The 46,098-nt window shown below is 63.8% G+C and carries 44 protein-coding genes, 5 tRNA genes and 1 pseudogene; 31 read left to right on the top strand and 19 right to left on the bottom strand.

The window, feature by feature from the left end; all coding sequences use genetic code 11:
* Window positions 1-97 precede the first annotated feature (97 nt).
* Window positions 98-1,480 carry an L-serine ammonia-lyase gene (locus tag BN1136_RS04865; protein WP_043760714.1) on the top strand — a complete coding sequence of 461 codons (1,383 nt, stop codon included), beginning with the start codon at window positions 98-100 and terminating at the stop codon, window positions 1,478-1,480.
* Between the two features lie 283 nt (window positions 1,481-1,763).
* Window positions 1,764-3,134, top strand: coding sequence for an L-serine ammonia-lyase (locus BN1136_RS04860; protein ID WP_043760717.1), 1,371 nt, complete (start codon window positions 1,764-1,766; stop codon window positions 3,132-3,134).
* A 189-nt stretch (window positions 3,135-3,323) separates the two neighbouring features.
* Here BN1136_RS04860 and BN1136_RS04855 read toward each other — a convergent pair whose 3' ends face one another.
* Window positions 3,324-4,283 (bottom strand): lytic murein transglycosylase, encoded by a 960-nt coding sequence (locus BN1136_RS04855; RefSeq protein WP_043760719.1) that lies wholly within the window; start codon window positions 4,281-4,283, stop codon window positions 3,324-3,326.
* Window positions 4,283-4,561, bottom strand: a complete 279-nt coding sequence (locus BN1136_RS04850; RefSeq protein ID WP_029314494.1) for a YcgL domain-containing protein — start codon at window positions 4,559-4,561, stop codon at window positions 4,283-4,285. The genes BN1136_RS04855 and BN1136_RS04850 overlap by 1 nt, the downstream gene beginning before the upstream one ends.
* Window positions 4,562-4,667: 106 nt before the next feature.
* Between BN1136_RS04850 and minC the strand changes: the two genes are divergently transcribed.
* The 6 genes from minC (at window position 4,668) to BN1136_RS04820 (ending at window position 8,359) form a co-directional block, all read left to right on the top strand.
* The gene (gene minC, locus BN1136_RS04845) at window positions 4,668-5,393 is read left to right on the top strand and encodes a septum site-determining protein MinC (protein ID WP_043760723.1); all 726 of its coding nucleotides are present in this window, start codon (window positions 4,668-4,670) and stop codon (window positions 5,391-5,393) included.
* Between the two features lie 18 nt (window positions 5,394-5,411).
* Window positions 5,412-6,224, top strand: coding sequence for a septum site-determining protein MinD (gene minD / locus BN1136_RS04840; protein WP_010674647.1), 813 nt, complete (start codon window positions 5,412-5,414; stop codon window positions 6,222-6,224).
* Between the two features lie 2 nt (window positions 6,225-6,226).
* Window positions 6,227-6,493 (top strand): cell division topological specificity factor MinE, encoded by a 267-nt coding sequence (gene minE / locus BN1136_RS04835; RefSeq protein ID WP_005301252.1) that lies wholly within the window; start codon window positions 6,227-6,229, stop codon window positions 6,491-6,493.
* A gap of 172 nt (window positions 6,494-6,665) precedes the next feature.
* Window positions 6,666-6,992, top strand: coding sequence for an HI1450 family dsDNA-mimic protein (locus BN1136_RS04830; protein ID WP_043760726.1), 327 nt, complete (start codon window positions 6,666-6,668; stop codon window positions 6,990-6,992).
* Window positions 6,977-7,753 (top strand): monofunctional biosynthetic peptidoglycan transglycosylase, encoded by a 777-nt coding sequence (gene mtgA / locus BN1136_RS04825; RefSeq protein ID WP_043760729.1) that lies wholly within the window; start codon window positions 6,977-6,979, stop codon window positions 7,751-7,753. Before BN1136_RS04830 ends, mtgA begins: the two co-directional genes overlap by 16 nt.
* 282 nt (window positions 7,754-8,035) lie before the next feature.
* Window positions 8,036-8,359: an HI1450 family dsDNA-mimic protein gene (locus tag BN1136_RS04820; protein ID WP_043760733.1), complete on the top strand. Its 324-nt coding sequence runs from the start codon at window positions 8,036-8,038 to the stop codon at window positions 8,357-8,359.
* A 44-nt stretch (window positions 8,360-8,403) separates the two neighbouring features.
* On the opposite strand, the gene BN1136_RS04815 is transcribed toward BN1136_RS04820, so the two are convergent.
* Both BN1136_RS04815 and BN1136_RS04810 read right to left on the bottom strand, forming a co-directional pair.
* Complete coding sequence (locus BN1136_RS04815; RefSeq protein ID WP_043760735.1) at window positions 8,404-8,715, bottom strand: DUF1289 domain-containing protein; 312 nt, start codon at window positions 8,713-8,715, stop codon at window positions 8,404-8,406.
* A 1-nt stretch (window position 8,716) separates the two neighbouring features.
* On the bottom strand, window positions 8,717-9,586 hold the full coding sequence (locus BN1136_RS04810; protein WP_043760738.1) for a CvfB family protein: 870 nt from the start codon (window positions 9,584-9,586) through the stop codon (window positions 8,717-8,719).
* A 265-nt stretch (window positions 9,587-9,851) separates the two neighbouring features.
* Here BN1136_RS04810 and BN1136_RS04805 point away from each other — a divergent pair, with 265 nt between their 5' ends.
* From BN1136_RS04805 to BN1136_RS04790, 4 genes are all read left to right on the top strand, one after another.
* Window positions 9,852-11,084 carry a UPF0149 family protein gene (locus BN1136_RS04805; RefSeq protein ID WP_043760739.1) on the top strand — a complete coding sequence of 411 codons (1,233 nt, stop codon included), beginning with the start codon at window positions 9,852-9,854 and terminating at the stop codon, window positions 11,082-11,084.
* A gap of 151 nt (window positions 11,085-11,235) precedes the next feature.
* Window positions 11,236-11,706, top strand: a complete 471-nt coding sequence (locus BN1136_RS04800) for a MarR family winged helix-turn-helix transcriptional regulator (protein ID WP_043760742.1) — start codon at window positions 11,236-11,238, stop codon at window positions 11,704-11,706.
* The gene (locus BN1136_RS04795) at window positions 11,703-11,891 is read left to right on the top strand and encodes a DUF4250 domain-containing protein (RefSeq protein ID WP_043760745.1); all 189 of its coding nucleotides are present in this window, start codon (window positions 11,703-11,705) and stop codon (window positions 11,889-11,891) included. The genes BN1136_RS04800 and BN1136_RS04795 overlap by 4 nt, the downstream gene beginning before the upstream one ends.
* Window positions 11,892-12,052: 161 nt before the next feature.
* Complete coding sequence (locus BN1136_RS04790) at window positions 12,053-12,232, top strand: hypothetical protein (protein WP_043760749.1); 180 nt, start codon at window positions 12,053-12,055, stop codon at window positions 12,230-12,232.
* 108 nt (window positions 12,233-12,340) lie between these two features.
* Here BN1136_RS04790 and BN1136_RS04785 read toward each other — a convergent pair whose 3' ends face one another.
* The gene (locus BN1136_RS04785) at window positions 12,341-12,928 is read right to left on the bottom strand and encodes an FMN-dependent NADH-azoreductase (protein ID WP_043760752.1); all 588 of its coding nucleotides are present in this window, start codon (window positions 12,926-12,928) and stop codon (window positions 12,341-12,343) included.
* Window positions 12,929-13,155: 227 nt separating this feature from the next.
* On the opposite strand from BN1136_RS04785, the gene BN1136_RS04780 reads away from it, so the two are divergent.
* The 4 genes from BN1136_RS04780 to BN1136_RS04765 all read left to right on the top strand — a co-directional run bounded on the left by BN1136_RS04780 (window position 13,156) and on the right by BN1136_RS04765 (window position 16,453).
* On the top strand, window positions 13,156-14,046 hold the full coding sequence (locus BN1136_RS04780) for a DMT family transporter (RefSeq protein ID WP_043760754.1): 891 nt from the start codon (window positions 13,156-13,158) through the stop codon (window positions 14,044-14,046).
* A 74-nt stretch (window positions 14,047-14,120) separates the two neighbouring features.
* Window positions 14,121-15,299 carry a formate-dependent phosphoribosylglycinamide formyltransferase gene (gene purT / locus BN1136_RS04775; protein ID WP_043760757.1) on the top strand — a complete coding sequence of 393 codons (1,179 nt, stop codon included), beginning with the start codon at window positions 14,121-14,123 and terminating at the stop codon, window positions 15,297-15,299.
* Window positions 15,300-15,426: 127 nt separating this feature from the next.
* The gene (gene hxpB, locus BN1136_RS04770; protein ID WP_043760759.1) at window positions 15,427-16,086 is read left to right on the top strand and encodes a hexitol phosphatase HxpB; all 660 of its coding nucleotides are present in this window, start codon (window positions 15,427-15,429) and stop codon (window positions 16,084-16,086) included.
* A gap of 163 nt (window positions 16,087-16,249) precedes the next feature.
* Window positions 16,250-16,453, top strand: a complete 204-nt coding sequence (locus BN1136_RS04765; RefSeq protein ID WP_005301298.1) for a CPXCG motif-containing cysteine-rich protein — start codon at window positions 16,250-16,252, stop codon at window positions 16,451-16,453.
* Between the two features lie 94 nt (window positions 16,454-16,547).
* Here the strand turns inward: BN1136_RS04765 and BN1136_RS04760 are convergent, their stop codons facing one another.
* Window positions 16,548-17,159 carry a riboflavin synthase gene (locus BN1136_RS04760; protein WP_043760761.1) on the bottom strand — a complete coding sequence of 204 codons (612 nt, stop codon included), beginning with the start codon at window positions 17,157-17,159 and terminating at the stop codon, window positions 16,548-16,550.
* 135 nt (window positions 17,160-17,294) lie between these two features.
* Between BN1136_RS04760 and BN1136_RS04755 the strand changes: the two genes are divergently transcribed.
* From BN1136_RS04755 to BN1136_RS04725, 7 genes are all read left to right on the top strand, one after another.
* Window positions 17,295-17,501 (top strand): YaeP family protein, encoded by a 207-nt coding sequence (locus BN1136_RS04755; RefSeq protein WP_043760763.1) that lies wholly within the window; start codon window positions 17,295-17,297, stop codon window positions 17,499-17,501.
* A 152-nt stretch (window positions 17,502-17,653) separates the two neighbouring features.
* Entirely contained in the window at window positions 17,654-19,033 is a 1,380-nt protein-coding gene (locus BN1136_RS04750; protein WP_043760879.1) for an MATE family efflux transporter, read from the top strand.
* 182 nt (window positions 19,034-19,215) lie between these two features.
* A tRNA-Val gene (locus BN1136_RS04745) sits at window positions 19,216-19,292 on the top strand.
* A gap of 11 nt (window positions 19,293-19,303) precedes the next feature.
* Window positions 19,304-19,380 (top strand) — tRNA-Val (locus BN1136_RS04740).
* 17 nt (window positions 19,381-19,397) lie between these two features.
* A tRNA-Val gene (locus BN1136_RS04735) sits at window positions 19,398-19,474 on the top strand.
* A 37-nt stretch (window positions 19,475-19,511) separates the two neighbouring features.
* Window positions 19,512-19,588: transfer RNA gene (locus BN1136_RS04730), tRNA-Val, on the top strand.
* 39 nt (window positions 19,589-19,627) lie between these two features.
* Window positions 19,628-19,704 (top strand) — tRNA-Val (locus BN1136_RS04725).
* 133 nt (window positions 19,705-19,837) lie between these two features.
* Here the strand turns inward: BN1136_RS04725 and BN1136_RS04720 are convergent.
* Complete coding sequence (locus BN1136_RS04720) at window positions 19,838-22,252, bottom strand: DNA polymerase II (RefSeq protein WP_043760766.1); 2,415 nt, start codon at window positions 22,250-22,252, stop codon at window positions 19,838-19,840.
* Window positions 22,253-22,482: 230 nt separating this feature from the next.
* Here BN1136_RS04720 and BN1136_RS04715 point away from each other — a divergent pair, with 230 nt between their 5' ends.
* Both BN1136_RS04715 and BN1136_RS04710 read left to right on the top strand, forming a co-directional pair.
* Complete coding sequence (locus BN1136_RS04715) at window positions 22,483-23,361, top strand: pirin family protein (protein WP_043760769.1); 879 nt, start codon at window positions 22,483-22,485, stop codon at window positions 23,359-23,361.
* Between the two features lie 278 nt (window positions 23,362-23,639).
* Window positions 23,640-23,948 (top strand): hypothetical protein, encoded by a 309-nt coding sequence (locus tag BN1136_RS04710; protein ID WP_043760773.1) that lies wholly within the window; start codon window positions 23,640-23,642, stop codon window positions 23,946-23,948.
* Between the two features lie 151 nt (window positions 23,949-24,099).
* Here BN1136_RS04710 and BN1136_RS04705 read toward each other — a convergent pair whose 3' ends face one another.
* The 4 genes from BN1136_RS04705 to BN1136_RS04690 form a co-directional block, all read right to left on the bottom strand.
* Window positions 24,100-24,960 carry a PA4780 family RIO1-like protein kinase gene (locus BN1136_RS04705; RefSeq protein WP_043760776.1) on the bottom strand — a complete coding sequence of 287 codons (861 nt, stop codon included), beginning with the start codon at window positions 24,958-24,960 and terminating at the stop codon, window positions 24,100-24,102.
* A 135-nt stretch (window positions 24,961-25,095) separates the two neighbouring features.
* Window positions 25,096-26,091, bottom strand: a complete 996-nt coding sequence (locus BN1136_RS04700) for an LpxL/LpxP family acyltransferase (RefSeq protein WP_043760779.1) — start codon at window positions 26,089-26,091, stop codon at window positions 25,096-25,098.
* A 141-nt stretch (window positions 26,092-26,232) separates the two neighbouring features.
* A complete protein-coding gene (locus BN1136_RS04695) occupies window positions 26,233-27,222 on the bottom strand; it encodes a lipid A biosynthesis (KDO)2-(lauroyl)-lipid IVA acyltransferase (protein WP_043760782.1) in 990 nt (329 codons plus the stop codon).
* 220 nt (window positions 27,223-27,442) lie between these two features.
* Window positions 27,443-28,423 carry a TDT family transporter gene (locus tag BN1136_RS04690; RefSeq protein ID WP_043760785.1) on the bottom strand — a complete coding sequence of 327 codons (981 nt, stop codon included), beginning with the start codon at window positions 28,421-28,423 and terminating at the stop codon, window positions 27,443-27,445.
* A gap of 104 nt (window positions 28,424-28,527) precedes the next feature.
* Between BN1136_RS04690 and BN1136_RS04685 the strand changes: the two genes are divergently transcribed.
* Window positions 28,528-29,412, top strand: a complete 885-nt coding sequence (locus BN1136_RS04685; RefSeq protein WP_043808134.1) for a LysR substrate-binding domain-containing protein — start codon at window positions 28,528-28,530, stop codon at window positions 29,410-29,412.
* Window positions 29,413-29,493: 81 nt separating this feature from the next.
* Here the strand turns inward: BN1136_RS04685 and BN1136_RS04680 are convergent, their stop codons facing one another.
* The 4 genes from BN1136_RS04680 to BN1136_RS04665 form a co-directional block, all read right to left on the bottom strand.
* Window positions 29,494-30,477 (bottom strand): Gfo/Idh/MocA family protein, encoded by a 984-nt coding sequence (locus BN1136_RS04680; protein WP_043760789.1) that lies wholly within the window; start codon window positions 30,475-30,477, stop codon window positions 29,494-29,496.
* Between the two features lie 61 nt (window positions 30,478-30,538).
* Entirely contained in the window at window positions 30,539-31,396 is an 858-nt protein-coding gene (nfo, locus tag BN1136_RS04675; RefSeq protein WP_043760792.1) for a deoxyribonuclease IV, read from the bottom strand.
* A gap of 225 nt (window positions 31,397-31,621) precedes the next feature.
* The gene (locus BN1136_RS04670) at window positions 31,622-32,662 is read right to left on the bottom strand and encodes a sensor domain-containing diguanylate cyclase (RefSeq protein WP_081843744.1); all 1,041 of its coding nucleotides are present in this window, start codon (window positions 32,660-32,662) and stop codon (window positions 31,622-31,624) included.
* Window positions 32,663-32,976: 314 nt separating this feature from the next.
* A complete protein-coding gene (locus BN1136_RS04665; RefSeq protein ID WP_043760795.1) occupies window positions 32,977-35,013 on the bottom strand; it encodes a glycoside hydrolase family 3 protein in 2,037 nt (678 codons plus the stop codon).
* A 231-nt stretch (window positions 35,014-35,244) separates the two neighbouring features.
* Here BN1136_RS04665 and BN1136_RS04660 point away from each other — a divergent pair, with 231 nt between their 5' ends.
* Complete coding sequence (locus BN1136_RS04660; protein WP_043760796.1) at window positions 35,245-36,255, top strand: helix-turn-helix transcriptional regulator; 1,011 nt, start codon at window positions 35,245-35,247, stop codon at window positions 36,253-36,255.
* Here the strand turns inward: BN1136_RS04660 and BN1136_RS04655 are convergent.
* Window positions 36,235-37,170: a LysR family transcriptional regulator gene (locus BN1136_RS04655; RefSeq protein ID WP_043760799.1), complete on the bottom strand. Its 936-nt coding sequence runs from the start codon at window positions 37,168-37,170 to the stop codon at window positions 36,235-36,237. The two genes, BN1136_RS04660 and BN1136_RS04655, sit on opposite strands and share 21 nt — an antisense overlap.
* Before the next feature lie 118 nt (window positions 37,171-37,288).
* Between BN1136_RS04655 and BN1136_RS04650 the strand changes: the two genes are divergently transcribed.
* Window positions 37,289-38,047, top strand: coding sequence for an SDR family NAD(P)-dependent oxidoreductase (locus BN1136_RS04650; RefSeq protein ID WP_043760802.1), 759 nt, complete (start codon window positions 37,289-37,291; stop codon window positions 38,045-38,047).
* Between the two features lie 116 nt (window positions 38,048-38,163).
* Here BN1136_RS04650 and BN1136_RS04645 read toward each other — a convergent pair whose 3' ends face one another.
* Complete coding sequence (locus tag BN1136_RS04645; protein WP_043760805.1) at window positions 38,164-39,597, bottom strand: glycoside hydrolase family 1 protein; 1,434 nt, start codon at window positions 39,595-39,597, stop codon at window positions 38,164-38,166.
* A 160-nt stretch (window positions 39,598-39,757) separates the two neighbouring features.
* On the opposite strand from BN1136_RS04645, the gene BN1136_RS04640 reads away from it, so the two are divergent.
* Complete coding sequence (locus BN1136_RS04640) at window positions 39,758-40,666, top strand: LysR family transcriptional regulator (protein WP_043760808.1); 909 nt, start codon at window positions 39,758-39,760, stop codon at window positions 40,664-40,666.
* Window positions 40,667-40,754: 88 nt separating this feature from the next.
* On the top strand, window positions 40,755-42,329 hold the full coding sequence (locus BN1136_RS04635) for a sensor domain-containing diguanylate cyclase (RefSeq protein WP_043760811.1): 1,575 nt from the start codon (window positions 40,755-40,757) through the stop codon (window positions 42,327-42,329).
* A gap of 93 nt (window positions 42,330-42,422) precedes the next feature.
* Here BN1136_RS04635 and BN1136_RS04630 read toward each other — a convergent pair whose 3' ends face one another.
* Complete coding sequence (locus BN1136_RS04630; protein ID WP_043808131.1) at window positions 42,423-44,720, bottom strand: FdhF/YdeP family oxidoreductase; 2,298 nt, start codon at window positions 44,718-44,720, stop codon at window positions 42,423-42,425.
* Window positions 44,704-45,489 (bottom strand): formate dehydrogenase accessory sulfurtransferase FdhD, encoded by a 786-nt coding sequence (fdhD, locus tag BN1136_RS04625; RefSeq protein WP_043760814.1) that lies wholly within the window; start codon window positions 45,487-45,489, stop codon window positions 44,704-44,706. The genes BN1136_RS04630 and fdhD overlap by 17 nt, the downstream gene beginning before the upstream one ends.
* Window positions 45,490-45,646: 157 nt before the next feature.
* Between fdhD and BN1136_RS04620 the strand changes: the two are divergent.
* Window positions 45,647-46,098 (top strand): annotated as a pseudogene (locus BN1136_RS04620) (LysR family transcriptional regulator); the annotation flags it as partial.

Here is a 46,098-nt window from a genome sequence, read left to right as displayed (position 1 = left end):
CATTTCCCCACCGTCATCACACGCCACTACTTATCCTCTTTTCATCGACTACAAAAAATTTACAATGTTTAGACGAAATCCATAACTGGAGTACGTCATGATCAGTGTCTTCGACCTGTTTTCCATCGGGATAGGTCCCTCCTCCTCCCATACCGTGGGACCGATGCGGGCTGCCTGCGCCTTCGTCCACACCCTCAAGCAGCACGCACTCCTGACCCGCACCGACCGCGTCGTGGTCGAGTGCTACGGATCCCTGGGCCAGACCGGCAAGGGACACGGCACCGGCAAGGCCATCATCCTGGGGCTGGCCGGGTTTGAACCCGAATCCGTGGACATCGAGGCCATCCCCGCCTTCCTCGAACAGGTGGAAAAGAGCCAGAACCTGCACCTCGGGGGCGAACAGCCCAGCGCCTTCCCCCGCATCGGCGCCATCATCTTCAACCGGCGCAAGACCCTGCCCGCCCACTCCAACGGCATGACCCTGCGTGCCTTCGAGGGTGACACCCTGATCTTCGAGCAGACCTACTACTCCATCGGGGGCGGTTTCATCATCGAGGAGAGCCACTTCGCCAACGCCCGGGAAGAGGCAGCCCGCTTCGATGCCGCCCACCCCATCCCCTACCCGTTCGAGAGCGGCGCCGAGCTGCTTGAACAGTGTCAGGAGAGCGGCCTCTCCATTTCGGGGCTGATGCTGGCCAACGAGAAGGTGTTTCGCAGCGAGGCGGAGATCAAGGCGGGCCTGCGCAAGATCTGGCAGGCGATGCAGGGCTGTGTCGAGCGCGGCTGCAAGAGCGAGGGGGTGCTGCCCGGCGGCCTCAAGGTGAAGCGGCGCGCCCCCGCCCTCTACCGTCAGCTCTGTGGCGAGACCAGCTTCAACAAGGATCCTCTCATGGTGATGGAGTGGGTCGACCTGTTTGCCCTGGCCGTCAACGAGGAGAACGCCGCCGGTGGCCGGGTCGTGACGGCCCCCACCAATGGCGCCGCCGGCATCATCCCCGCGGTGCTGCACTATTACGATCGCTTCGTGCGCAAGGTGGATGACGAGCTGCTGATGCAGTACTTCCTCACCGCCGCCGCCATCGGCATCCTCTACAAGAAGAATGCCTCCCTCTCGGGGGCCGAGGTGGGCTGTCAGGGCGAGGTGGGCGTTGCCTGCTCCATGGCGGCTGGCGCCCTGGCCGAGCTGCTGGGGGCCAGCCCCGCCATCGTCGAGAATGCCGCCGAGATCGGCATGGAGCACAACCTGGGGCTGACCTGCGATCCCATCGGCGGCCTGGTGCAGGTGCCCTGCATCGAGCGCAACGCCATGGGGGCGGTCAAGGCGATCAATGCCGCCCGCCTCGCCCTGCGGGGCACCGGCGAGCACAAGGTGTCGCTGGACAAGGTGATCAGGACCATGTGGGAGACCGGTAACGACATGAAGACCAAGTACAAGGAGACGGCCCGTGGCGGCCTCGCCGTCAACATCACCGAATGTTAATGTGACGTAAACGAGCCACATATGGCGCTCTCATACCCGGCCTCGCCGGGTATTTTTTGGCAAAACGTTTGCCCAGCGCTTAACAAAATGGATAACCATCAAAATAAATTTTATACTCGCGCCACGAATTCAACAAAAATAGATCTGTTTCAACTTTTTTTAGGTATTGAGCCGTTACACTGTGGTTATTCGGTTCCTTGGCCTTTGTGATGACAGACAGTCCCATGGATCCCCTTTCTGCAAGCGGGCATGGCGCCCCCTTCTACCCTGAGGTAATTGTTACATGATCAGCGTTTTTGATATCTTCAAAATCGGTGTTGGCCCCTCCTCTTCCCACACTGTCGGCCCCATGAAGGCAGCCAAACAGTTCGTGGATGAACTGCGTGCTGGCGGCAAGATCCGTGACATCACCCGGATCCAGGTCGATGTATACGGCTCTCTCTCCTGGACCGGCAAGGGTCACCACACCGACACCGCCATCATCATGGGTCTGGCGGGCAACCTGCCGGAAAATGTCGATATCGACGCCATCCCCGAATTCATCTCCCGTGTCGAGCAGACCGGCCGCCTGCCCATCGGCCTGCACTGCCATACCGTCAGCTTCCCGAAAGGCGCCATGGTCTTCCATGACGAGGCCCTGCCCCTGCACGAGAATGGCATGAAGCTGACCGCCTTCATCGAAGACGACGCCATCTACAGCAAGACCTACTACTCCATCGGCGGTGGCTTCATCGTTGACGAAGAGAACTTCGGCAAGGGCGACAGCGGCGACATGGCTGTCAGCTTCCCGTTCAAGAGCGCGGCCGAGCTGCTCGCCCACTGCGGCCAGAGCGGCCTCTCCATCTCCGCCCTGATGATGGAGAACGAGAAGTGCTTCAACACCCCGGAAGAGATCTACAAGAAGCTCGGCAAGATCTGGACCACCATGCGTGAAGGGATCGAGCGCGGCTGCCGCACCGAGGGCGTACTCTCCGGTCCGCTGCGCGTGCCGCGCCGTGCCGCGCCCCTCTATCGCCAGCTGACCACCAACGAGAACCTCTCCAACGATCCCATGAACATCGTGGACTGGGTCAACATGTTCGCCCTGGCGGTCAGTGAAGAGAACGCCGCCGGTGGCCGCGTCGTCACCGCGCCGACCAACGGTGCCGCCGGTATCATCCCGGCCGTGCTGGCTTACTACGACAAGTTCATCCAGCCGGTGGGCCGCGACGAATATACCCGCTTCTACCTGGCCGCTGCCGCCGTCGGCATGCTCTACAAGATGAACGCCTCCATCTCCGGCGCCGAAGTGGGTTGCCAGGGTGAAGTGGGTGTCTCCTGCTCCATGGCCGCCGCCGGCCTGACCGAACTGATGGGCGGCAGCCCGGAGCACGTCTGCGAAGCCGCCGAGATCGGCATGGAGCACAACCTGGGTCTGACCTGCGACCCGGTCGCCGGCCAGGTACAGGTGCCCTGCATCGAGCGCAACGCCATCGCCGCCATGAAGGCGGTCAACGCCTCCCGCATGGCCCTGCGCCGTACCTCCAAGCCGCGCGTCTCCCTGGACAAGGTGATCGAGACCATGTACATCACCGGCAAGGACATGGACTCCAAGTACCGCGAGACCTCCCGCGGTGGCCTGGCCATCAAGGTGATGCAGGTTGCCTGCGACTAACTCCGGATCGCACTGACATGAAAAAAGCGGGATATGTTCCCGCTTTTTTTTTGATCTTTATTTCACGGGCCTGTCGGGAAAGCTCAGATTCAGCCTGCATGAAATAAAGAGACAAGGAGAAACACACAGGAGCTGCAGCCCGATGCGGGTGGCCGGGAGGCATGAGTCAGATGAGGTTACGAGAGGCGGCTATTCCACGATGCGATCAGCCAGGGTGCCGACGGCCACCACGAAATAGGGGGAACGATTCCAGTGGCGCAGCACCCGGTAATTGTCATAGGCGAGATAGCTGCGCCCGTGAATATCGTCCGGCCGGATAAGGGAGGCCTGCATGTCGGCCTCGGGAAGCCGGGAGCCATCCTGCTGGCGTACCCCGAGGGCCTGCCAGTCGTGCAGCGACTTGCGCACAGCCAGCCCGATCAGCGCCGGGTCAAGGGAGTCCGGTACCCTCACCCGCCGCCCCCAGGTCTGATCCTCGCGCCAGCCATTCTTGTGCAGATAATTGGCTGCCGAACCAAACACATCCGCGAGATTGCCCCAGAGATCCTTCCTGCCGTCCCCGTCCTGATCCACCGCGTATGCGAGAAATGACGAGGGCATGAACTGGACCTGCCCCATGGCCCCTGCCCAGGATCCCTGGAAGGCGGCAGGGCTCACATGCCCCTGCGCCAGGATGCGAAGGGCATTGAACAGTTGATCCTTGAAGAAGGCTTCCCGCCGTCCTTCCCAGGCCAGGGTGGCCAGGGAAGAGATCAGGGGATAATGACCGGTGATTTTGCCGAAATTGGTTTCTATTCCCCACAAGGCGACAATAAAACGGGGCTGCACCCCATATTCCCGCCCTATTTTTGTGAGCAACGGCAAATGCTGGTGATATAAGGCTTTGGCCTGCTTGACTTTCCATTCCGGAACGGCGCGTGGAATATATGTGTCCAGCGTCAATTTGAATTCCGGCTGATTTTTGTCGTGCCTGATTGCCGCTTCCACCAACCGGACATCAGCAAAGGCGGCCGTCACCGTCGCAGACGGGATGCCTGCCGCCAAAGCCTCTTCTCTGAGGCTCGCCACATAGTGGTCGAAATCGACGCCGGCCAGCACGGGGGACCCCAGCAGGACTCCCAACAACAGCAGAGCCGACCGGCCCGGCATCAGCGGGCGCCCTTCAACTGCGCCTTGTGCTGCTCCAGCAGGTTCTCCGGCGGGGGCGGCACCTGCAGATAGAAGCCCTGGCTCTTCAGGGCGGCCATCACCCGCTCGGTCGAGGCCAGCCCCAGGGGCTTGGCCGGATCCAGCTTGGTCATCAGCACCAGCTCGGGGCGCCCAAAGGTACTCATCAGCACCTCGGGGACGCGGGAAAAATCCTCTCTTCTTTCAATAAAGAGATAGGTCTCGGCTTTTTTGCGACTTTTATAGACTGCACACAACATGGAACTTGATATAATCCGACGGGTTTATTGCCTCTGGTGGTGGCAAACTATAACATCGGGAATTGAATAACAATAACGTATTGCCGTCTCGGTTCGGGGAAGATTCATGGTTGAACGCGATAACGAATTGAAAGGGACTACCTTCACTATTTCTGTGTTGCATCTCAGCGATGGCAATCTGGCCCGGATCAGACAACTGCTGGAGGCCAAGGTCGCGCAGGCCCCCCAGTTTTTTAATTGTGCCCCCCTCGTCCTCAATGTGGAACGCCTCACCGAGATCCCCGATTTCCAGCAGCTCAGGGAGCTGGTCGAGTCGGAAGACTTCGTGCTGGTCGGCATCACGGGGACACGGGACGAGGCAATGAAGACGGCGGCCAAGGCGGCCGGGCTCGCCGTCATGGTATCGGGCAGGAGCCGCAAGGCCGATCCCGAACCCGTGACGCCCGCACCGGCCCCCGAACCCGTGGTGGCAGCACCGATCGCCCCCGTTCCAGCCCCCCTGGAAGCCAGCAAGGTCCACGTCGGTCCGGTGCGCTCCGGCCAGCAGATCTATGCCGCCGGCACCTCCCTGGTGGTACTGGGCTCGGTGAGCCCGGGCGCCGAGGTCATCGCCGACGACAGCATCCATGTGTATGGCGCCCTGCGTGGCCGGGCCATCGCTGGGGCCAAGGGCAATCCCAGGGCCCGCATTTATTGCCAGCAATTGCAGGCCGAGCTGCTCTCCATCGCGGGCACCTTCCAGCTCAGCGATGCATTGCCGGCAGGCCTTATCCAAGAGCCAGTCCATATCCGGCTGGACAACGAACAACTTCGTATAGACCGAATCAAATAGAGTTACAAGGAAGCGAGAATGGCGCGAATCATAGTCGTTACATCGGGCAAAGGTGGCGTTGGCAAGACCACAACCAGCGCGGCCCTGAGTACCGGTTTAGCCCAGCGTGGCCACAAGACAGTGGTCATCGATTTTGACATTGGCCTGAGAAATCTGGATCTCATCATGGGCTGCGAGCGCCGCGTGGTGTATGACTTCGTCAACGTCATCAACGGGGAAGCAAACCTCAACCAGGCCCTCATCAAGGACAAGCGCTGCGAGAATCTGTTCATCCTGCCCGCCTCCCAGACCCGGGACAAGGATGCCCTGACTCGCGAAGGGGTAGAGAAGATCCTGGATCAGCTGGCGGAGATGCAGTTTGACTACATCGTCTGCGACTCCCCCGCCGGCATCGAGTCTGGCGCCCTGATGGCGCTCTACTTTGCCGACGAGGCCATCGTCACCACCAACCCGGAAGTCTCTTCCGTACGCGACTCCGACCGCATCCTCGGGATCCTGGCCTCCAAGTCACGCCGTGCCGAGCGCGGAGAAGACCCCATCAAGGAGCACCTGCTGCTGACCCGCTACTGCCCAACCCGCGTCAACCGCGGCGACATGCTGAGCGTGCAGGACGTGCAGGAGATCCTGGCCATCAAGCTGCTCGGTGTGATCCCGGAGTCCCAGGCCGTGCTGCGCGCCTCCAACTCGGGGGAACCGGTCATCCTGGACAAGGAGTCCGATGCCGGTCAGGCCTACGAGGACGCCGTCGCGCGTCTGCTGGGCGACACCAAGGATTTTCGTTTTCTGGAAGAAGAGAAGAAGGGCTTCTTTAGCCGACTGTTCGGGAGTTAAGCATGTCATTATTGGATTATTTCCGTTCCAACAAGAAACAGAGCACCGCACAACTGGCCAAAGAGCGGTTGCAGATCATCGTCGCCCACGAGCGTTCATCCAGAGGGGGGCCGGATTACCTGCCCCAGCTCAAGCAGGATATCCTCGACGTGATCCGCAAGTATGTGGAGATAGACCCTGACAAGATCACGGTCCAGCTCGACAAGAAGAGTGACGAGCTGTCGGTACTGGAGCTCAACATCACCTTCGCCGACGACAAGAAGGGATGAGCTGACGCCCCATGCGTGACCCCTTCCCCCAATGAAGACCGGATCCTGTCCCAGGGTCCGGTTTTTTATTGGTGCCAGGGCATCTCGCCAAGGGCGGCACGGCCAGCTAGAATACCGCGCACCACGGGGTCTGCCGACGGCGCCCCTCCCCTTTATCTGGAACACAGGTCTTATGTCTTTGAACGACGAAATGCACAGTGTCGAGGAACTGCTCGACACCGCCCTCGAACTCTTCATGGAGCTGGCCTCCGACAACCTGCCGGAGCAGGAGATTGCCCGCTTCAATCAGGAGTTCAACGACCGCGGCCTGCTGGCGGAAACCGATCCCGCCGATGACTGGGCGGCAGACGTCGGCTTTGACGTCAGCGATGCCGAGTATATCGAGGTCTGGGTCGGCCTTGGCAACGAGCAGGAAGAGTACGAGCACCTGTTCGCCCGCATGCTGCTCTCCCGCCGTGTCGACGAGAAGTTCTGCCACATCGAATGGCTGCCCCAATAATTCCGGATCCCGATGATCCGCGCCACTATGATTGGGAGCCGGAGTCTGACGAGGTGCCGCCGTCCCGGGTGCGTCGTCTGCTGAGCTGGCTCGGCAAGCTGCTGCTGGCCGCCTTCCTCAGCACCATTTTCTCCGTGGTGGCGCTGCGCTTCATCGATCCGCCCATATGGACCTGGCGCCTGGAGCGGGCGCTGTTTCCCCCCGCCAAGGTGGCGGAGGTGAAGCACGACTGGGTACCGCTCGAGCAGATCTCCCGCGAGCTGCAGCTGGCGGTCATCGCCGCCGAGGATCAGCGCTTTGCCGAGCACCACGGCTTCGACATGGACGCCATCAGCTCGGCGCTCAGGCACAATCAGCGCAGTGAGCGGGTGCGCGGTGCCAGCACCCTCAGCCAGCAGACGGCCAAGAACCTCTTCATGTGGAGCGATCGCAGCTTCCTGCGCAAGGGGATCGAGGCCTGGTTCACCCTGCTGATGGAGCTGGGCTGGGACAAGTCCCGCATCCTCGAGGTGTACCTGAACATCGTGGAGTTCGGGCCCGGCATCTATGGGGCCGAGGCCGCCGCCCGGCACTACTTCGGCAAGCCGGCAGCCCGTCTGACCCGCTATGAGGCCTCCCTGCTGGCGGCCGCCCTGCCCAACCCCTGGCGCTACCGGGTCAAGCCCCCCTCGCCCTATGTGCAGCAGCGCTCTGCCTGGATCCGCCGCCAGATGAGCCAGCTTGGCCAGATCACCCTGACCCGGGTCCACGAGGCAGGCTAGGCACGTCGGCGGACTCGGGCAGCGGGCCCAGATGCCCGCCGACGGTCTGCCGATGCAGCGGCAGATAGTGCCACCACCAGGTCTCCCGCCGCCGCGTGATCCGTCGCCTGTGCTGTCGTCGTTTCATACTGCCCGCACGCCTCGCCATGCCGCCCATGCCGGCGGCTCTGTTAACCTTACCCCCTGAGCCCGTCATTTGACAGTGCGCCGTGCCGACCCAGGCTGGCTGCCACTCCCAATACTTGTTAAAGTGGCGAACCTGGACGTATCTGGAGTGATTTCATGGAACAACGTAGCCCGGATCAGCTGGTCGAGTGGGCCTATGATCAGTTTCTGGAGCAGGCCGCCGACATGCTGGCCCCCGAACAAATCGTCGACATCACCCTCGAGTTCGAGCAACGCGGGGCCGTCGAGGCCACCCTGCCCAATGCCGACTGGTCGACCGAACTCGGAGTGCCGGTCGACATGGCACGTTGGGCCGAGGTCTGGATCGGCCTGCTGGATCATCAGGAGGAGTTCGAGGTGATCTACGCCACCTTCCTGTTGCCCCGGGATCAGAGCGAGCACGAGGTGCACGTGCGCTGGCACCGTCAGCAACAGGCATAAAAAAGCGCCCCAGGCGCCTTTTTCGTGTCCGTCGTTCCAGCCCGTCAGAGACGGGCGGCGATTGCCTTGGCCAGACAACGCCGGCACCAGCAGGCGCTCGCCTCGCTCATGGGCAGGGCAGGCAGCTGGCTGCACCAGCAGCGCTCGATGGGTTCCCCCGCCGACACGGCGCAGAACGCCGGCTCGCCACACCCCGGGCAGACATGGGTGCTCTTCGAGCCATCGAGCTCGGCCATGCGTGCGAGCTGGGCTTCGCTGTCCATGGCAGACCACTGGCCGATCTCGGTCAGGGTGCGGCCGCAGCCGAGGCAGAGCCCGTCCTTGGCCCGACAATCGCCGATGCAGGGACTCGGCACCTTATTCGCCTTCCCCGGTGTGCTCTGCCACGAGACGGATGCTGTGCTCCTCGATGACGATCTTGCCCTGCTTGTAGAGCCCGCCGATCGCCTTCTTGAAGGTGCCCTTGCTCATGTTGAACATCTTGTAGATGAGCTCGGGATCGCTCTTGTCCCCCACCGCCAGGCTCCCACCCTGCTTTTGCAGGCGCACCAGGATACGCTCGCCCGCGTCGTCCATCCGGGCCAGTCCCGGCTTTTGCAGGGCCAGATCCAGCTTGCCGTCTTCGCGTACCTGTTTGACCCAGGCGGTCAGCGGCCGCCCCGTCATCACGCGGCCAAACACCTCGTTCCTGAACAGCATGCCGGCGTACTGGCCGTTGACCACGGCCTTGATGCCAAGAGGGGTGTGCTCGCCCGGCAACGCCGTCACCTCGTCCCCGGCCTTGAAGGGGGGATCGATGCGCAGGAAGCGCTCGAGGCGGCTGGTGCCCACCATGCGCCCTTCGTTGTCCAGCATCAGGTACACCAGGTAGGTGTGCCCCACCTGCATCGGCTTGTTCTGCTCGCGGCTTGGCACGAACAGATCCTTTTTCATGCCCCAGTCGAGGAAGGCCCCGATCTTGTTGGCGTTGACCACCTTGAGGCCGACGATGTCACCCACCATGGCGAAGGGCTTGTCGGTGGTGATCACCGGCTCGCAATCGGCGTCCAGATAGAGGAAGACGGCCACCTCGCCCCCTTCGACGACGCCTTCCGGCAGCTGGCGCTTGGGCAGCAGCAGCTCGCCGTATTCTTCGCCAGCCGCCAGCCAGGCGCCGCGATCCTCGATCTCAACGACGGTGAGGGTGTTCATCTTGCCAATCTGTAACATGGTGATCTCTTCTTTCAATATCCGGGTGGGCCTGCACTCACGGCCCGTCAATAGAGGTGCCTCGCCGCCATCCCATGGGAGAGGACGGGGCTTGTTTCTCATGCTGGCGCGCATGTTACCCCAGAGCGGTGGCGGGACCTAGCCCCGCGCCCCGCCGCGTGGACTATTTTCGCGCGCTCCGGCGACCAGATTGGCGATATTAGCATCATTCAATCGCATCTTTGCTGCAAATACCCCCACTTTTAGGTAGACTTCGCGGCCGTCAAATCCGGAGGAAGCGTCGATGAACCCAGCCACTCGTACCCGTCATCTCAATCAGTGGATCCAGACCCACAGCGGGCAGGACATGAGTTACCCGGCCCTGCACGGCTTTCTCTGCGCCCGTCTGACGGGGCCGACGGCCCCCGACTGGCAGGCCCCATTGGCCGGCCTGCTGCCCCATGACGCCGAGCTGGACGAGAAGAGTGCCGAGGCGCTGCACCACCTGATCGCCGAGCTGGAGGCCCAGGCTGACGACGCCCGGCTCGCGCTGCCGAGCCAGTGTCGCCTCTCCAGCGAGACCCCGGAGCAGGTGTTCGAGCAGAGCCATCCCCTCGGCCAGTGGAGCTACGGTTTCAGCCAGGGGGTCGCCTGCTGGCCCACCCCGACGGATCTCAACGACCCGGCGACCCGCCATCGCTTCAGCCTGGTGGCGGAGCTCTGCCTGTTTCGCGACAGACCCATGGCCCAGATGCTGCACCAGGCCGCAGCCAGCGAGCTGCCCTTCCTCGATTTTTGCAAGCGCCAGCGCCAGCAGATGAAAACGGCCCTGAACCTCTTGCTGAGCCAGGATCACTACGAGGCCCAACCCGAGGAGGCGGCGCTTCCCGAGAACGACCAGACCCGCCAGTGGCAGCAATGGTTCGAGCAGGCAGCCAGTTGCCGCGATCCCCTCGCCCGTCTCCCCTGGTTTGAGCGCATCGTGGCCGATGCCACCCCCCTGTTCGACGAGGCGTTCTGGCAAGCCCACGCCGGCTACGGCTGGCGCGCCCCTGAAGTGCGGCCCCTTATCGCGGCCAGAGCGGGTCGGGCCGACTGCCTGCTGCGCCTGGGACAGCTGACACAGGCCAGGGAGGAGTACCTTGCCCTGCTCGCGCTCTGCCTCGCGGACGAGCCGGGTTGCCGCCATGCCCTCTCCAGCCTCTATGCCTGGCAGGGGGAGTGGGACGCCCTGCAACAGCTCCTGATTCGCTTCGATGAAGCCTCCTGCTGGCTGCTCTACAACCGGGCGCTGATGAGTTTCGTCTGCGAGGGAGAAGAGGCCGCACGCCCCCATCTGGCCGTCGCCCTTGCCGCCAACCCCCATGTGCCCGCCGCCCTGCTGGGCCAGCGCAAATTGCCCAAGCAGGAGCCTCGCCACTGGCAGGGGGGCAGCCGCGACGAAGCCGCACTCTATGCCTTGCAGAGTCGCGAAGCCTGGTTGACCCATCATGCCCTGATCTGGTTGCGTCACGCCGTCGGCAAGCAGGCCAGTTGAGACCCCGATTTTTCTTTTCCATGATGCAACACGTGCGCAACCGCACATTTTTCTGGTGCCTGGTCGGACAAATGTGCCTGTCTTACGTATCATCAAGTTCAAAGTATCAAGAGAAACTGCACCCGATGCAGCCGCCACAGCAGGATGTCATATGTCGAAAATCATAGAGCTGCTCGCGCACTACCCTCCTTACCAGCTGGTCCACGCCGCTGAGATGGTGCGCGATACCTTTGAACAGTTTTATCAGCAGCGGTACCAACTCACCGTGCCGCAATGGCGCCTGATGATGGTGCTTGGCCCCCACTACCCCATCAGCCAGAAAGAGCTGGTGGAGGCGAGCGGCATGGACAAGGTGCGGATCTCCCGCGAGATCCATCGTCTGGTGGAAAAAGGCATCCTGTTCACCGAGAACAGCGTGCAAGACAAGCGCATCAGCCTGGTCTCCTTCACTCCGGCCGGGCTCACCCTGTTCCAGCAGCTCAAGACCGAAGCGGGCAGCTGGCAACACACCCTCACCGACTACCTGCCGGCCGAGGCGCGCCAGAACATCCGCGTGCACCTGCAAAGCGTCAGCGACGCCATCGAACAACTCCACCTGCTGGATAGCGAGCAACAGCCATGAACCTGAACAACTTTGCCACCATGGACGTCAACATGCTGCTGAGCCTGGTCAACATGAAGCTGCGCGATCACTACACGGATCTGGACGATCTCTGCCGGGCCCAGGATCTCGACAAGGAGGCCCTGATCGCCCGCCTCGCCAGCGGGGATTTCCACTACCAGCCTGATCAGAGGCAGTTCAGATAGGGATCCGGATCACAACCCGACCCATGAGGCTGGCCACGGCGGCAAAAAATGCTATGGTGATTGCTACCCGGTCAACGAACCCACGGTAAGGCGTATGGATACATCTTGCTGTCACAGACCGCGGTTAGCCTTCCGTTCACGCCAGCAGCCAAGGATGACCCATGATGCGCCTGACCCGTTCGACCAGCCTGATCACCCTCAGCATCCTGCTGATGATCAGCCTCTTCTCCCCTCAATTGCCAGACAGCGCCGAACAGTGGCTGACGACCCTGCTGCTGGGCTCCCTGGTGGCGGTCTGCCTGGTGATCGGCAGCGGTTGCCGCCACTTCCTGCAGGACTGACGATTCGCCCTCTGGTGATCAGCCCGTTCAGTATCCAGACAAAAAAACAACGCAGCCCGAGGGCTGCGTTGTTGTTTCAGGCTGACCGGGGTTTCCCCCGTCAAGGCATCAGTAAGCCAGGCTTTCCAGCTGCTCCTTGGCCTGCTCGATCCCCTTGGCTTGCGCCTCCGGACCCATGCCCATGCCTTCGGCGTAGATGAAGTCCACGTCCTTGATGCCGATGAAGCCCAGCACGGTGCGCATGTAGGGGGTCACCAGATCGGTGGCGTTGCCTACGTGCATGCCGCCACGGGGGCTGACCACCAGGGCGCGGGTATGCTCCACCAGGCCCACCGGGCCGGTCTCGGTGTAACGGAAGGTCACGCCGGCACGGGCCACCAGGTCAATCCAGTTCTTCAGCTGGGTCGGGATGTTGAAGTTGTACATGGGGGCCGCGATGATCACCAGGTCGCTCGCCTTGAGCTCGGCAACCAGCTCGTCGGACTGGGCCAGCACGGCCAGCTGACGCTCGTTGAGGTTCTCGCCGCCGCGCAGGCCCATGGCCAGCTCGCCGTCCAGTACCGGCAGGTTCAGGGTCGCCAGATCGCGCACCTTGATGGTGTCACCCTGGCGATCGGCCAGATAGCCGTCGATCAGGGCGTTGGATTGGGAATACTGGCCCAGGATGCTGGACTTGAGTACGAGGATATTGGCCATGGTGATACTCCATTTGATTGTCAATTGAACAGCCAGGCTGTCGATGGAGGTCACTATAAAGATTGAGATTCAAGCCTGATAGCGAAAATAGATGCTCAAGTTGTTCAAAATTTTTGATGTTCAGGCATCCCAAGGCCAACGATGATACTCACCGAGCGCTCCGCCCTTGGCAGGGCAAACGATTGCCGTTATGATCCGCCGCACTTTTTTTAAGTGACCCGGATCCCATGACCTCCTCCCGCAGGCACTCCCCCTTTGCCGGCGCCGTCTGGATGATGGTGGCAGGCCTCTGCTTTGCCGCCGTCAACAGCCTGAGCCAGTATGTCAGCTTCAGTCTCGGCCTCCCCTCGACCCAGGTCGCCTTCCACCAGTACCTGATTGCCCTGATCTGCCTGCTGCCCTGGCTCGTACGCCACGGCCTGCGCCAGTCCCTGATGACGAACCAGCTGCGGCTGCACCTGCTGCGGGTCGCCCTGGCCGTTGTCGGCATCCAGTTCTGGCTCTGGGCACTGGCAGTGCCCGTCCCCATCTGGCAGGGGATCGCGCTCTTGATGACCTCGCCGCTGTTTGCCACCCTGGGGTCGGCCCTGCTACTCAAGGAGCAGGTGAGCCGGGCCCGCATTCTCGCGACCCTGGCTGGGTTTGTCGGCGCTATGCTGATCCTGGCGCCCTGGACCGACGACTTCAGCTGGGCCTCCTTGTTGCCGGTGGCCGCCGCCCTGTTCTGGGCCGGCTACTCCCTGCTGGTGCGCTATCAGGCGGCGAGCGAATCGTCCCATACCATCGTCGTCTACCTGCTCATCTTCAGCACCCCGTTCAACGCCATGCTGGCGCTGCCGGAGTGGCAGTGGCCGACCCAGGCGCAGTGGCTGCTGGTAGCCGCTTCCGGCGTGCTATCGGCCCTGGCCCAGATGTCCATCGCCCGCGCTTACAGCGTGGCGGAGGCCTCCTTCGTGCAGCCCTTCGACTTTGCCAAGCTGCCCATGAACGTGCTGGCCGGCTGGCTGGTGTTCGGCTGGGCGCCTCCCGGCCGATTGTGGCTGGGTGCCGCCATCATCATCGGTGCCATCACGCTGCTGACCCATCTGGAGCAGCGCGCCACCAAACCCGTTTCCTGAGGTACGCCATGCGTGCCTCTTTTTTTTGCTCACCCGGATCAGCCCCGCTGATCCTCGACCTCAGGAGAGATAACATGTTTGGAACCGCTACCCGCCCCGGCGCCACCCGCGCCCTGCTGCTGGGCTCCGGCGAACTCGGCAAGGAAGTCGCCATCGAACTGCAACGGCTCGGCATCGAGGTGATCGCCGCCGACCGCTACGCAGGCGCCCCCGCCATGCAGGTGGCGCACCAGGCCCGCGTGCTGGACATGCTGGACGGCGCCGCCCTGCGCGCCCTGGTGGCCGAGATCCAACCCGACCTCATCATCCCCGAGATTGAAGCTATTGCCACCGATACCCTGGCTGCCCTGGAGCAGGAAGGGGTCAGGGTGGTGCCGAACGCCCGCGCCACCCAGCTCACCATGAACCGGGAGGGGATCCGCCGCCTCGCCGCCGAAACCCTGGGGCTGCCCACCTCCACCTACCGCTTCGCCCAGAGCAAGGAGGAGTTTGTCGCCGCCGTCGAGGCTATCGGCCTGCCCTGTGTGGTGAAGCCTGTGATGAGCTCGTCCGGCAAGGGCCAGAGCCTGCTGCGCGATCTCGCCAAACTGGACGAGAGCTGGACCTATGCCCAGGAGGGGGGCCGCGCCGGTCGCGGCAAGGTGATCGTCGAAGGCTTCGTGCCCTTCGAGTACGAGATCACCCTGCTCACGGTGCGCGCCGTGGACGGCATCCACTTCTGCGATCCCATCGGCCATCGTCAGGAGGATGGCGACTACCGCGAATCCTGGCAGCCCCAGGCCATGAGCGAGCTGGCCCTGGCTCGCGCCAAGGAGGTGGCGGCCAAGGTGGTCGAAGCCCTTGGCGGCTACGGTCTGTTCGGGGTCGAGCTCTTCATCAGGGGTGACGAGGTGTGGTTCAGCGAAGTCTCCCCCCGCCCCCACGACACCGGCATGGTGACCCTGATCTCCCAGGATCTCTCCGAGTTCGCCCTGCACGTGCGCGCCATCCTGGGGTTGCCCATCGGCACCATCACCACGTTCGGGCCAAGCGCCTCCGCCGTGGTACTGCGGGATGGCCACAGCCAGGACATCCGCTATCAGGGTGTCGGTGAGGCGCTGGCTCTGGTGCCGGGTGCCCAGTTGCGCCTGTTCGGCAAACCGGAGATCGCCGGTCGCCGTCGCCTCGGGGTAGCCCTGGCCCGCGGCCAGGATTGCACTGAAGCGGTGGAACAGGCCAAGGCGGTTGCCGCCCGGGTCGAGGTCCTCTTCTGATCCCGTTGCATCGGCGCACAACACAAACGCTTGCCGGCATGATCTGGCGCAAGGGGCAGGCGACTGCCCCTTTTCCATTGAGGCGCCTGCCGTATAATCCCCCCTTCACCTCTGTCAGGAGTACAAGATGTTAGCTGCCGTGATCTTCGATATGGATGGCGTTCTGATCGACTCGGAACCCTTTTGGCAACGGGCCCAGATGGCCGTGTTCTCCGAGTTGGGTCACCCCCACACGGAAGAGGACTGCAACTCCACCATAGGGGTGCGCATCGATCAGCTGGTGGCCCACTGGTATCGACTGCGCCCCTGGAGTGGTCCCAGCCAGGACGAGGTGGTACAGCGCATCCTGGATCAGGTGATCACCCTCATTCTGGCGGAAGGCGAGCCCAAGGCCGGCGTACTGGAGGCCCTCGACCTTATCGAGGCGCAGGGCCTCAAGATCGGGCTTGCCACCTCCTCCCCCTTCGCCATGGTGGACGCCGTCCTCGGCAAGCTGGGCATCCAGGATCGCTTCATGGCGGTGCACTCCGCCGAGGTGGAGCGCTTTGGCAAGCCCCACCCGGATGTCTACATCCACGCCGCCGAGAAGCTGGGGGTGGACCCGGTGCACTGTCTCGCCATCGAGGACAGCTTCACCGGGCTGCTGGCCGCCAAGGCCGCCTCCATGACGGCGCTGATCGTGCCAGACCCGGCGCTGGTCGACGATCCCCGCCTGGCCATCGCCAACCACGAGCTGCGCTCCCTTGCCGAGCTGGACGCCGAGATGCTGGCAAGCTGGGTCGGGTGAGCCCCAAAACGGTACCCTGGTGCCTGAGCCGTCGACCTCATCCGTGGGTGACCTCGCCTCTCCCTTGATCAGGGTCATAAACGTGCGCTTGCTCGCGGTCAAGGCCACGCGACCCAACTAGAATCAGGGGAGAAAGGCGGCCCAAGGGCCCGAGGAGGTCACCATGATCGAGTACACCAGCAAGCGCATCGTCTGCCCCCACTGCGGCCATCACACCCGGGTCGAGCTGGATGCCAGCCAGGGGGATCAGGAGTTCTACGAGGATTGCATGGCCTGCTGCAACCCCATCCACCTGCGGCTGCACAGGGACGAAGCCCGTGACTGCCTGCAACTCTTCGTGGATGCCGACGACGAGCAGATGTTTTGAGTCACCCTATCGCGGGATGGAGAAAGACAAAGCGGGACCCGATGGGTCCCGCTCTCCTGTGCGCAACAACAGCCTCGGCGGCCGTGTCCGGCGCTTATTGGCGTGCCGCCAGCACCCGCTCCACCGTGTCGACGATGGCCTGGGTCTGGGGATCGATCTCGATGTTGGTCTGCCAGCCGGCCTTGACCCAGCCGAGGTTGGTGCGGGCCAGGGTTTCGGGGATCAGGTTGACGCAGAACTCGCTGCCACGCACCTCACCCACGGTCAGGCTGATGCCGTCGATGCCGATATACCCCTTGGTCAGCACGTATTTCATGAGCTCGGGTGCGAGGCGATACCACACCTGGCGGTTGTTGGGGGTGTCGATGACCGAGGTCACCTGCGCCGTGCCCATGATGTGGCCGGACATGGCGTGACCACCGATCTCGTCACCAAAGCGGGCAGCCCGCTCTACATTGACCTTGTCCCCGACCACCAGCTCCCCGAGGTTGGTGAGGCGCAGTGTCTCCTGCATCAGATCGAAGCTGACCAGATCCCCCTCCACCCGGGTGACGGTGAGGCAACAGCCGTTGTGGGCCACGGAGGCCCCGAGCGCCAGCCCCTCGCCCCAGGCCGGACTCGGCATGCGGATCACATGGGTGCGAAAGTTGGGTTTCGCCTCGATGGCCACCAGTTCGGCGGTCCCCTGTACTATGCCGGTGAACATGTGTCTCTCCACGCTGTGACAAATTTGTCGGCAGGTTACCCCTCGCCACCGTGCAAGACAAGGCTGCCGGCTGACAAGGACGAGCGCGCTCGCTATAGTGACCCCATTCAATCCAGGCTTAACGAGGAAATAAAAATGCAGGTATATCAATGCTGTGAAGCCATTCGCATCGCCTACAACCAGATTGGCTCCGGCGAGCAGGGCTATGTGCCCCATGCCATCGCCGCCACCATCCGGGCGCTCAACGCCGTGGCCTCCGACGAGCGGGTACCGGCGGATCTACGCGAACAGGCCGCCTATGCCGCGGCCAACCTGCTGATCAGCGATCACGAGGACGCCTGATCACCGGGTCAAACTGTGCCGCCGACCTTCCCCGTTGGCGGTTTTTCAGGCTAGAATGACACCCCCACATTTTGTCTCCTCAGGACGAGGAGGCAAAAGCCCATCTCTCTTACCCGCTCTTTCTCTTTTATCTGATCCACTCGGAGGTGTCAGTGCAACGTTATTGGTCCGAGGCGAGGCAGCTTATTCGTCTAGCCAGCCCCATACTGGTAGCCCAGGTGGCCCAGATCGCCATGAACTTCGTCGATACCGTGATGGCGGGACAGGTGAGCGCCGTGGATCTGGCCGCCGTGTCGGTGGCTTCCAGCTTCTGGCTGCCGGTCATCCTGCTGGTGCAGGGCATCATCATGGCCCTCACTCCCATCGTCTCCCAGCTCAACGGCGCCCGCAAACAAGACGAGGTGCGCCCCGCCGTGCACCAGGGCTTCTGGCTGGCGCTGATGGTGACCCCCATCGCCATGGTGGCGCTCTACTTCAGCCCCCTGGCGCTGCAGTTCATGGACGTGGACCCCGTGATGGCAGAGAAGACCGCCGGCTACCTGCACGCCATCCTGTGGGGGCTGCCCGCCTTCGTGCTGTTCCAGGTGCTGCGCAACTTCAGCGAGGGACTCTCCCACACCATGCCGACCATGGTGATCGGCTTCGTCGGCCTCGCGGTCAACATCCCCGCGAACTACATCTTCATCCACGGCCACTTCGGCATGCCGAAACTCGGCGGGGTCGGCTGCGGCGTGGCCACCGCCATCGTGCTCTGGGCCATGCTGCTGGCGATGATCCTCTATGTGAAGTTCTCGTCCCACTTCCAGAAGATCAACCTCTTCGCCCACCTTGCGCGCCCCAACGGCAGCCGGATCTGGCGCCTGTTCCGCTTAGGGTTTCCCATCGCCATGGCCATCTTCTGCGAGGTGACCCTGTTTACCGTGGTCGCCCTGATGCTGGCGCCCTTTGGCGCGGAGACGGTGGCGAGCCACCAGATAGCACTCAACTTCTCCAGCCTGGTCTTTATGCTGCCGCTGTCCATTGGTGTCGGCGTGACCATCCGGGTCGGTCACAACATAGGGGAAGGCCAGCCGGATCAGGCCAGGGTCGCCGCCCGCACCGGCCTGATGCTGGGTATGGGGGTGGCCGCTGCCACCGCCGCCCTCACCGTGCTGCTGCGCGAGCCCATCGCGGGGATCTACACCGACGACATGCAGGTAATCGGCCTGGCCGCCACCCTGCTCTTCTTCGCCGCCATCTACCAGATCTCCGATTCGGTGCAGGTGGTCGCGGCGGCGGCCCTTCGCGGCTACAAGGACACCCAGGCCATCTTCTACGTCACCATCGTCGCCTACTGGGGCATGGGACTGCCCACCGGCATGATCCTGGGACTGACCGACTGGGTGGTGCCGCGCATGGGGCCCCAGGGCTTCTGGGTCGGCTTCATCGTCGGGTTGACCAGTGCCGCCCTGATGCTGGGAGCGCGGCTTCGCGTCATCTATGGCCGCTTCGCGAGCCCCGCGGCCTGCACCGCCCTTTGCCGGGCGCAATAGCGGGGAAAGTGACCCTGCCCGGTGGCAAGCTCGCCTGTAAAATCAACAGGCTGCGCAAGAACTGGGCAAACAGTCTCCTTTGTGCGTGTCCCTTGTTGACAGCCCTGGGGGCCATGGGTAGTATGCCGACCACGCCAGCAATGCTGGCGGGATAAAACGGGTTTTAATCCGGTTTATGAAGTGGGTTTATAGCTCAGTTGGTTAGAGCACTACCTTGACATGGTAGGGGTCGTTGGTTCGAATCCAATTAAACCCACCACTTTTCGTGATGCGTCCTTAGCTCAGCTGGTTAGAGCACCACCTTGACATGGTGGGGGTCGGTGGTTCGAATCCACTAGGACGCACCATCACGAAACCCTGTTATGCGTCCTTAGCTCAGCTGGTTAGAGCATCACCTTGACATGGTGGGGGTCGGTGGTTCGAATCCACTAGGACGCACCATAACAGTTTGAATAAATTGCAGATGTGAATTTGATGTGGGTTTATAGCTCAGTTGGTTAGAGCACTACCTTGACATGGTAGGGGTCGTTGGTTCGAATCCAATTAAACCCACCACTTCATTGCAACGAAGCACAAAGTCGCCTTGCGCACCCTGCGTCCTTAGCTCAGCTGGTTAGAGCATCACCTTGACATGGTGGGGGTCGGTGGTTCGAATCCACTAGGACGCACCATTTTATGAAAAGCCCGCTCTTTGAGCGGGCTTTTTGCATTGCCCCCTTCCCCACGGCGAGTCCCGTATTTCATCAAGAGGCACCATGGCGGCAAAGGTGGCCGGCCACTGGCCAGCCTGTTTCCCCCCGGCCGTCAGAAGAGATCCAGCTGCTGACCGCAGATCCGCTCGAACGACTCGCCGATAAAGGGCAGGATGGCATCCGCAATCGGCTTTAACTGCTTGTCGATGTAGTGCTCGTAGTCGATGGCGCTGCGCCTGTATTCCAGCGGTTCCGGTCCGTTCAGGGTAACCAGGTAGGCGATGGTGCCCCTGTGCTGGTAGCGCTGGGGTTGGCCGCGGCGCAGGTTCTCCTCGTCGGCCAGGCGCGCCGCCCGCACATGGGGCGGCACGTTCTTCTGGTACTCCTCGAGCTTCTGGCGCAGCCGCTTGCGATAGACCAGCAGATCGTCGTGCCGGCCGGCCCGGGTCTCGTCCACCATGGTGCGCACATAGCCGCTGGGATCCTGGTCGTGAAACACCATCTCGTAGAGCCGGGTCTGGAACGCCTTGGCAAGGGGCGTCCAGTCGGTGCGCACCGATTCCAGCCCCTTGAACACCAGATGTTCTTCCTCCCCTCGTCCCTCTTCCTGTTTTCCAACCAGGCCGGCGTAGCGCTTCTTGCTCCCCTTCTCCAGCCCGCGAATGGTGGGCATCAGGAAGCGGCGATAGTGGGTCTCGTACTGGATCTCGAGATGGCTCGGCAAGTCGAACTCCCGCCTGATCAATGCCGCCCAGTTGTCGTTGATCATCCTCGCGAGATGCTGGCCAATCTCGTCCGCCTGCTCTGGGCTGGTATCTCCCGCCAGGTGCACGAAGGTGGAATCGGTGTCGCCATAGATCACCTCATACCCCTCCCCCTCTATCCACTCCCGGGTCTGCTGCATGATGCCGTGACCGCGCAAGGTGATGGAGGAGGCGAGGCGCGGATCGTAGAAGCGGCAGCCCCCCGAGCCCAGCACCCCATAGAAGGAGTTCATGATGATCTTGATGGCCTGGGAGAGCGCCTTGTTGCCGGCGGCCTTGGCCCTGTCCCGCGCCGCCCAGAGGGTCGCGATGAGATCCGGCAGGAAGTGGCGGGTGCGGGAGAACAGGGCGCCGCGAAACCCCGGAATGGCGTGCGCGGGATCCTGCAACCCCTCCACCAGCCCCATGGGATCGATGCAGAAGGTGCGGATGATGCTGGGATACAGACTCTTGAAGTCGAGCACCAGCACGTGGCGATAAAGCCCCGGCTTGGAGTCCATCACATAGCCACCCGGGCTCGCGAGACCCCCGTCGGCAGGCAGGTTGGGGGCCACGTAGCCGCCGCGATGGAGCCGTGGCAGATAGAGGTTGGTGAAGGCCGCCACCGAGCCCCCTACCCGGTCGAGCTCGAGGCCGGTGAGGGAGGCCCGCTCGATGGCAAAGGGGATGAGGTGGCAGAAATCGAAGATCTCCCACACCAGCTTGCAGTCTTCCAGGTTGTAGCGAGCCAGCGCCTCCTTGTCGGAGTGGAACAGCTCGGTGATCTTCTCCCCCCGGTTCGCCACGTCCTCGATATCCTTGCCACGCCCGAGCAGTTCGCTCGCCACCGCATCCAGGCTGTAGCTCGGGAACTGCCAGGTGGCGCTTTTCAGGGTGTCGATGCCGTCCAGCACCATGCGCCCGGGGATGATGACGTTGCCAGTCTGGGGATCGCCACGGGAGGATCGCCAGAAGCAGAGCTCGCGCCCCCGCCCGAGCCGCAGCCGCCGTTTGTAGAGCTCGGCACGGCGCAGCAGCAGGCGAAAGTCGAAGTTGACCACGTTCCAGCCGATGACGAGATCGGGATCGTGCCGCTGGAACCAGCTCTCCAGAGCCCCCAGCAGGGCGTTCTCATCCGCCACCCACTCGACCCGGGTGCCCCAGCTGTCGCTGTCCGCCTCCGGGGCACCAATCATGATGACCCGCGCATCCTCGGGGCTGTAGAGCCCCACCGAGAAGAGGGCCCCGTCCATGGCGCACTCCACGTCCAGGGATACCCAGGAGAGGGTCGGTGTCACGGTTTGGGGGGCGCAGCGCGCCTCGCTCACCTCCCAGTAACCCTGCCTGCCTCCCTTGCGCCTCGCCTTGCCGCCAAAGCGCACCCCGGCAGTGATGAAGCGCTCCATCAGGAAACGCTCCGGCAGCCGGATGTCCGCCTCGAAGTGCTCCAGACCACGGATGAGCAGCAGCTCGATGGCGCGGTGGAAGGCGCTCAGGGTGGCAAAGTAGCAGCCCACCACCTTGCAGCCCTCGAAGGTGTGCATGGGCAGGCGGCGAAAACGCCCCCTCACTCCGGCCCCCTTGAAGAGCTCGGCCGCCTCCTCCAGATGGCGCTCCGGCAGGAAGAAGACCGGCTCCTGCCCAGGCACCACCAGCCGCACCGGCCCCTGCTCGCTCCAGAGCCACATCACGATTTCGGTGCGGCCGTGTACGTCCCGGCCATGACGGGTCAGGATGAAGCCATCGGCGGGTGGAGTCACGGAGGGGGGCTGGATCTCGGTCATGCAGGCTGTCGGGCTCAAGGCTGGAATGGGACTATTGTACGTTCATACAGTGCCTTGCCGCAATTGCCCGGCCAGGAGGCCTTCGCCTGCCATCCGGCGCGGGATTGGTGCATAGTAGCCTTGTGGTCAGCTCATCGCCGCCTGTGCTGCACCGTCGCCAATCAGAAGCGTTGCGGCGATGGACCGCCAGAGCGGCTATCTTCTTCCTTTCCCCACACAAGGAGCACCCCATGACACATGAGTGGCAACGCATTTCCTCCCGCCTCACCGACGTGGGCGGCATCCCGGTTGCCCGGGCCATCCCGGTCAAGGAGCGGCGCACCATAGGGCCCTGGTGCTTTCTCGACCATATCGGACCGACCCGCTTCGCACCCGGCGCCCCGGGGCTCGACGTGGGCCCCCACCCCCATATCGCCCTGCAGACCTTCACCTGGATGCTGGAGGGGGAGATCCTGCACCGGGACAGCCTTGGCAGCGAACAGGTGATCCGCCCCGGCCAGGTCAACCTGATGACTGCCGGGCGCGGCATCGCCCATACCGAGGAGTCCCTCCCGAACCAGCCCGATCTGCATGCCGCCCAGCTCTGGATAGCGCTGCCGGAGGAGGATCAGCATACCAGCCCCCGCTTCGACCACTACCCCAGGCTCCCCCGCTGGCAGGAGGGGGAGATCACCCTGACCCTGCTCATCGGCGAGCACGGGGGATATAGCGCGCCCACCCTGCACTTCTCCCCCATCCTGGGACTGGATCTGCACGCCCCCGCTGGGGGACGGCTCACCCTGACCCTGAACCCCGCCTTCGAGCACGGTCTCTTCCCGCTGCAAGGGCAAGCGAGCATCGCAGGGGACGCGCTCGAGCCGGAACAGCTGCTCTATCTGCCGCCGGGCAACCGGGAGGTGGCGGTCGAGCTCAGCCCGGGTGCCCGCCTGCTGCTCATCGGAGGCGAGCCCCTGACCCAGCCGCTGCAGATCTGGTGGAACTTCGTGAGCTTCGACCGTGAGGCCATTCGCACCGCCGCCGCCGACTGGGAGCGCGGCGATCCGCGCTTTGGCGAGGTGCAGGGCTATGCCGGCCTCCGCCTCCAGGCGCCGCCCCTGGCCGGGATCTAGTCCCCGCCGCTGAAAAGCAAAAGAGCGCCCATGGCGCTCTTTTGACTCAATGGAGGTGCCCCTCAGCCCTCGCTCGTGCCGTGGGGCCTGGTGATGCGCCGCTTCCCGGCATCCAGCCCACGACATTCCTCTCACCGGGCGACAAACCTGAGCGAGGCCGACTGGCCGCCACGGCCTCTCTCGACTGAGGGCAGCCAGCAGGCTCTGCTGCACCATTGGCACAAGCGGGTCAAACAGGGCAGACTACGGGCTCTTTTGATGACCACCCAGGACTGTCTATGGATTTCTCTCCCCTCTATCACGCCGGCGCGGCGCTCTCTATCCAGGCGCTGATCGGATACCGTCTTGGGCACTGGGGATACGGCGGCCTCGTGGGGTGCATCTGGTTTATCGCACGGGAGCAGACGCAGGCAGAATACCGCTGGATAGCCCTGCTGGGAGAGGGGCGACGGATCAACATGCCCTGGTGGGGCGGATTCGATCCCAGGGTCTGGGATCTCGGGAGCATTCTGGATTTCATGGTGCCGATGGCCTTGTGCACCCTGGTGTTCGTGGTGGCACGGCGCCCTTGTCGGCAAGTTTGCTGATCCACCTCGTTAACCGGGCCGGGCACAGCGCCAACCAGAAGAGGGGCCCTGACGGCCCCTCTTCTGGTTCTGTGCTCAATACCCTTGCGGCGCCAAGATGGCCGGCCCTCTCATACGGAAGGCCTGAGGCAAGGGACGCCTCAGACTCGCATCAGAACCCTTCCTCCTGCTCCGCCTGCTGCCTGGCCCGCCGAGCCATGGCCTCGGCCTGGGCGCTCTCTATCTCGTGCAGCACCCCGTCCAGATCGACGGCCTCCCGGCTCTCCTCGAACAGGCCGGTGAGCTCGGTCTCGGGGCCCAGCTTGCCATCTTCGAACAGGGCCCACATCTCCCTGGCGTAGCGGGTCTTGAGCAGCTCGGGCGCATACATGCCGTAATAGTTGCGCATGTTGTTGACGTCCCGCTCCAGCATGGCCTTCGCCTGGTTGTTGGCGGCGGCATCCACCACCTGGGGCAGGTCAATGATGACCGGGCCCTGTGCGTCCACCAGCACGTTGAACTCCGAGAGGTCACCGTGGATGAGGCCGGCGCAGAGCATGCGCACCACGTAGCGGATCACCTTGCCATGGTCGATGAGCGCCTGCTCCCGGGTGAGCGCCACGTCGTTGAGACGGGGAGCCACGTTGCCGTCTGCATCGGTCACCAGCTCCATCAGCAGCACGCCATCCAGACAGACATGGGGTCTGGGCACCCGCACGCCGGCGGCGGCCAGCTTGAACAGGGCATCCACCTCGGTGTTCTGCCACACCTCCTCGTGCTGCTGGCGACCGTACTTGGAGCCCTTCTCCATAGCCCGGGCGTTGCGACTGTTGCGCACCCGGCGTCCCTCCTGGTAGACCACCGCCTGCTTGAAGCTGCGCTTGGAGGCCTCCTTGTAGACCTTGGCGCAGCGGATCTCGTCCCCGCAGCGTACCACGTAGACGTCGGCCTCCTTGCCGCTCATCAACCGGCTGATGACCTCGTCCACCAGGCCGTCATCAACCAGAGGCTGGATTCGATTCGGAATTTTCATTAACGCCCTGTCACCCTCTTCACGGCATAGTTGCCTCTGTTTGTCCCCTGACCGCCATGGTCATCTCTGCAACCGGAGCATGCGGTGCCAGCGCCATCAGGTCAATAAAAACGGCCCGCAGACGGGCCGTGTCGATCAAGGCTCGGGGGGCAACCCCTGGCGGATGCGGCGGATCCCCTCCTCGTAGAGACCATCTTTCCCCAGGTTATCCTCCTGGGTCTCGAAGATCTTGAGAAACCACATGTACTGCTCGGGGAAGCGGGTCAGTTGCAGCTCCACCATGCGGTTCATGAGGTTGACGTCCGCCTCCAGGTCCGCCGTGGGATAGGGATCGAACGGCGGTTCAATCTCCATCCGGTAGCAGCCCTCGTCCTCGTCATAGCAGGCGAGGATCGGCACGGCCCGGGCACCGGTCAGCTTCACCAGCTTGGGCAGGGCCGGCAGGGTCGCCTTGGGGTGGCCGAAGAAGGGCACGAAGACGCTCGCCTCGCGGCCATGATCCTGATCCGGCAAGTAGAAGAAGCTGTCGCCACCGCGCAGGGCCTTGATGGCGGGCTTGATGCCGACGCTGCGCTCGTACACCCTGCCCCCCTTGCTGCGCTCGCGGTTGATGTACCAGTCGAACACCAGATCCTTGGGGCTCTTCATCATGGTGCACAGGGGCACCCCCTCGTCGGTGATGAAGCGGCCTATCATGTCCACCGCCCAGGTGTGGGGCACCACGAAGATCATGGGACGACCGGCTGCGCGCTCGGCCTCCACATGTTCCCAGCCGCGCACCTTGATGCGCCCCTTGAGGAAGGCGGGGCTTCGCCAGGTCAGCTCGCCAAACCCCATGAAGGTCTTGAGACCGACCCGGATCGATTTCAGCAGCAGGGCCTGACGACCCGCCTCATCGAGCTCGGGAAAACAGATCCTGAGGTTGGTATCGGCAATGTAGGCCTGCTTTCTGGAGAACCGCAGCAGGGTGGGCGCCAGGGCGTTGGCCAGTTTGTCCCGGACTCTAGCCGGGATCCAGGCCAGCAGGGAGAGCAGGGCTATCGCCAGCCAGCTGCCCCACAGACGGGGGTGCAGCAGGCGAAGATGAAAGGAGGTGTCAAACACCGGGTCTTGTGCGGACATGGTCGCCATCGAATCATCGAAACAGACCGTTATTTTAGTGATCCTGACATTTTTTTCTACCCTGCCCTGCGTCGGGCCCTGACGCCAAGTCACTGATCAGACTAGTTAGAAACAAAAAGTGGCCCGCATGGGACCACCTTTGAAGGGCGCTCAGGGGTGAGGAGCCAGGCCCCGGCGAATGCGCCGGATCCCCTCTTCGTAGAGGCCATCCTCCCCCACCTGGTCCTCCCGGGTGTCGAAGATCTTGAGGAACCACATGTACTGGCCGGGGTGTCGGCGCAGCTGGCGCTCCACGCTGTCGTTCATGCGGCAGGTGTCCGCCAGCAGATCCTCGCTCGGGTAATCGGCGTAGGGGGCCTCTATCTCCAGCCGGTAGCCGTGCGCCGCCTCGTCGTAGCAGGCCAGCACCGGCAGCGCCCGGGCGCCGGTCAGCTTCACCAGCCGTGGCAGGGCCGGCAACGTCGCTTTGGGGTGGTTGAAGAAGGGGGCGAACAGGCTCGCCTCGCGGCCGTGATCCTGATCCGGCAGATAGAAGAAGCTCAGGCCCGACTTCACGGCCTTGATCACCGGCTTGATGCCGGCGCTGCGCTCGTAGACGCGGCAGCCGTGCCGGGCCCGTGCGCCATTGATGTGCCAGTCGAACACCGGGTTGCGGGCGCTCTTCATCATGGTGCACATGGGCAGGCCCCGCTGGGCGAAGTAGTAGCCTGCCGCGTCGATGGGCCAGCTGTGGGGCACCACCAGGATCACCGGCCGACCGGCGGCCTGCTCCGCCTCGATATGTTCCCAGCCACTGACCTGGATCCGCCCCATCACGTGGGCGGGACTGCGCCAGGTGAATTCGCCAAAGCCCAGCAGGCTCTTGAGGCCGACCCGGATGGAGGTCATCAGAATCGCCTCCCGCTCGGCCTCGCTCTTGTCCTTGAAGCAGATGGCGAGGTTGGTCCTGGCGATGTAGATCTGCTTCTTCGAGATGGCGCACACCAGGGGGGCCAGGGCATCGGCCAGACGATCCCGCCAGCGCGGAGGCACGAAGGCGAGCACACCGATGGCGCCGAGGGCGAGCCAGCTCAGCCAGTAACGGGGATGCAACAGGCGGGTCTGGAAACGGGCGTCAAAAACGGGATCAGATGAGGACATGAAAATTGGGCAATAGATAGAGGTGGGATAATTGCGGCCATCCTGACAGGTATTACCAGTTAACGCCAACTGAATGTCACCTGTATGGACAAGTATTTAAGCGGGATCACGGATTGACAGCCGGCTCATTTACCCCATCTGTCTTCCCCTCCCCGCCCCTGTGTGTGGCATGCGACGAACCCCGCAAGGCGGGGTCCGTAACAGAGGCAAGGGCGTGGCATCAGCGGCGTGCGGGCACCTCCAGCACACCGGTCTGACCCTGGGGCAGGAAGAACATCAGGTAGCGCAGCGACACGTAACCCACCACCAGGGTCGCCACTCCCAGTTCCAGATAGGCCAGCTGATGGAGCTGCCAGGCGTAGTCGGCAGCCTCTGGCCACTGCGACAGCAGCTGACTCACCTTGAACAGGGCGGTGGCGCCGATCACCAGCGGGAAGGTGAAGGCGGCATAACCCGGTGAAAAAGGCAGGCGCAGCAACTTGATGAAGGCCAGGTAGATGATGCCGGTCATCAGCACCGCAATCCCGAGCAGCACGGCCACCAGCAGCAGCGACGGATCCGGACTCACGGTCAGGTAACCGGCCAGAGAGAGGCTGGCAGGGGCCGCCAGGATGGCAATGGTCGGCTTGGCGGCGTCCGGCACTTCGTGGCTGAAGATGAGGCGATAGAGCATCAGCGGCAGCATCAGGCCGTAGCAGGCCATGCCAAACCAGAGCAGGCCCTGTGCCAGGGCGGCGAAGGGGCCACCCGGGTAGGCGACGTCGGCGACGATGATCCCCACCGGCGGCACGAACCAGCTCGGCACCATGTGGTGAATTTCAAACGCCCTGGCCCTGTGCCAGACGAAGGTGGCGAGAAATGCCAGGTGGATGATCACGGCGAACAGCCAGAGCCCCTGGCCCAGGGTCGGAGCCAGCAGACCGACCGCCTTGGAAACCACCATGGTGCCCATGGCATAGGTGGGCACCACGCTGCCGACCACGGGGTGGGCGAGATCCTGCCACAGCAGGCGCGGGTGCAGCAGGAACTTGAAGGTAAGGATCAGCAGCAGGACGGTGGCGATGGCGGCCCCCAGCAACTGCAGGCGGCCATCGAACTGGCCGGCATTTTCCCAGGCCCAGCCAAGGCTGGCGATCCCGAGTGCCAGCCCGGCCATGGGGGTCGGGGCCTGGCCCAGAGAACGACGGGTGCGTGCGATCATCTCGGATACCCTCTTGTTTGGTGACGATGACCATAGGATAAAGAGGGCTTGTCGTTTACGATATCTAAATGAATTGAATTACACGTTTAGGAAAACCAAACAACATGAAGCTCACTCTCCAGCAACTCAAGGTGTTCGCCACCATCGCCCGCCACGGCAACCTGGGGCAAGCGGCCAACGAGCTCTGTCTCAGCAAGGGGGCCGTCTCCCAGGCGTTGCAGGAGCTGGAGCGCCAGCTCGGTACCCCGCTGTTCGATCGGGTGCACCCCAGGCTCCAGCTCAACAGCGAGGGGCGGCTGCTGCAACCGGCCGCCGAGGAGATGCTGGCCCGGATGCAGGAGATTGAGCTGCTGTTCAGCCCGGATGCCGAACCCAGCGGCCAGTTGCGCCTGGGGGCCAGCCAGACCATAGGCAACTACCTGCTGCCCAGCCTGCTGGCAGGGGGCGCCGGGGATCAGGGCGTCCCCCCCAGGGTCACCATCGCCAACACCCACGTGCTGTGCCACGCCCTGGCCCATTTCGAGCTGGATCTGGCGCTCATCGAGGGGGAAAACCACCACCCGGAGCTGGTGAGCGAGCCCTGGCTCGAAGACGAGATGCTGATCATCGCCCCGCCCCACCATCCCCTGGCCGACCAGGCTGATCTGCCACTTCAGCGCCTCGCCGACGAGACCTGGGTGCTGCGCGAGCACCAGTCAGGCAGCCGCGAACAGTTCGAGCAACAGATCCAGCCCCGGCTGCCGCGCTGGCGAGCGGGGATCGAGCTCAACACCCTGGAGGCGGTGATGCTGGCGGTGGAGAAGGGGCTCGGCATCTCCTTCGTCTCCCGCCTCGCAGTTTCCGATCGGCTGCAGCAAGGCCGTCTGGTGGCCCTCACCCCGAACCGCCGCTTCCCCCGCCAGCTCTCCCTCGCCTGGCACAGACAGAAGTTTCACTCTGCGGCCCTGCGCCGCTTCCTCGCCTTCTGCCGCGCCCAGTCCCTCCCCTGATCCCCGATGGCAGAGACAAAAAAGAGAGGGCGCCGGTGCGCCCTCTCTTTTTGCGTTGTAATGCCGGCCAGGTGCCTGACTTCACCCCTTCTCCTTGAGCCCGGCCTCGACCCAGCCCAGCACCCGCCGCGTCAGGGCGTGGGGCAGCCAGGGGGAGTCCAGCAGCCGGTGGCGCAGGCAGTCGGCGAAGTGATCCGCCTCATGCTGCATGCCGCCCCCCTCCACCGGCAGGTAGATGTCTGCCGGCCAGGCGGCCGGCGCCTTCTCCCCCTGCCAGCGAATGTGCTGGGGATTCCACCACTTGCCCTCGATGAGCAGGGACCAGCCTTCCCCCTCCAGCCAGGCATCTCGGTCGAGATCCTCGGTGATGGAGGCGCCAAGCTCCGCCTGGAAGGGGGTGTCGAAGGTGAAGCGGGCCGTCAAGTCCACCTCTCCCGGGGCCCGCACCAGGGTGACCTCGGGGATGCCACAGGTCAGCCCAAGCCGCTCGCAGAAGGCGGCATAGAGCCAGAGCGGATAGACCCCCACATCCCAGGCGGCGCCACCATCCAGTGCCGTATCGAACAACTTGCCGACCGGTGGCTGGGCCGAACCGAAGGCCGCGCAAAGACGGCGGGGCGCCGGCAGCAGCGGCAGGCGTTGCAGCAGGGCGCGCATGGCGGGGAAGCACATCACCTTCATGGCTTCCAGCAGCAAGAGGCCGCGTTCATGGGCAAGTGCCACCAGGGCATCCCACTCCACCACCCGGGTCACCGCCGGCTTCTCCACCAGCACGTGCTTGCCCGCCAGCAGCATCTGCCTGATCAGGGGGGCATGCTCGGGGTGGATCACCGCCACATAGACGGCCTCCACCTCGTGGCTCTCGGCCAGTGCCTGATAGCTGCCATAGGCAAGGGGCAGCCCCAGTTCATGGGCGAACTCGTCGGCCCGCTGCTGATCCCGGGCGGCGATCGCCACCACCTCAGCGCTCCTGGCGTGCAAGTTGACGTCGCGGCAAAAACGCCGGGCGATGGCCCCCGCTCCGGCAATTCCCCAACGCAGCGGCGCCCTTCCCTCTTCCTGCATCTTGCCTCCTTACTCCTCTGTGGATGGACGTCGACCCCGGCCTGGCTACCGCAACAAGACGTCAGGCAATGGCCTGGGCGCCCTGCAGACTGCGCAGCCAGCTTATCTCCTCTCCCCAGATAGTTTCGTCTATGGTTTCGAGGATCAGCGGGATACCGTTGAAACGGTCGTCGTTCATGATGTGGTGGAACACCGCCTCTCCAAGATTGCCCTCCCGCAGGCTGTGGTGGCGATCGACCCGGCTACCGAAGGTACACTTGGCGCCGTTGATATGCATCCCCTTCAGGTAGTCAAAGCCCACGATGCGGTCGAAGTCCTCGAACACGGCGGCGCAGGATGCCGGGGTGCGCAGATCATAGCCGGCGGCGAAGGCGTGGCAGGTGTCGAAGCAGACGCCGACCCGGCTCTTGTCCTCCACCCCCTCGATCAGGGTGGCCAGGTGCTCGAACGACCAGCCGAGGTTGGTGCCCTGGCCGGCGGTGTTCTCGATCACCGCCGTCACCCCTTCGCTGCGCTCCAGCGCCCAGTTGATGGACTCGCTCACCAGCTTGAGGCTCGCGGCCTCGGGGATCTGCTTCAGGTGGCTGCCGGGGTGAAAGTTGAGGTAGCAGAGCCCGAGCTGCTCGCAGCGCTTCATCTCGTCCAGGAAGGCATCCCGGGACTTGGCCAGAGCGTCGGGATCCGGGTGACCCAGGTTGATGAGGTAGCTGTCGTGGGGCAGGATCTGCTCGGGGCGAAAGCCTCCCTTCTCGCAGGCCAGCTTGAAGGCGCGAATGCTGGCCTCTGACAACGGTGCCGCCTGCCACTGGCGCTGGTTCTTGGTAAACAGGGCGAAGGCGTTGGCCCCGATAGCCTGGGCACGGGCGATGGTGTTCTCCACCCCGCCGGCCGCACTGACGTGGGCTCCGATAAATTTCATCTCATCTCCTCTGCGCTGTTGCCTTGTGCCCTCCTCGCATATCGCAAGGCCAGGGCATCCGTATTGGGGCGCCATTATGCCCAAGCCACTCCCCTGCGCCAAACCGGGATTGTCGATGGCCGCCATAGAAAAGGCGCCCGCAGGCGCCCTGATGACAATCGATGTGGCGATCTCGCACGCCCGGGATGGAGCGCCCGGGACTGTGTTCCCGGGCGTCAGGCCTGGCTAGAGATGGCACTCCACCCTGTTGCGGCCATTTCGCTTCGCGGCATAGAGTGCGCTGTCGGCACGCTTGAGAATGGCGCTGAGATCCGAGTCCTGATGAGACAGGGAAGAAAAGCCGATACTGGCCGTCAGTTTGATGATTTCTCCGCCGTACTCGATGACCTGGGATTCGATGACAGCACGAATATTGTCGAAGATGGCCAGATTATTATCGGGGTGACTGCCCGTGACGATAATGGCAAATTCTTCCCCGCCAATACGGGCAAACATATCCTCTGACCGCATATTTCTTTTGACGACACTGGCGACCTCTTTGAGGGCATGATCCCCCGCATCGTGACCATATTTGTCGTTCAGACTCTTGAAGTGATCCAGATCCAGTATCCCGACGGCGAGCGGTATATCCGTCAATCGGGACAATATCAACCTGCGCTCCCCCTCGTTCATGAAGGCGCGACGATTGGCAGTATCCGTGAGGTAATCGGTGGATGCCTGATGCTCCATCTCCGTCACCTGAAGGTGCAGCTGGATATTGAGGGCCAGCCAGTTTGCCAGGCACTGCAATATGATCGCGTCCTCGACGGTGTAATGGGCCTTCTCATGGTGCGCGACATTCAGGGTACCGATGCATCTGGTTCCCTGGATCATGGGGGCATCCATGCAGCACCCCATGCCGTGCCGGGACAGGATGACACAGTCCTGATCGCTGGATGCCGTCAAGTCATCACAGATCGCCAGCATGCCGGAAGAGAATACCCTTCCCACCATGGTGCCCTCCACCGTGACCAGGGATTCCATGGGAATGGCGTTGTTGCCCATCACGGCATAGAGCCGCAATGAGGTCTCGCTCTCCTTGATGGTGATGCTGGCTCTCTCGGCCGAGAAAATATGGAAAATCCAATTGGCCATCACATTCAACACATCTTGAAGGGATGCAGCCTGAGTCAGATCCTGAATAAAGGAAACCGGAACAGTGATCTTTTTGCCAGGGCCAACTTTAGACAAAAAATGAGGATCAAATATTCTGTCGTTATGATGCATGTCTACCTCACACTGCTTTTTTATTACTGTTTCACTTCGCCCTGTTCCGCAGCAACCAAGCGTTCGGGAGTCCCCCCAGCGCTCCCGGTCAGAGTATAACAACTATGTGTGATCTGAAATGTTTGTTATTAAGAAGCACTGTTGAGTGGGCGAACAATAACCAAATATAAACAAGATTAACAGTAGAGGACGCCTTGAGAACGTTATCATGGCCAATATGGCAAAGGCCGGGGGACGGCCCGCCATTGGCACCCCGCCGCATGCCATGAAAAAGGCGCCCTCGGGCGCCTTGGAGATAGTCAGATGTGCTCTGCTCAATAGGCCAGACCGGCACCATAGGGATAGAGGGGGTTCAGGGAGTCCTTCGCCACATCCGGTGACTGGTTCAGCACCGCCTGCCAGCTGGAGGGCAGCTCGAAGGGCAGCTTGCCGCGCGCCTTCTGCGTGCCGCTCATGACATCGAACAGGGCCTGATCCAGGGCGCCGAAGTTGGCCAGCAGCACCTTGGCCGCCGGTGCCACCTCGGTCAGGATGGCGGGCCTGTCCAGATAGATGGAGAGCACCAGGGGTACGCCGGCCTGCTCGATGGCCTGGATGGCGGCCAGGTCGTCCGCCCCCTGATAGACGCCCTCGTGGGCCGTCTCCTGCACCACCTCAGCCTGGCTGGCGAAGCCGAGCTGGCCGAAATGAACCATGCCGAAGGGGAAGCGGGGATCCTGCTCGTTCGGGGTGTTGACCCGCGCGATGGCGAGATCGGCCTCGGCCAGGCTCGTCACGACGGTGTAGCCGTTGGCCCTGGCCACTTCGGCATTGACGTTATACAGGTAGACCCGCTTGCCATCTGCCTTCTGCGGCAGTAATGCCCCCTCGTTCTTGAGCAGCACATGGGCGGCGGATTGTGCCGCCTGGGCCTCCTGCTGGAAGGCGTCGTTGCCCACCAGGGTGACCGCCGCCTGCACGTCCACATAGGGGTTTTCAAAGAGACCCAGCTCGAATTTCTGCTCGAGAATGCGTTCAGCCGATGACGTGACCGCCGCCTCCGTCACCAGACCGGCCTGCACGGCCGCCAGCAGCGGCGCGGGATCCTCCACCCCGCCAAACTGGTTCACCCCGGCGTCGATGGCCTTGGCATAGCGCTCGGCCTTGGAGAGCTTCTCCACGCCCCAGGACATGCCAAAGGGCACGGTCCAGGGGCTCACGCCGGCATCCACCTCCGCCTGACTGAGCCCTTCCTCACAACGGGTGGGACAGTCGTTGACGATACCCCAGTCACTGAGCACCACCCCGGAGAAGCCGAAGTGACCCCGCAGCAGGTCGGTGAGGATCTGGCGGTTGAAGCCAAACCCCACCTCCTCGATGGTCTGTCCCTCGTAGGTCAGCCCCTCTGGCAGGGCGTAATAGGGCATCACGGCGGCCACCTTGGCCTCGAAAGCCCCCTCGAAGGGCACCAGGTGATAGGCGAACTGGCCACCGGGATAGACCTGCTCCTTGCCCCAGGGATTGTGCGCATCCAGCCCATCCTTCTGGGGGCCGGCCCCGGCGAAGTGCTTGACCACGGTGATGACGCTCTCCTTGCCAATGCCCTCGCTCCCCTGCTGGAAGCCCTCGATGTAGGCCTTGACCAGGGACTTGGCGAGCTGGTTGTCCTCGCCGAAGGTACCGTTGATGCGGCCCCAGCGCGGCTCGGTCGCGAGATCCGCCTGGGGCGAGAGAGCCTCGTGAATACCCACGGCACGATACTCCTGGCGGGCGATGTCGCCGAAGCGCTGCACCAGAGCGGCGTCGCCGATGGCGGCGAGCCCCAGGGTCTCCGGCCACTGGGAGAAGGCACCTGCACCAACGCTGGTAGCCTTGGGATCATGGGTGAAGTGGTTGCGGGGATCCGTGCTGACCGTCATGGGGATGCCGAGCCCCACCCCTTCCAGGAGGGCCTGCAGGGTGTTGTTGTCCTCGGCGATGGCCGCGGGATCCCCGGCCATGCGGGTGATGAAGGTATTCACACCATCGGTGCGCAGCATCTTGTCCATGGCGTCGAGGTTGACCCGCCCCTCTGCGTCCAGCACCAGGGTACCGTGCATCATCAGCCCCGCCTTCTGGGCCAGGGTGAGCCTGCCCACCAGATCCCGGGCCCGCTCGGCGGCGCCGAGGCGCCAGTCCTCGTAGGGGGTCAGGGTGCCGTTGCCATCGAGATCCTTGAACTGCAGGCCGTCCTGCTCGATCAGGGCGGCGGTGCGATGGCCCAGGGTGGGTTGTGTCGGCTTGGGGGTGGAGTCGTTGTCGTTGCACCCTGCCAGCAGCAGGGCCCCTATGCTCAGGGCCAGACGAGTCAGGGCGAGCGGATGGTGTTTCATTATTGTGACCTTCCTTGTGTGTGTAGGTCAGGCCACTCTATGCAAAAGCGGCTGCCCTCACTTGCCCGCAGGGTGCAGGAAATTGCCGGTTGGGAGCAGATGCGAAAAGTGTGAAAAGGGTTACAGGGTTACTCTTGGTTACAATTTCGAAACATGAAGCCGGCGCTGGCTCACGGCAATTTGCCGCCGCAGGGGGATGATGGAGGGCCACTGCCGACAAGGATTTTTGCCGTGAAAACAGTCTCCAACCGGATAGCCCAGCTCTGCCTCACCCACTGGCAGGCCAAGGGGCGGGATCCGGACCATCTCCTGCTGGGTGCCGGCATCGCGCGCGAAGAGCTGCTGCTCCCCCAGGGGCGGATCGATAGCCAGCGCCACTTCCGGCTGCTGGCCCAGGCGGCCCCCCATATGAGCAGCCACCAGTGGGGCACGCCCCCCACCCTCACCGGCCTCTTCACCCACTTCCTGCCGCTCGGGAGCCTCTGCTGCAATGGCGCCAGCCTGCGGCAGGCCCTGCACTTCTTCCTGACCTACCGTCCCCTCATCGGCGAGAGCGACCGGATCGCGCTGCGGGAGGAAGGGGGCGAGGCCAGGCTCAGCTACCACTCGGAATCCGATCACCCGGACGTGGTGGCACTGAGCAGCCTGGCGAATCTGGGCCATCTCTATGCCCTGCTGCAGTTCTACCACCCGGGCGAGGGTCAGCTGGTCCTGCCCGCCCTGATCAGACCCGACCTGTGGCGCCAACTGTCGGCCTGGCTGGGGGATCGCCTGCTGCGGGGTCAGGGGTTCGAGCTGCGCTTCCCCTCGGCCCTGCTCGATCTCGCCCATGGCAACTGCAATGTCCCCCTGCAGCCCCTGCTGCTGGAGGAGCTCGACCGCCAGATGATCCAGCTGCGCCCCAGCCCCCGCTACCGGGATCGCGTGCTCGGGCTCATCCGCCAGCGACTCTGGCAAGAGGGTCTGGACGCGCCGCCCCTGCTCGCCACTGTCTGCGAGAGCCTGCGGCTCACCCGCTGGACCCTCAACCGTCATCTGCGGGAGGAGGGCTGCCACTTCTCGGCCCTGCTCGAGCAGGTGCGCCGGGAGGAGGCGTGCCGCCTGCTGCAGGATCATGCCCTGCCACTACAGGAGGTGGGGGACAGACTCGGCTTTGCCAGCCAGAGCAGCTTCACCCGGTTCTTTCGGACGGCGTTCGCCCTCTCCCCCCGCGAGTTTCGCTCAAGACGCAGCCGCCTCTGATCCCTCTGCCAGGGTGCGACCGATCAACTCCCCCAGCCAGTGGATGAAGAGCTGCACTCGCGGCGCCAGCTGGCGGCGATGGGCATAGAGGGCGTGGATGGGGAGCGATGGCGGCTGCCAGCCGGGCAGTATGCTCACCAGCTCCCCGCTCGCCAGCAGCCCCTCCACCCCCACCCTCGGCATCTGGATGATGCCAAGCCCCGCCAGCGCGGCCGCCAGGTAGGTCTCGCTGTCGTTGACCATCAGGGCCCCCGTCATCGGCAGCAGGGCCCGGCTGCCGTCTTCGTCCCGGTACTCGAACCCGGGCTCCCCGCGCCCCTGACCGGCACCAAAACCGGAGCCATAGTGCACCAGTCGGTGATGAGCCAGATCGGCGAGGCACTGCGGCACCCCGTGGCGGGCCAGATAGGCGGCGCTGGCGCAGTTGATCTGGCGATAGTGGCCGAGCGGCCGCGCCACCAGGCTGGAGGACTCGAGCGCCCCGACCCGCACCACGCAGTCAAACCCCTCGCGCACCAGATCCACCCGCCGGTCTGTGCTGCTCAGCATCAGCTGCAAGCCGGGGTGCTGCGCCAGAAACGCGGGCAGCGCCGGGATGACCAGGTGTCGGGCCATCCGGCTCGGCATGTCGACCCTCAGCTGGCCTGAGATCTGGCCCCCCTGGCGAAACAGGCCGTCAAACTCCTCCATGTCCGCCAACAGCTCCCGGCATCTGGCGTAACAGAGCTGGCCGTCCGTGGTCAGTTGCACCCGCCGGGTGGTGCGCAGCAAGAGCCGGGTGCCCATGCGCTCCTCCAGCCGGCGGATGGCCGCGGAGAGAGTCGCCTTGGGGATGCCCGTCTGCTCGGCGCAGCGGGTAAAGCTCTCCAGCTCGGCGACCCGCACGAACGCCCTCATCGCATCCAGTTGATCCATGATTGTCTCTTTAGATGGAACAGTCCTTTCATTATTACGCTATTTATCCGCTTTGAAAGGAACAATACAGTGATCCCGTCGGCTCATACCGAGCCCTTGCCCTGACAGGAGTCACACCATGACCAGACCCATCGCCCTCATCACAGGGGCCAGCCGCGGCCTTGGCAAACACGGCGCCCTGGCCCTCGCGGCCAAAGGCGTCGACCTCATCATCACCTACCGCAGCCAGGCCGAGGAGGCCGAGGCGGTGGTGGCCAGTGCCCGTGCCCTCGGCGTAAAGGCCCATGCCCTGGCCCTGGACGTGGGCGAGAGCGCCACCTTTGCCGCCTTCGCCGAAGAAGTGACCCGGCTGCTCGCCCGGGAGTGGCAGCGCACCCGCTTCAACTTCCTGGTCAACAACGCCGGCATCGGCATTCACGCCAGCTTCGAGCAGACCACGGAGCAGCAGTTCGACACCCTGCTCAACATCCACCTCAAGGGCACCTTCTTCCTGACCCAGGCGCTGCTGCCGCTCATCCAGGACGGTGGCCGCATCCTCAACCTCTCCACCGGCCTCACCCGCTTCGCCATGCCGGGCTACGCCGCCTACGCCACCATGAAGGGGGGCGTGGAGGTGCTGACCCACTACCTGGCCAAGGAGCTGGGCCCCCGGGGCATCGCCGTCAACGTGCTCGCCCCCGGCGCCATCGAGACCGATTTTGGCGGCGGCGTGGTGCGCGATGACAAGCAGGTGAACGCCTTCCTCGCGAGCCAGACGGCCCTCGGCCGGGTCGGCCAGCCCGACGACATCGGGGGCGCCATCGCCGCCCTGCTCTCCGACGACAGCCGTTGGATCACCGCCCAGCGCATCGAGGCCTCCGGGGGCATGTTCATCTGATCCCCTGACTCCCCATAACACACAAGGCCCCCTCGGATGAGGGGGCCTTGTGGCATTCAGGGCGGGCTTGAACCCGGGAGCGGATCACTGGCGGCGCTCAGCCCTCCCGCCGTGAGTCACAGCGCCTTGCCGTCGGAGGCGATCACCTGGCGGTACCAGTGGAAGCTCTCCTTCCTGACTCGGCGCAGGGACCCGCCCTGCTCGTCCCTGTCCACATAGACGAAGCCGTAGCGCTTCTGGTAACCGTTGAGCCAGCTCAGGATGTCGGTGAAGGACCAGGCGCAGTAGCCCAGGAGCTCGACCCCGTCCTGCATCGCCTCCTGGCACGCCTTGACGTGGCTGCGCAGATAGTCGATGCGATAGGGATCCTGCACCTTGTCGCCAGCCTCCAGCTTGTCGAACTCGCCGAGGCCGTTCTCGGTGATCATCAGCGGCAAGGCATAGCGGGACGAGAGGCGACGCAGGGCGATGCGCATCCCGGTGGGGTCGATGGCCCAGTCCCAGTTGCTGGTCTCGAGATGCGGGTTCGGGGTGGTCCGGTAGAGTCCCGGCACGCCGCTCGATGGCGTGGTGCCCTTCTGCCCCGTGGTGTTGATGCGCTGCATGGTCTGACCGCCGAGGGGGTTGTCGGTGTAGGTCAGGGTGTAGTAGTAGTTGACCCCGATGTAGTCCGGCGTCCCCTCCCGCAAGAGCGCCAGATCTCCCGGCAGGATCTCGGGGGCCTCGCCGCTCTCCTTCAGGTAGGCGAGCGCCGCCTGGGGGTAGCGGCCGAAGCAGTAGGCATCCAGCCACCAGTAGTTGGTGAACTCCTCGGCATTCTCGAACGCCAGCATGTCGCCCGGGGCGCAGGAGGCCGGGTAGGCGGGGGAGTAGGCAAAGCTCGGCCCGATGAGGCCGTTTGGCACATGCTCACGGAACGCCTTGATGACCCGGGCATTGGCCAGAAACGCAATGTGGTTGGCGGCAAAGAAACGCTTCCTGTCCTGCACTGCGGGCGGATGGGTGCCGAGCTGGTAGGCGTTGGTCAGGTTGTAGTTCTGCTCGTTCAGGGAGACCCAGTACTTCACCTTGGCGCCGAAGCGCTGGTAGAGGGTCACGCAGTAGCGCTCGAAGTCGTCGATGATGCGCCTGTCTTCCCAGCCGCCGTACTCGTCCTGCAGGGCTTGGGGCAGATCCCAGTGGTAGAGGGTCAGCACGGGCTCGATGCCGTGGGCCAGCAGGGCGTCGATGAGCCGCTCGTAGAAGGCAAGTCCCGCCTCGTTCACTTCGCCCCGGCCGGTCGGGTAGATGCGCGGCCAGCTCACCGAGAAGCGGTAGGCCTTGAGCCCCATCTCGGCCATCAGGGCCACGTCCTCTTCCACACGGTGGTAGTGATCTACCGCCACGTCCCCGTTGCTGCCCTGGAAGGTCTTGCCCGGCAGCTTGGTGAAACTGTCCCACACCGAGGGGCCCTTGCCGCCTTCGTCCCAGGCCCCTTCAACCTGATAGGCGGCGGAGGCGGCCCCCCAGAGGAAATCTTTCGGGAAATCGTTGAACTTGTGGTGATGCATCTGGTGTTGCTCCTTCTGCGCGGATGGAACCAACCATCCCGGATAACCCGACCCCCCTTGGGGTCGAAATGAATTGGCATCAGCATCCAACACTTCTAAAATTCCGTCCAATGACAAATATGACCACTCAAGATTCCAAACAGGAATCAATGGAGACGCCATGGAGCTACGGGATCTGAAGGCCTTCGTCACCCTGGGGGAGGTGATGCACTTTGGCCAGGCGGCGGCACGCCAGCACGTCACCCAGTCGGCCCTGAGCAAGCAGATCCGCCGCCTGGAGGCGGCGCTTGGCGGTGAGCTGTTCGAGCGCAATGCCGGCAGCACCCGCTTCACCGCCCTGGGACGCGCCCTCTACGGGGAGGCCTGTACCCTGGTGGCCCAGAGCGAGCAGCTCGCCCGCAGCGCCCGCGACGTGCTGGCGGGCAATGGCGGTACCCTGCGCATCGGCTTTGGCGTCGCCACCAAGCTGCTGGTCCCCGCCGCCATCGCCCTGTTTCGGGCCAGCCGCCCCGGGGTCGCCATCGAGCTCAACGATCTCTCCACCCATCACCAGTTGCTGGCGCTGGCCGAGGGCAGGCTGGATCTCGGCTTCTGCCGCCTGCCCGCCCCCAAGGGCTGGCACTGTCTGCCTGTGGTGCGCGCCCATTTCGTCGCCGTGCTGCCTGCCGCCTATCAGGGGGTGAAGGGACTGTCGGATCTGCTGGACAAGCCGCTGGCCATCCTGCGCCGGGACAAGGCACCCTCCTTTCACGATCAGTTCGTGCACTACCTGGCCCAGAGCGGGTTGCGTTTTCAGGATATCCAGTACGTGAACGACTTCGCCGCCGGCATTGCCACCGCAGCGGCCGGCATCGCCTGGACCCTGGTCCCCTCCTCCACCACCATAGAGCACCCCGATGTGATCACCCTGCCCCTGAGGGAGCCCGAGGCGAGCTGGATCATCGGGATCATTCGCCCGCCGGGCAATGACAACCCCCTCATCGCCCCCTTCTGGCAGACGGTGGCCGAGCTCGGGGACCAGAGCCTGGCGACAGCCGGTGACGAAAACGCACTGCAGAGTGCCACCTGAGTGCCACATTAAGGGTGGCGTTGCGTGGCCCCCACCCTTAGAATCGTGCCACCCTGCCAGGCACCCACGACAAGGATCCGTTTCGTTCATGCACTCTCACTGGTTGCTGAGGTTTGATCTTCATCGCCTCATCCTCTCCCTTGCCGTCATCGGCGTGCTGGCCACCTTCGGCAACAGTTTCTACGCCATCCACCAGGCTCAGCGGCAACTGCTGATCGACAACACCCTGGAAGCGAACCGGGTCTATGCCGCCAAGCTGGCCGCCTCCGCCGATGCCATGCTGAGCGCCGCCCAGGGACAGCTCGCCTACAGCGCCAGCCAGCTCGCCCCCCTGCTGCAGGCCGATGACATCGCCGGACTCGAGCAGGAGGTGACCCAGCTTCGCAGGCGCACCAACACCTTCAACTCGGTGGCCGTGGTCAACACCGAGTCCACCATCATCGCCGTCTCCCCCGAAACCCTGAATGTGAAGGGGGCCAAGCTCACTTCCCCCAATGCCCGCCGCACCCTGAAGAACCAGAAGCCGGTCATCTCCGACCCCCTCGTCTCCCTCTCCGGCAACTACCTCATCAGCCTCTCCTACCCCGTCTTTGCGGCGGATGGACGCTACCTGGGCTATGTCGCCGGCACCATCTACCTGGAGTCCGCCAGCGTGCTCTCCCACCTGCTGGGCCAGCACTACTACCAGGATGGCTCCTATCTCTATGTGGTGGATCGCCAGCGCACGCTCATCTACCACCCGGATCCCGAGCGCATCGGCCAGAAGGTGGGGGCCAACCGGGTGGTGGACGAGGTGTTGCAGGGCGAGCAAGGGGCATTGGCCGTGCGAAACTCCGACGGGAACGAGATGCTCTCGGGCTTCGCTCCGGTGACGGGTGCCGGCTGGGGCGTGGTGGCACAGCGTCCCCGCAGCGCCACCCTGGCGGGGCTCGATCAGCAGATGATCGACATCCTGAAGGGGATGGTTCCGGTGACCCTCTTCATCCTCTTCTTCATCTGGCTCTCTGCCACCATCATCGCCAGGCCGCTGCGCCAGCTGGCCAACCGGGCCAGGCTGATGGATCAGCAGGAGGCCGCCACCAATATCTCCGGTATCCGCGCCTGGTACTTCGAGGCCGCCCAGCTCAAGCACGCCATCCTCAAGGGGCTGGGGCTACTCAACACCAAGATCGACAAGCTGCACACCGCCAGCCACACCGACCCCATGACCGGCCTCTTCAACCGCCGGGCGATGCAGCAGATGCTGGATGGCTACCAGGACGAGCACCAGCCCCTGGCCGTGATCGCCCTCGATATCGACCACTTCAAGAGCATCAACGACCGCTTCGGCCACGACGTCGGGGATGCCGTCATCATCGCCCTGGCGGATCTGATGCGCCAGGAGCAGCGCGCCGGGGCCGCCCTGTGCCGCAGCGGCGGCGAGGAGTTCCTGCTGCTGCTGCCCGGGGTCTCCCTGAGCCAGGCCGCAGCCATCGCCGAGCGGCTGCGCACCCGGGTGGCCAGCCATGAGATGGAGACGGCAGGCCACATCACCCTCTCCCTCGGGGTCGCCCACTGGGGGGCGCAATCGGGGGATCTCGCCGCCGTGCTCAAGCAGGCGGACAAGGCGCTCTACGACGCCAAGCACGGAGGCAGAAACTGCGTGGTGGTGGCCTCAGACTGATCCGCCCCGTCGGTCCTGAGCGCAGGACGCTTCTGGGCTCGCCATAAAAAACCCCTGCCATGGCAGGGGTTGGATGTGCATCAATCTGCGGGATCACAACGTGACGGCTAGGCTCTCGACCTGCGCCTTGCTGGGGGTCACCAGCACGGGCACCGACTTGGAGGTAGGGGTGAAAGACCCCTCCCCTATGCTCTCGATGGCCACCAGGGGGTTGGTCTCCGGGTAGTAGGCCGCGATGTTGCCCCGGGGGATCTCGTAGAAGATGACGCTAAAGCCCTGCACCACCCGCTCGCGCCCGTCGTTGCAGATGGCCGCCATGTCCACCCGCTGCTCCTCGGCAAGCCCCAGCATGCGGGCATCCTCCTCGTTCATGAAGACCACGTTGCGCCGCCCCTTGATGCCGCGATAGCGATCGTCCATGCCATAGATGGTGGTGTTGTACTGATCGTGGGAGCGCAGGCTCTGCAGCAGCAGCACGGGCTCGCCCACCATCTGCTCCGCGTGGCTGGTGCATTCGGGCAGGATGGAGGCCGGCAACCGGCTCGCCCTGAATTCGGCGCGGCCGCTCGCGGTGTTCCAGCGCAGCAGGGCGGCGCTGTTCTCCAGGTGGAAGCCGCAGGGCTCCTCGATGCGGCGGTTGAAGTCGCCAAAGCCCGCGATGGTCTCCTCGATGAGATCCCGCAGCAACCCGTAGTCATCCCGCAGGGCCAGCCAGTTCACCTGCTCGCTGCCGAGCGTCGCCTCGGCCATGCGTGCGACGATGTCGATCTCCGAGAGACAGAGCGGCGAGACGGGCTCGTTCATGCCGGTGGAGGCGTGCACCATGCTGAAGGTGTCCTCCACCGTGATCTTCTGGACGCCGGTGCGCTGCAGGTCGAGCTCGGTGCGGCCCAGACAGGGGAGGATAAGGGCATCTTTTGACACCATGAGGTGGCTGCGGTTGAGCTTGGTGCTGATCTGCACGTTGAGCTCGCTCCTTCGCATCGCCTCATAGGTGAACTCGGTATCCGGCGCCGCGGCCGCCAGGTTGCCCCCAAGGCACACCAGCACCTTGCTCCTGCCGCCGTGCAGGGCCTTGAGCGCCTCGTAGACGTTGTGCCCCGGCGTGCGCTTGAACCCCACCGGGAAGCGTCGCTCCAGGCGGTCGAGGAAGGCGGCGTTGGGTTTCTCGTTGATCCCCATGGTGCGGTTGCCCTGCACGTTGCTGTGACCGCGCACCGGACAGAGCCCGGCCCCCGGCTTGCCAATCTGGCCGCACATCAGGTGCAGGTTGACGATCTCGCGAATGGTGTCGACCGAGTGCTTGTGCTGGGTTATCCCCATGGCCCAGCAGCTGATCACGCTCTCGCTGCGCGCGAAGATCTGCGCCGCCCGGGTGATCTCCTCGCGACCGAGTCCTGACTGCGCCTCTATCTGTGCCCACTCGGTGGCGCGCACCTGCTCAAGGTAGCGCTCAAAGTGCACGGTGTGCTGCTCGATAAAGGCGAGATCGATGCGCCCCCCCTCCTCTTCCAGGATGTACTTCGCCATGCCGCGAATGGCCGCCATGTCGCCGCCGAGCTTGGGCGTGAGGTACTGGTGGCTGATGGTGGTGGCCGCCGGGGTCAGCAGCTCCGCCGGGCTCTGGGGGCTCGCGAAGCGCTCGAGGGCCACCTCTTTCAAGTTGTTGAAGGTGACGATCTGGCATCCCTGGCGCGCCGCCTTGCGCAGGGCGTTCATCATGCGCGGGTGATTGGTGCCCGGGTTCTGGCCGAACACGAAGATGGCCTTGGCGGCGTCGAAGTCATCGAGCACCACTGTGCCCTTGCCCACTCCGACGGACTGGATGAGCCCCACGCCGCTCGCCTCGTGACACATGTTGGAGCAGTCCGGGAAGTTGTTGGTGCCAAAGAGGCGGCCGAACAGCTGATAGAGGTAGGAGGCCTCGTTGCTCGCGCGTCCCGAGGTGTAGAACTCCACCTCGTCGGGGCTGGCCAGGCTGTTGAGCTTGTCGGCGATGATGGCAAACGCCTGATCCCAGCTCACCGGCTCGTAGTGATCGGTGGCCGGGTTGTAGCGCAGGGGCTCGGTCAGTCGCCCCTGGTATTCGAGCCAGTAGTCGCTCTGGGTGGCGAGGCGGCGCACCGAATGCTCGGCGAAGAAGTCGGCCCCCACCGTCTTGCCGGTGGACTCCCAGGCCACCGCCTTGGCGCCGTTCTCGCAGAACTGGAAGGCCCCCTGCTTGTTGTCACCCCAGGCGCAGCCCGGGCAGTCGAAGCCGTCGGTCTGGTTGACCCGCAGCAGGTTCTTGATGTTCTGCCGGGTCTTCTGGCTGCGCAGCACCTGCTTGAAGGTGGACTGCAGGGAGGAAAAGCCGCCGGCCTTGGCCGGTTTCTCAATATGACTGGACATGGGAGTCTCCGAACTGATCCTGGGCGCGGGGGCTGGCATAGCAGACCGGGGCATCGGATCGGGGCACATGAATGAGGGTCAGGTTGTATTTCAACGCCAGCCGCACCGCGAGCTGGCTGGGAGAGGCAAGGCTGATGAGGTGAGCGGCGCCAAATTGCACCGCCTTGTGAATGAGTTCGCTGCCACAGCGGCTGGTGATGGCCAGGGTGGCCGCCCGCACGGGCTGGCGCAGCTGCATGCCGATGAGCTTGTCCAGGGCGTTGTGCCGCCCGATGTCCTCCCGGCAGGCCAGGATCTCACCCCGCTCGTCCAGGGCCAGGGCGGCATGAAGGGCCCCGCTCTGGCGGGCCTTGCACTGCCAGGGGGCGATGCGCTCGCGCAAGTCCCGCAGACGGCCGGTGTCGAAGGGCGCGGCCACTGGCAAGGGGGTGAGTGCCGGCAGCGCATGCTCCATGGCCTCCACCCCGCAGATGCCGCAGCCGCTCGCCCCGGCCAGGCGGCGCTTGCGCTGCCCCAGGGCCGCCAGACAGCGGTTGGCGATGGTGATGTCGAGCACGATGCCGTGCTCGGACGGGGTGCTCTGGATGTCGTGCACATCGTGGTTGCCCCCGATGATGCCCTCCCCGAACAGGAAGCCGATGGCAAAATCGTCGAGATCGTCCGGGGTGGCCATCATGACGGCGTGGTTGATGCCGTTGATGTTGACAGACACGGCCACCTCTTCCACCAGCTCATCCAGCCTGGGCAACCGTGAATTGATAGGGATCATGCGAGACGCTTATAACGTGTATTCGGGCCTCAAGTTTAGATAAGCCGGCGGGTCAAAACCAATGAAACAAATCTATCCACCCATAGAGAAGTTCTATTGCCATCCCCATGTCGATTGATTAACTTTGTCAGCCACCGCCCCTTCCGGCCCTCCCAACATGAACATCAAGCAGCTGCACTATTTCCACGAGCTGGCCCAGCACCGTCACTTCGCCAAGGCGGCCAAGGCCTGCTTCATCACCCAACCGACCCTGTCGGCCAGCATCACCGCCCTGGAGAAGTCCCTCGGCACCGAGCTGGTGGTGCGCAACAGCCAGTTCGTGGCACTCACCCAGGCGGGGGAAGTGGTGCTGCGCCACGCCGAACGGATGCTGCAGGAGCAGGACGCCCTGCGCCAGGAGCTGAGCCNNGGTTCAACGACGCCTTCCCCAATGTCAGCCTGCACCTCAGCGTGATGACCCACGGCACCCTGATGGAGCAGCTGGATCTGCATCGTATCGACATCGGCCTCGGCTTTGACGAGCTGCTCACCGAGCACCAGCGCCGGGCCCTCGACGTCCAGCTGCGCCACCCCAACCCCATGGCGCTGCTGGGCCCCCTGCCCCCGCAC

Origin of the sequence: Aeromonas taiwanensis (genome assembly GCF_000820165.1) — a bacterium.
GTDB lineage: Bacteria > Pseudomonadota > Gammaproteobacteria > Enterobacterales > Aeromonadaceae > Aeromonas > Aeromonas taiwanensis.
The sequence above is the reverse complement of the archived record's forward strand: the minus strand, read 5'-3'. Positions and strand labels throughout refer to the sequence as shown.

Coding starts and splice junctions, on each gene's coding strand:
- BN1136_RS04865 (WP_043760714.1), top strand. CDS start 98: ATGATCAGTGTCTTCGACCTGTTTTCCATCGGGATAGGTCCCTCCTCC.
- BN1136_RS04860 (WP_043760717.1), top strand. CDS start 1,764: ATGATCAGCGTTTTTGATATCTTCAAAATCGGTGTTGGCCCCTCCTCT.
- BN1136_RS04855 (WP_043760719.1), bottom strand. CDS start 4,283: ATGCCGGGCCGGTCGGCTCTGCTGTTGTTGGGAGTCCTGCTGGGGTCC.
- BN1136_RS04850 (WP_029314494.1), bottom strand. CDS start 4,561: ATGTTGTGTGCAGTCTATAAAAGTCGCAAAAAAGCCGAGACCTATCTC.
- minC (WP_043760723.1), top strand. CDS start 4,668: ATGGTTGAACGCGATAACGAATTGAAAGGGACTACCTTCACTATTTCT.
- minD (WP_010674647.1), top strand. CDS start 5,412: ATGGCGCGAATCATAGTCGTTACATCGGGCAAAGGTGGCGTTGGCAAG.
- minE (WP_005301252.1), top strand. CDS start 6,227: ATGTCATTATTGGATTATTTCCGTTCCAACAAGAAACAGAGCACCGCA.
- BN1136_RS04830 (WP_043760726.1), top strand. CDS start 6,666: ATGTCTTTGAACGACGAAATGCACAGTGTCGAGGAACTGCTCGACACC.
- mtgA (WP_043760729.1), top strand. CDS start 6,977: ATGGCTGCCCCAATAATTCCGGATCCCGATGATCCGCGCCACTATGAT.
- BN1136_RS04820 (WP_043760733.1), top strand. CDS start 8,036: ATGGAACAACGTAGCCCGGATCAGCTGGTCGAGTGGGCCTATGATCAG.
- BN1136_RS04805 (WP_043760739.1), top strand. CDS start 9,852: ATGAACCCAGCCACTCGTACCCGTCATCTCAATCAGTGGATCCAGACC.
- BN1136_RS04800 (WP_043760742.1), top strand. CDS start 11,236: ATGTCGAAAATCATAGAGCTGCTCGCGCACTACCCTCCTTACCAGCTG.
- BN1136_RS04795 (WP_043760745.1), top strand. CDS start 11,703: ATGAACCTGAACAACTTTGCCACCATGGACGTCAACATGCTGCTGAGC.
- BN1136_RS04790 (WP_043760749.1), top strand. CDS start 12,053: ATGATGCGCCTGACCCGTTCGACCAGCCTGATCACCCTCAGCATCCTG.
- BN1136_RS04785 (WP_043760752.1), bottom strand. CDS start 12,928: ATGGCCAATATCCTCGTACTCAAGTCCAGCATCCTGGGCCAGTATTCC.
- BN1136_RS04780 (WP_043760754.1), top strand. CDS start 13,156: ATGACCTCCTCCCGCAGGCACTCCCCCTTTGCCGGCGCCGTCTGGATG.
- purT (WP_043760757.1), top strand. CDS start 14,121: ATGTTTGGAACCGCTACCCGCCCCGGCGCCACCCGCGCCCTGCTGCTG.
- hxpB (WP_043760759.1), top strand. CDS start 15,427: ATGTTAGCTGCCGTGATCTTCGATATGGATGGCGTTCTGATCGACTCG.
- BN1136_RS04765 (WP_005301298.1), top strand. CDS start 16,250: ATGATCGAGTACACCAGCAAGCGCATCGTCTGCCCCCACTGCGGCCAT.
- BN1136_RS04760 (WP_043760761.1), bottom strand. CDS start 17,159: ATGTTCACCGGCATAGTACAGGGGACCGCCGAACTGGTGGCCATCGAG.
- BN1136_RS04755 (WP_043760763.1), top strand. CDS start 17,295: ATGCAGGTATATCAATGCTGTGAAGCCATTCGCATCGCCTACAACCAG.
- BN1136_RS04720 (WP_043760766.1), bottom strand. CDS start 22,252: ATGACCGAGATCCAGCCCCCCTCCGTGACTCCACCCGCCGATGGCTTC.
- BN1136_RS04715 (WP_043760769.1), top strand. CDS start 22,483: ATGACACATGAGTGGCAACGCATTTCCTCCCGCCTCACCGACGTGGGC.
- BN1136_RS04710 (WP_043760773.1), top strand. CDS start 23,640: ATGGATTTCTCTCCCCTCTATCACGCCGGCGCGGCGCTCTCTATCCAG.
- BN1136_RS04705 (WP_043760776.1), bottom strand. CDS start 24,960: ATGAAAATTCCGAATCGAATCCAGCCTCTGGTTGATGACGGCCTGGTG.
- BN1136_RS04700 (WP_043760779.1), bottom strand. CDS start 26,091: ATGGCGACCATGTCCGCACAAGACCCGGTGTTTGACACCTCCTTTCAT.
- BN1136_RS04695 (WP_043760782.1), bottom strand. CDS start 27,222: ATGTCCTCATCTGATCCCGTTTTTGACGCCCGTTTCCAGACCCGCCTG.
- BN1136_RS04690 (WP_043760785.1), bottom strand. CDS start 28,423: ATGATCGCACGCACCCGTCGTTCTCTGGGCCAGGCCCCGACCCCCATG.
- BN1136_RS04685 (WP_043808134.1), top strand. CDS start 28,528: ATGAAGCTCACTCTCCAGCAACTCAAGGTGTTCGCCACCATCGCCCGC.
- BN1136_RS04680 (WP_043760789.1), bottom strand. CDS start 30,477: ATGCAGGAAGAGGGAAGGGCGCCGCTGCGTTGGGGAATTGCCGGAGCG.
- nfo (WP_043760792.1), bottom strand. CDS start 31,396: ATGAAATTTATCGGAGCCCACGTCAGTGCGGCCGGCGGGGTGGAGAAC.
- BN1136_RS04670 (WP_081843744.1), bottom strand. CDS start 32,662: ATGCATCATAACGACAGAATATTTGATCCTCATTTTTTGTCTAAAGTT.
- BN1136_RS04665 (WP_043760795.1), bottom strand. CDS start 35,013: ATGAAACACCATCCGCTCGCCCTGACTCGTCTGGCCCTGAGCATAGGG.
- BN1136_RS04655 (WP_043760799.1), bottom strand. CDS start 37,170: ATGGATCAACTGGATGCGATGAGGGCGTTCGTGCGGGTCGCCGAGCTG.
- BN1136_RS04650 (WP_043760802.1), top strand. CDS start 37,289: ATGACCAGACCCATCGCCCTCATCACAGGGGCCAGCCGCGGCCTTGGC.
- BN1136_RS04645 (WP_043760805.1), bottom strand. CDS start 39,597: ATGCATCACCACAAGTTCAACGATTTCCCGAAAGATTTCCTCTGGGGG.
- BN1136_RS04640 (WP_043760808.1), top strand. CDS start 39,758: ATGGAGCTACGGGATCTGAAGGCCTTCGTCACCCTGGGGGAGGTGATG.
- BN1136_RS04635 (WP_043760811.1), top strand. CDS start 40,755: ATGCACTCTCACTGGTTGCTGAGGTTTGATCTTCATCGCCTCATCCTC.
- BN1136_RS04630 (WP_043808131.1), bottom strand. CDS start 44,720: ATGTCCAGTCATATTGAGAAACCGGCCAAGGCCGGCGGCTTTTCCTCC.
- fdhD (WP_043760814.1), bottom strand. CDS start 45,489: ATGATCCCTATCAATTCACGGTTGCCCAGGCTGGATGAGCTGGTGGAA.